The 57671-nt window shown below is 38.8% G+C and carries 55 protein-coding genes (2 of these 55 only partly in view); 19 read left to right on the top strand and 36 right to left on the bottom strand.

Annotated elements, in window-relative coordinates; all coding sequences use genetic code 11:
• Positions 1-32: the beginning of a purine nucleoside transporter PunC gene (punC, locus tag Xish_RS17525; RefSeq protein ID WP_099119140.1), read on the bottom strand. Its footprint begins 1180 nt before the window's first position; 32 of the gene's 1212 nt are visible here — the first part of the coding sequence; the start codon lies at positions 30-32; its stop codon lies off the left edge, out of view.
• Between the two features lie 123 nt (positions 33-155).
• Between punC and punR the strand changes: the two genes are divergently transcribed.
• On the top strand, positions 156-1064 hold the full coding sequence (punR, locus tag Xish_RS17520; protein WP_099119104.1) for a DNA-binding transcriptional activator PunR: 909 nt from the start codon (positions 156-158) through the stop codon (positions 1062-1064).
• A 3-nt stretch (positions 1065-1067) separates the two neighbouring features.
• On the opposite strand, the gene purR is transcribed toward punR, so the two are convergent.
• Complete coding sequence (gene purR / locus Xish_RS17515; RefSeq protein WP_099119103.1) at positions 1068-2093, bottom strand: HTH-type transcriptional repressor PurR; 1026 nt, start codon at positions 2091-2093, stop codon at positions 1068-1070.
• Between the two features lie 502 nt (positions 2094-2595).
• Positions 2596-3174, bottom strand: coding sequence for a superoxide dismutase [Fe] (gene sodB, locus Xish_RS17510; RefSeq protein WP_099119102.1), 579 nt, complete (start codon positions 3172-3174; stop codon positions 2596-2598).
• 361 nt (positions 3175-3535) lie between these two features.
• On the opposite strand from sodB, the gene Xish_RS17505 reads away from it, so the two are divergent.
• Positions 3536-3916: a Grx4 family monothiol glutaredoxin gene (locus tag Xish_RS17505; RefSeq protein ID WP_099119101.1), complete on the top strand. Its 381-nt coding sequence runs from the start codon at positions 3536-3538 to the stop codon at positions 3914-3916.
• 71 nt (positions 3917-3987) lie between these two features.
• Here Xish_RS17505 and rnt read toward each other — a convergent pair whose 3' ends face one another.
• Together rnt and gloA are read right to left on the bottom strand one after the other, a co-directional pair.
• A complete protein-coding gene (gene rnt / locus Xish_RS17500; RefSeq protein WP_099119100.1) occupies positions 3988-4647 on the bottom strand; it encodes a ribonuclease T in 660 nt (219 codons plus the stop codon).
• Between the two features lie 177 nt (positions 4648-4824).
• Positions 4825-5232 (bottom strand): lactoylglutathione lyase, encoded by a 408-nt coding sequence (gene gloA / locus Xish_RS17495; protein WP_099119099.1) that lies wholly within the window; start codon positions 5230-5232, stop codon positions 4825-4827.
• Positions 5233-5473: 241 nt separating this feature from the next.
• On the opposite strand from gloA, the gene Xish_RS17490 reads away from it, so the two are divergent.
• Positions 5474-5713 (top strand): DUF1289 domain-containing protein, encoded by a 240-nt coding sequence (locus Xish_RS17490; protein ID WP_099119098.1) that lies wholly within the window; start codon positions 5474-5476, stop codon positions 5711-5713.
• A 674-nt stretch (positions 5714-6387) separates the two neighbouring features.
• Complete coding sequence (gene slyA, locus Xish_RS17485) at positions 6388-6825, top strand: transcriptional regulator SlyA (protein ID WP_099119097.1); 438 nt, start codon at positions 6388-6390, stop codon at positions 6823-6825.
• Between the two features lie 82 nt (positions 6826-6907).
• Here slyA and Xish_RS17480 read toward each other — a convergent pair whose 3' ends face one another.
• Complete coding sequence (locus tag Xish_RS17480; RefSeq protein WP_099119096.1) at positions 6908-7381, bottom strand: outer membrane lipoprotein; 474 nt, start codon at positions 7379-7381, stop codon at positions 6908-6910.
• A 351-nt stretch (positions 7382-7732) separates the two neighbouring features.
• Here Xish_RS17480 and anmK point away from each other — a divergent pair, with 351 nt between their 5' ends.
• The 4 genes from anmK (at position 7733) to pdxY (ending at position 12109) form a co-directional block, all read left to right on the top strand.
• Positions 7733-8842, top strand: a complete 1110-nt coding sequence (gene anmK, locus Xish_RS17475) for an anhydro-N-acetylmuramic acid kinase (protein WP_099119095.1) — start codon at positions 7733-7735, stop codon at positions 8840-8842.
• Between the two features lie 103 nt (positions 8843-8945).
• The gene (pdxH, locus tag Xish_RS17470; RefSeq protein ID WP_099119094.1) at positions 8946-9599 is read left to right on the top strand and encodes a pyridoxamine 5'-phosphate oxidase; all 654 of its coding nucleotides are present in this window, start codon (positions 8946-8948) and stop codon (positions 9597-9599) included.
• 251 nt (positions 9600-9850) lie between these two features.
• On the top strand, positions 9851-11122 hold the full coding sequence (tyrS, locus tag Xish_RS17465) for a tyrosine--tRNA ligase (protein ID WP_099119093.1): 1272 nt from the start codon (positions 9851-9853) through the stop codon (positions 11120-11122).
• 108 nt (positions 11123-11230) lie between these two features.
• Positions 11231-12109, top strand: coding sequence for a pyridoxal kinase PdxY (gene pdxY, locus Xish_RS17460; RefSeq protein ID WP_099119092.1), 879 nt, complete (start codon positions 11231-11233; stop codon positions 12107-12109).
• Positions 12110-12173: 64 nt separating this feature from the next.
• Here the strand turns inward: pdxY and fabI are convergent, their stop codons facing one another.
• The 7 genes from fabI to pspF form a co-directional block, all read right to left on the bottom strand.
• The gene (gene fabI / locus Xish_RS17455; protein WP_099119091.1) at positions 12174-12962 is read right to left on the bottom strand and encodes an enoyl-ACP reductase FabI; all 789 of its coding nucleotides are present in this window, start codon (positions 12960-12962) and stop codon (positions 12174-12176) included.
• 206 nt (positions 12963-13168) lie between these two features.
• Entirely contained in the window at positions 13169-13978 is an 810-nt protein-coding gene (gene sapF / locus Xish_RS17450; RefSeq protein WP_099119090.1) for a putrescine export ABC transporter ATP-binding protein SapF, read from the bottom strand.
• Positions 13979-14971: a putrescine export ABC transporter ATP-binding protein SapD gene (gene sapD / locus Xish_RS17445; RefSeq protein ID WP_099119089.1), complete on the bottom strand. Its 993-nt coding sequence runs from the start codon at positions 14969-14971 to the stop codon at positions 13979-13981.
• Positions 14971-15858 (bottom strand): putrescine export ABC transporter permease SapC, encoded by an 888-nt coding sequence (sapC, locus tag Xish_RS17440; protein ID WP_099119088.1) that lies wholly within the window; start codon positions 15856-15858, stop codon positions 14971-14973. Before sapC ends, sapD begins: the two co-directional genes overlap by 1 nt.
• Positions 15845-16810, bottom strand: coding sequence for a putrescine export ABC transporter permease SapB (sapB, locus tag Xish_RS17435; protein ID WP_099119087.1), 966 nt, complete (start codon positions 16808-16810; stop codon positions 15845-15847). The genes sapC and sapB overlap by 14 nt, the downstream gene beginning before the upstream one ends.
• Positions 16807-18546, bottom strand: a complete 1740-nt coding sequence (gene sapA, locus Xish_RS17430; protein WP_099119086.1) for an ABC transporter substrate-binding protein SapA — start codon at positions 18544-18546, stop codon at positions 16807-16809. The genes sapB and sapA overlap by 4 nt, the downstream gene beginning before the upstream one ends.
• Positions 18547-18827: 281 nt before the next feature.
• A complete protein-coding gene (pspF, locus tag Xish_RS17425; RefSeq protein ID WP_099119085.1) occupies positions 18828-19850 on the bottom strand; it encodes a phage shock protein operon transcriptional activator in 1023 nt (340 codons plus the stop codon).
• A gap of 216 nt (positions 19851-20066) precedes the next feature.
• Between pspF and pspA the strand changes: the two genes are divergently transcribed.
• The 6 genes from pspA to tyrR all read left to right on the top strand — a co-directional run bounded on the left by pspA (position 20067) and on the right by tyrR (position 25656).
• Positions 20067-20738 carry a phage shock protein PspA gene (pspA, locus tag Xish_RS17420; protein WP_099119084.1) on the top strand — a complete coding sequence of 224 codons (672 nt, stop codon included), beginning with the start codon at positions 20067-20069 and terminating at the stop codon, positions 20736-20738.
• 32 nt (positions 20739-20770) lie between these two features.
• The gene (pspB, locus tag Xish_RS17415; RefSeq protein WP_099119083.1) at positions 20771-20998 is read left to right on the top strand and encodes an envelope stress response membrane protein PspB; all 228 of its coding nucleotides are present in this window, start codon (positions 20771-20773) and stop codon (positions 20996-20998) included.
• Entirely contained in the window at positions 20998-21360 is a 363-nt protein-coding gene (gene pspC, locus Xish_RS17410) for an envelope stress response membrane protein PspC (protein ID WP_099119082.1), read from the top strand. The genes pspB and pspC overlap by 1 nt, the downstream gene beginning before the upstream one ends.
• 94 nt (positions 21361-21454) lie before the next feature.
• The gene (locus tag Xish_RS17405; protein ID WP_099119081.1) at positions 21455-22852 is read left to right on the top strand and encodes a YcjX family GTP-binding protein; all 1398 of its coding nucleotides are present in this window, start codon (positions 21455-21457) and stop codon (positions 22850-22852) included.
• Positions 22849-23937 carry a YcjF family protein gene (locus tag Xish_RS17400; RefSeq protein WP_099119080.1) on the top strand — a complete coding sequence of 363 codons (1089 nt, stop codon included), beginning with the start codon at positions 22849-22851 and terminating at the stop codon, positions 23935-23937. Before Xish_RS17405 ends, Xish_RS17400 begins: the two co-directional genes overlap by 4 nt.
• 126 nt (positions 23938-24063) lie before the next feature.
• The gene (gene tyrR, locus Xish_RS17395) at positions 24064-25656 is read left to right on the top strand and encodes a transcriptional regulator TyrR (protein WP_099119079.1); all 1593 of its coding nucleotides are present in this window, start codon (positions 24064-24066) and stop codon (positions 25654-25656) included.
• Positions 25657-25818: 162 nt separating this feature from the next.
• Here tyrR and tpx read toward each other — a convergent pair whose 3' ends face one another.
• On the bottom strand, positions 25819-26322 hold the full coding sequence (tpx, locus tag Xish_RS17390; RefSeq protein ID WP_099119078.1) for a thiol peroxidase: 504 nt from the start codon (positions 26320-26322) through the stop codon (positions 25819-25821).
• 252 nt (positions 26323-26574) lie between these two features.
• Here tpx and zntB point away from each other — a divergent pair, with 252 nt between their 5' ends.
• Complete coding sequence (gene zntB, locus Xish_RS17385) at positions 26575-27558, top strand: zinc transporter ZntB (RefSeq protein ID WP_099119077.1); 984 nt, start codon at positions 26575-26577, stop codon at positions 27556-27558.
• A gap of 211 nt (positions 27559-27769) precedes the next feature.
• Here the strand turns inward: zntB and ttcA are convergent, their stop codons facing one another.
• The 21 genes from ttcA to Xish_RS17280 form a co-directional block, all read right to left on the bottom strand.
• Complete coding sequence (gene ttcA, locus Xish_RS17380) at positions 27770-28663, bottom strand: tRNA 2-thiocytidine(32) synthetase TtcA (protein ID WP_099119076.1); 894 nt, start codon at positions 28661-28663, stop codon at positions 27770-27772.
• A gap of 143 nt (positions 28664-28806) precedes the next feature.
• Entirely contained in the window at positions 28807-29424 is a 618-nt protein-coding gene (locus Xish_RS17375) for a Pvc16 family protein (protein ID WP_099119075.1), read from the bottom strand.
• A gap of 23 nt (positions 29425-29447) precedes the next feature.
• A complete protein-coding gene (locus Xish_RS17370; RefSeq protein WP_099119074.1) occupies positions 29448-31547 on the bottom strand; it encodes an ATP-binding protein in 2100 nt (699 codons plus the stop codon).
• A 68-nt stretch (positions 31548-31615) separates the two neighbouring features.
• Positions 31616-32563 carry a hypothetical protein gene (locus Xish_RS17365; protein ID WP_099119073.1) on the bottom strand — a complete coding sequence of 316 codons (948 nt, stop codon included), beginning with the start codon at positions 32561-32563 and terminating at the stop codon, positions 31616-31618.
• A gap of 132 nt (positions 32564-32695) precedes the next feature.
• Positions 32696-33751: a hypothetical protein gene (locus Xish_RS17360; RefSeq protein WP_099119072.1), complete on the bottom strand. Its 1056-nt coding sequence runs from the start codon at positions 33749-33751 to the stop codon at positions 32696-32698.
• A gap of 43 nt (positions 33752-33794) precedes the next feature.
• Entirely contained in the window at positions 33795-35006 is a 1212-nt protein-coding gene (locus Xish_RS17355; protein WP_099119071.1) for a glycosyltransferase, read from the bottom strand.
• A 178-nt stretch (positions 35007-35184) separates the two neighbouring features.
• Positions 35185-36231 (bottom strand): hypothetical protein, encoded by a 1047-nt coding sequence (locus Xish_RS17350; protein ID WP_099119070.1) that lies wholly within the window; start codon positions 36229-36231, stop codon positions 35185-35187.
• 342 nt (positions 36232-36573) lie between these two features.
• Positions 36574-37248, bottom strand: coding sequence for an Ig-like domain-containing protein (locus tag Xish_RS17345; RefSeq protein WP_099119069.1), 675 nt, complete (start codon positions 37246-37248; stop codon positions 36574-36576).
• A 72-nt stretch (positions 37249-37320) separates the two neighbouring features.
• Positions 37321-39030 carry a contractile injection system tape measure protein gene (locus Xish_RS17340; RefSeq protein ID WP_099119068.1) on the bottom strand — a complete coding sequence of 570 codons (1710 nt, stop codon included), beginning with the start codon at positions 39028-39030 and terminating at the stop codon, positions 37321-37323.
• A 129-nt stretch (positions 39031-39159) separates the two neighbouring features.
• On the bottom strand, positions 39160-40251 hold the full coding sequence (locus tag Xish_RS17335) for a hypothetical protein (RefSeq protein ID WP_099119067.1): 1092 nt from the start codon (positions 40249-40251) through the stop codon (positions 39160-39162).
• Positions 40252-40282: 31 nt separating this feature from the next.
• The gene (locus Xish_RS17330; protein WP_099119066.1) at positions 40283-43198 is read right to left on the bottom strand and encodes a hypothetical protein; all 2916 of its coding nucleotides are present in this window, start codon (positions 43196-43198) and stop codon (positions 40283-40285) included.
• Entirely contained in the window at positions 43191-45896 is a 2706-nt protein-coding gene (locus tag Xish_RS17325; RefSeq protein ID WP_099119065.1) for a hypothetical protein, read from the bottom strand. The genes Xish_RS17330 and Xish_RS17325 overlap by 8 nt, the downstream gene beginning before the upstream one ends.
• A 67-nt stretch (positions 45897-45963) precedes the next feature.
• Positions 45964-46380 carry a hypothetical protein gene (locus tag Xish_RS17320; protein WP_099119064.1) on the bottom strand — a complete coding sequence of 139 codons (417 nt, stop codon included), beginning with the start codon at positions 46378-46380 and terminating at the stop codon, positions 45964-45966.
• A complete protein-coding gene (locus Xish_RS17315) occupies positions 46377-46814 on the bottom strand; it encodes a GPW/gp25 family protein (protein ID WP_099119063.1) in 438 nt (145 codons plus the stop codon). The genes Xish_RS17320 and Xish_RS17315 overlap by 4 nt, the downstream gene beginning before the upstream one ends.
• A 25-nt stretch (positions 46815-46839) precedes the next feature.
• A complete protein-coding gene (locus Xish_RS17310; RefSeq protein WP_099119062.1) occupies positions 46840-48483 on the bottom strand; it encodes a phage baseplate assembly protein V in 1644 nt (547 codons plus the stop codon).
• The gene (locus Xish_RS17305; protein ID WP_099119061.1) at positions 48480-49163 is read right to left on the bottom strand and encodes a CIS tube protein; all 684 of its coding nucleotides are present in this window, start codon (positions 49161-49163) and stop codon (positions 48480-48482) included. The genes Xish_RS17310 and Xish_RS17305 overlap by 4 nt, the downstream gene beginning before the upstream one ends.
• Positions 49163-49345, bottom strand: coding sequence for a DUF5908 family protein (locus tag Xish_RS17300; RefSeq protein ID WP_099119060.1), 183 nt, complete (start codon positions 49343-49345; stop codon positions 49163-49165). Before Xish_RS17300 ends, Xish_RS17305 begins: the two co-directional genes overlap by 1 nt.
• On the bottom strand, positions 49342-49800 hold the full coding sequence (locus Xish_RS17295; protein ID WP_099119059.1) for a phage tail protein: 459 nt from the start codon (positions 49798-49800) through the stop codon (positions 49342-49344). The genes Xish_RS17300 and Xish_RS17295 overlap by 4 nt, the downstream gene beginning before the upstream one ends.
• Positions 49797-51032, bottom strand: coding sequence for a phage tail sheath C-terminal domain-containing protein (locus tag Xish_RS17290; protein WP_099119058.1), 1236 nt, complete (start codon positions 51030-51032; stop codon positions 49797-49799). The genes Xish_RS17295 and Xish_RS17290 overlap by 4 nt, the downstream gene beginning before the upstream one ends.
• Before the next feature lie 30 nt (positions 51033-51062).
• Complete coding sequence (locus Xish_RS17285) at positions 51063-52139, bottom strand: phage tail sheath family protein (protein ID WP_099119057.1); 1077 nt, start codon at positions 52137-52139, stop codon at positions 51063-51065.
• Positions 52140-52276: 137 nt separating this feature from the next.
• Complete coding sequence (locus Xish_RS17280; RefSeq protein WP_099119056.1) at positions 52277-52726, bottom strand: phage tail protein; 450 nt, start codon at positions 52724-52726, stop codon at positions 52277-52279.
• 643 nt (positions 52727-53369) lie between these two features.
• Here Xish_RS17280 and Xish_RS17275 point away from each other — a divergent pair.
• The 4 genes from Xish_RS17275 (at position 53370) to Xish_RS17260 (ending at position 55021) form a co-directional block, all read left to right on the top strand.
• Complete coding sequence (locus Xish_RS17275) at positions 53370-53693, top strand: IS630 transposase-related protein (RefSeq protein ID WP_099116405.1); 324 nt, start codon at positions 53370-53372, stop codon at positions 53691-53693.
• Positions 53662-54207: an IS630 family transposase gene (locus Xish_RS17270; protein ID WP_341865778.1), complete on the top strand. Its 546-nt coding sequence runs from the start codon at positions 53662-53664 to the stop codon at positions 54205-54207. The genes Xish_RS17275 and Xish_RS17270 overlap by 32 nt, the downstream gene beginning before the upstream one ends.
• A 146-nt stretch (positions 54208-54353) precedes the next feature.
• On the top strand, positions 54354-54686 hold the full coding sequence (locus Xish_RS17265) for a DMT family transporter (protein ID WP_099119055.1): 333 nt from the start codon (positions 54354-54356) through the stop codon (positions 54684-54686).
• 44 nt (positions 54687-54730) lie between these two features.
• On the top strand, positions 54731-55021 hold the full coding sequence (locus tag Xish_RS17260) for a putative hemolysin (protein WP_099119054.1): 291 nt from the start codon (positions 54731-54733) through the stop codon (positions 55019-55021).
• Between the two features lie 68 nt (positions 55022-55089).
• Here Xish_RS17260 and Xish_RS19225 read toward each other — a convergent pair whose 3' ends face one another.
• A protein-coding gene (locus Xish_RS19225; RefSeq protein ID WP_341865777.1) for a salicylate synthase crosses the window boundary here: on the bottom strand, positions 55090-57671 show its 3' portion. The gene runs 328 nt beyond the window's last position; 2582 of the gene's 2910 nt are visible here — the last part of the coding sequence; the start codon falls outside the window, past its right edge; it ends in the stop codon at positions 55090-55092.

Below are 57671 nucleotides of genomic sequence, written 5' to 3'. Positions count from 1 at the left end.
ATAAATGGAATGGAGTTTTTATTTGTTGTCATTGTGTTAATAACTTGGTTTGGTAATGGATAAGGAAATATTGGGTTTATTTTATATAGCATGATTTTTACTTGTGAAACGGTAATATTTGCACCATGCTGTGAAAAAAATTGAAAGGAAGATATATGTGGTCTGAATACTCTCTGGAAGTCATTGATGCTGTTGCCAGAACAGGAAGTTTCAGTGCGGCTGCGTCAGAACTTCATCGTGTACCTTCTGCTGTCAGCTATACGGTAAAACAGCTTGAAGACTGGTTGGCTGTACCTTTATTTGAACGTCGTCATCGTGATGTTGATTTAACGGAAGCAGGGGCAATCTTTGTTAAAGAAGCGCGTTCTGTTATCAAAAAAATGAATCACACTCGGCACCAGTGCCAACAGGTTGCTAATGGCTGGCGGGGGCAATTTAGTATTGCGGTTGATCAGGTCGTGAAGCCAGAGCGAACGCTTCGGCTAATTTTGGATTTTTATCGCCATTTTCCAGATATTGAGTTACTTATCTATCCTGAAGTTTTCAATGGCGTATGGGATGCCCTGGTGGATGGACGAGTGGATGTCGCCATCGGAGCAACACGTGCTTCCCCTGTTGGTGAGCGATATAGCTTCAGGGATATGGGATTTATGCCTTGGCTGTGTGTAGCCAGCCCTGAACACGAACTGGCAGCCATATCGGAAAAATTGAATGATGACCAAATGCGGCCTTATCCCAGTTTATGTCTCGAAGACACTTCGCGTAGCTTACCTAAGCGTGATACATGGGCTTTGAATAATCAACGGAGATTGATTGTTCCTGATTGGGATGTTGGATTAAGTTGTTTGATGGATGGATTGTGTGTAGGCATGGTGCCCAAACACCGTGCGCTACCGCTGATCCGTAAAGGTAAGCTGATTACACTTGAACTTGAACAGCCCTTGCCTGACAGCCCATGTTGTTTGACATGGTCGCAAAAAAGCCACTCACCGGCATTAAGCTGGTTACTTGATTATCTGGGGGATAGCGAAACGCTTAATGCCGAATGGCTGCAAGAAAATTAACCGTCAGCGGCGATAATCGATAAAAGGTCCATCTGCAACAGAGCGCCGTTCAACAAGGCGTGGATGGACTTCGATAGTTTGTGCATCCTCACGTTTATTGATGATCCGATCCAGTAACATTGAAAAAGCCATTTGTCCTAAACGCTCTTTGGGCTGGTGGATGGTTGTCAATGCGGGTGTAAAATAGCGGGCATTGCGGATATTATCATAACCGATAATTGAAATATCTTGTGGAACGCGCAACCCCAACTCATCGGCTGCACAGATCGCCCCCATAGCCATGACATCTCCACCACAAAAAACAGCGGTTGGACGATGTTTTTGATTCAGGATTTTGTACATGGCCTGATAACCAGATTCAGGTTCAAAATCACCTTGTACAATCCACTCATCACGAATGGCGATATTGGCTTCTTTTAGTGCCTTGAGAAAACCTTGGTGGCGTCCTCCCCCAGTATTTCTTGCCAATGGCCCAGGAATAGAGGCAATATCACGATGACCGCGTTCAATGAGATAACGGCCAGCCAGATAACCACCATGAAAGGCATTATCAATAATCGCATCGGTAAAATCACCTCTGGATTCTCCCCAATCCATGACCACCATAGGAATATTGCGATAGCCTTCCAACATACTCAAAAGTTGCTCAGGGTATTCTGAACACATGACCAGCAAACCATCTACTCGTTTTTGTGCCAGCATCGCGAGATAAGCTTTTTGTTTATCAAGGTTGTTATGAGAATTACATAAAATCAGTGTGTAACCTTTGCTATAGCAGCTATTTTCAACCGATTCTATGATCTCAGCAAAGTAGGGTGCTTCACTTGATGTTGCCAGCAATCCAATGGATTTGGTGTGGTTAACTTTTAAGCTGCGAGCAACGGCACTGGGGGAATAATTCAATTCTTTAATAGCAGCCCAAACTGCGGCCTTTGTATCTTCGGCGACGAAACGGGTTTTATTGATAACATGGGATACGGTTGTGGTCGAAACACCAGCGCGTTTAGCCACATCTTTAATCGTTGCCATGAAAAAAGGACTCCTGACCTTCTGGTCTAATTTATATACCCTTTATCTTTCTAGTCGGGTATAGCTATTTGTTAATCGTTTGCCAATATATTTATATACGGGATGATGGTTGGCAATAATTTAGCGGTAAACTTTGAATTTTGTCTGATCTAACTCAAAAGTGAAAGTAATAATCGATGCTATAAAGAGTATGAATTAGATATTGCGGTATGATTTTTCGATAATACGACAAATAACCGCCTAAAATTTATGGTGTTGAGGTGTCTTAATTTTCACATTGAGGATGTTCTATGGATACAGATCTGAAATTGGGATTATTGGCCGCCAGTAGTGCATTAATCATGATTGTTTTTCTGGGAAGCCTTTGCCTGATCTAACCAAGATCTAAAAGAAGAATTTGTAGCTCCACTTACTTTAAGGGTAGGTTTTCCAACATGCAAAATTGTGCGAATGAAGGAAAACCCGCCCTTATTATTTCAAACCAGTATAAGAAGTAATCTTATTAAGCCAGGTTTTCTTCAACAAATTTCCAGTTGACCAGAGCCCAGAAGTGCTCCAAATATTGAGGGCGTGCATTGCGATAATCGATGTAATATGCGTGCTCCCAGACATCAACGGTCAGTACTGGTTTATCTTCGCCAGTCACTGGGGTTGCTGCATTAGAGGTGTTAACGATAGCCAGAGTGCCATCAGCTTTCTTAACTAACCAAGTCCAACCAGAACCAAAGTTTTTCAGGGCTGCGTCAGTAAACTGCTGTTTGAATTCAGCAAAAGAGCCGAAAGCATTGTTGATGGCATCTGCTACTTTTCCGGTTGGTTCACCACCACCATTTGGTGACAGGCTATGCCAATAGAAAGTATGGTTCCAAATTTGTGCTGCGTTATTGAAGATACCACCTTCAGATGCTTTGATAATTTCTTCCAGAGATTTTCCGGCAAATTCAGTATCTTTAATCAAATTATTCAGGTTTACAACATAAGCATTGTGATGTTTGCCGTGGTGGTATTCCAGAGTTTCTGCGGAAATGTGTGGTTCCAGGGCATCTTTGGCATAAGGTAATGCTGGTAATTCAAAAGACATTGCATGCTCCTTTTTAATATCGGGTTTTTGGCTCCGCAAACCATGGTTTAGATACTAACCATGGGCAGGGCAAATTTAAGCTTATTATCGTGTTACTATTTTGATAATTATCTTAACAACTTTTCTGCTAAATAACAGGGAAAAAGATGCTATCACGCTGCGAACTGGTGCAGAACTAAACTTAACATGGACTGAATACAGCCAGTTGGAGTGAAAATATTTAATGATCACTTGCTACAAGTCATGGCAAAAATTCGCCATATAAAGTTCACGGTAGAAAAATTAGCGTAGAAAGTGGTATTCTAAATCAATCTTTATTTTATGCTGATAAATAACGCTTGCAGTTTTTAAGGAAGCAAAAATGACTAATATTAATACAAACACTAACACGGTTACTGATACAACGGCTGATGCAGTCATTGAAAAAATCGAACGCCAGATCAGAGAAAACCCAATTCTGTTGTACATGAAAGGTTCACCAAAATTGCCAAGCTGTGGTTTCTCTGCTCAGGCAGTTCAGGCTTTATCAGCTTGTGGTGAACGTTTTGCTTATGTGGATATTCTGCAAAATCCAGATATCCGTGCTCAATTACCTAAGTATGCCAACTGGCCGACTTTTCCTCAACTTTGGGTTGATGGTGAGCTGGTGGGAGGTTGTGACATTCTAGTTGAGATGTATCAACGTGGTGAACTACAAACACTGCTCAAAGAGACGGCAGACAAGTATCGCGAGCAGGAATAAGAACAGTTATTCATCTGAATAATAGCTACTTTTTATAGCCCCATACTTTAATAGGTATGGGGCTTGCTTTTTTAGGGTTCGCAGTTAGCACTGTCAGTAGATGGTAGTGGCCAACCACCTAGTCGTTTCCAGCGATTAACCAGTTCACAGAAAAGTAGAGCTGTTCGATCAGTATCATAAAGAGCGCTATGAGCCTGATTGCTGTCAAACGAAATTTCTGCTGTGATGCAAGCTTTGGCAAGAATTGTCTGGCCGAGAACCAAGCCACTGAGTGCAGCGGTATCAAAAGTAGCGAATGGATGGAATGGATTGCGTTTCAAACCAGCACGTTCAGCAGCAGCCATAACGAAACTGTGATCAAAATTGGCATTATGAGCGACTATAATTGCACGGTTACAATTTGTGTCTTTCATTCCCTTACGGATCATTTTAAAAATTGCATGCAAGGCAGTGTACTCACTGACAGCTCCTCGCAAGGGGTTCGTAGGATCAATGCCAGTGAAAGCAAGAGCGGCAGGATCAAGATTGGCCCCTTCAAAAGGCTCGATATGAAAATGCAGTGTATCGGCAGGCGTTAGCCAGCCATTCTCATCCATTTTCAAAGTAATTGCAGCAATTTCAAGTAAAGCGTCTGTGCGCGCATTAAAACCAGCGGTTTCGACATCAATGACAACGGGGTAGTAGCCACGAAAGCGTCCACTTAGCATATTTTGATCATTTTGATTAGACATCTGATTTTCAGTTCTTAGCTTCAGGATTCTGTTTTTGACTCTGGATAGTGGGTATTATGACAAAGTTTGGTGTGTCTTGCAGAAGTAATACTTATCCGGTGGGGGAACTAAAGGGCAATATGCCCTTATTTAAGTATGTAATTAATTTCTGACTATAACTCGATAGCTGTTGGTAAATTAGTTACCTAATGCATTGCTGGCACTTGAATTTTCGATGAGTTCAATCTTATAACCATCAGGATCTTCAACAAATGCAATGACGGTTGTTCCACCTTTAACCGGCCCTGCTTCGCGAACGACTTTCCCCCCAGCAAGTTTGATGCGTTCACAGGTTGCTGCAACATCATCAACGCCCAAAGCGATATGTCCAAATGCGGTTCCCATTTCGTAGTTTTCAACATCCCAATTATAGGTTAGCTCAATAACAGCGCCTTGACTTTCGTCGGTATAACCAACAAACGCGAGAGAATACTTATACTCTGAATTTTCGCTAGTGCGAAGTAAACGCATCCCCATTACCTGAGTATAGAAATCAATTGAGCGTTGCATGTTGCCAACACGGATCATAGTGTGGAGTAAACGCATGATTACCTCTTGATCTTTATTAGTTTTATTGAAAAAAATAGATTTATTACAAAACGTTGCTCACATATCTGCATATGCCGGTTAACTATAGCGTGTATAGATCAAATAATTCAAATTATCCGGTTTATTCAGCTTTAGATTGTTACCATTTTATTTTGAAATGTCATGGCTGAAGTTTGCGCTGTACAATAAATGATCTTATGATAGGAATGCTTGATAAACCTAGATGTAGGGGGATGAGATGGCTGAACAATTAGAATTCTTTGCTATTCCCAACCCTTGCAAAGGCATCTGTGAATCTGATCCTCGTGGTTTTTGCCGAGGATGTTATCGTAGTAGGGAAGAGCGGTTTATATGGATGAAATTATCAGATAGTGAAAAAAGAGAGATATTTCGGTTATGTCACCAGAGAAAACTAAGAGGATTGAGAAACAAGGAAGGTAATAGCAATATTATTCCAATGCAAGCCGATTTATTTTAATTTTACCCTGAGTTGGTCAAAAAATATCAGTTATATGAATGATGGTTTAGGATGATCGCAAAATAAGAAATATTATTAACCATAAATGCTATATTATTTATATTACATTTCATTTATTTGAGATAAGTCATTTCAAGATATCACTTCTATTACCTATCTTGCTCATTACAGTAAAATTATTTATTAAAGAATTATTTATTGAATAAAAAGTGATCAATTTATTTATCTTATTGTTTTTGATGTAATTTACTTTAATGTCATCAATCTCTGTAAGAGAAAAATGATATTAATGTAAAAATATATAGATTAGTACTTGGATGGCGGTTATTCTTATAGAACTTTAACCGAGTGAAAATGTATCTATTTTGGGGGATTGTACTTTTTTGTTGATATTTAAACTTTAATTAGTTTAGTTGGAGAATTATTTTATACAGTCTATATCGTCGGTGAATTAATGCACGATTTATTCGGTGCGCCGTACAATTTCGTTCTTTAGGGTGACGAAGATGTCAACGTTGAGTAACAAGCCAACGAGATACTAATTAGGTAATTAGCGAAATTGCTGACTCTGCTAATATAAGCATGATATAGAGTGAGTATCCATTATTTATATGAATAAACTGATTGGATAATTCATTGATGTTATATGAGTCTCTAATTATAAGGAGGGGTAATTGGAATTGACATTGGGATCAGATCTGGCACGTTTAGTCCGTATTTGGCGCGCTTTAATTGATCATCGTTTGAAGCCGTTGAAATTAACTCAGACACATTGGGTTACTCTATACAATATTAGTCAACTACCACCTGAGCAGTCACAGATACAGCTCGCAAAAGCTATTGGTATTGAGCAACCATCTTTGGTGAGAACGCTTGATCAATTAGAAGAAAAGAAACTGATTACACGCCATACATGTGCCAATGATCGACGTGCAAAAAGAATCAAATTAACCAAAGAATCAGAAGATTTTATTAGAGAAGTGGATAGTGTTATTGATTCGACAAGAAAAGAAATTTTGGAGGGAATTACTCATGATGAGTTAATTCTGCTTGCTTCTGTAATAAAGAAAATTGAAAAAAATATTAATCAATTGCATAAACAGGTAATTTAAAAATTAATCTATAATAAAATCGCGGTTCAGATCTTGTTACTGGTAAACCGCGATTTTTTTTGTCTTGTGTTATTTGAACATTTTAGAGAGGCGATACAGTCAAAGAATCTCCGCTATTTGCGATCCTGACACGTTGCCCTCTGCTGAACACGATGCTATCTAATTTTTGTACTATGATGATGTTTTTTCCGCTGTCCGTACGAATTTCTAGCTCAACACCTTTCGTTTGGTCTAAAGCACCTTCGATTTTTTGACCCGCCAGACCACCAGCAATAGCCCCCGCAGCGGTGGCAAGCCTTTGACCAGAACCATCTCCAACTGTATTACCTAGCAGTCCACCCAGAACAGCACCACCAATGAGACCTAACATATTAGGATCACCAGTTTGTTTGCCTTTAATTGTGACGGGGCGTACAGATAGAATAGTGCCATAGGTCACAGTTTGAGCTTGTTTGGCTTGACCAACAGAGTAAGTATCACTAGAAAGTGCTCCCATGTCTGCACAGCCAGACAACGTGGTTACTATAACTGCGCCAACCAGGAAACGTTTTAACATAATCACTCCTAATTTTAATGCCCGATTAGGGAAGCTTGATAATAAACTGATCACCAAGTACTCGGCTACTATTCTAGTAGCGGATACTACTGTTAGCAGCAAAACTAATAAATTTGCAGGCTACTAATAATGCACAATTACATATAATAAATGTTCACGATGAACTCTGAAAGGAATAATTCCTGACCAAAAGCTTAGCATGTTTTGTGAAGAGCTTTCCAAAACTCAGATTTTAACTCTGATAATGCTCATTAAGCATATATAGTCCGAATAGATGTGCTTTATAGTTTATGTAAGATTAAATGTAATGCACATGTTAAATGTAATCCATTATTTAATAGGGGAGTGTTTATGAAATCAGGACGTTATATTGGTGTGATGTCTGGCACCAGCATGGATGGGGTTGATGTTATTTTGGCGGAGATTAGTGATAAAATTGTTATTCAACAAGTGAGTTATAGCCATCCTTTTCCGCAAGATCTTAAACAAAAATTACTTTCCATTTGTCAAGGGCAGCAAACAACATTATCCATGGTTGGAAGATTTGACTATGAGCTTGGCACTCTCTTTGCTCAGGCTGTTCAAGGGTTGTTGAATAAAGCAGGGTTGACTACAAATGATATTATAGCAATCGGATGTCATGGGCAGACCGTATGGCATGAGCCGGACGGTGAAAAACCTTTTACCATGCAAATTGGTGACAATAACCGTGTAGCAGCACTTACCAATATTACAACGGTCGGTGATTTCAGACGGCGTGACATGGCTTATGGTGGTCAGGGAGCGCCTTTGGTTCCAGCATTCCATATGGCTGTGTTGGGGCATCCGACAGAAAAACGTATTATTTTAAACATTGGTGGAATAGCAAATATTTCAGCACTTCTGCCTAACTCAGCCGTTAAGGGATATGATACCGGACCGGGCAATATGTTGATGGATGCCTGGACATGGCGGCATAAACAGTTACCTTACGACAAAGATGCACTGTGGGCCAGTGAAGGTAATGTTAATCAATCTTTGCTCCAAAAAATGCTTTCTGATCCCTATTTCGCACGTACTGCACCAAAGAGTACAGGGCGTGAATATTTTAATATGGCATGGTTGGAGAAACAGTTGGCTGATTTCCCTGATGTTGCCCCCGTGGATGTTCAAACCACATTGGCTGAACTAACGGCTGTAAGCATTGCCCAGCAAGTTATGTTGAGTGGTGGATGTGAGCGTCTTCTGGTATGTGGCGGCGGGGCGCGTAATCCTCTCGTGATGAACCGCTTATCGGCTTTGTTACCAGGTACTGAAGTGACTACGACAGACAAATATGGTTTGAGTGGTGATGATATGGAAGCACTGGCATTTGCCTGGTTGGCATTCCGAACGATGTCTGGGTTATCTGGTAATTTGCCATCAGTCACAGGTGCGGATCGAGAAACGATTTTAGGTGCAATTTATCCGGTTGTCAGATAATTGGTTGGATAATGGTCAGTTAACAGATGATCATTATTAGAAGACAGTTAGCTAACAGATAACAATGATATGCTAATACTCATTCATAAACCGAGAGTTAGAAATGTCAGAAAATAATGAAGCAGATATCGCAGAACTGCGTCGTGAATATATACGTGGTGGATTAAGGCGAAAAGATCTTACTGAAGAACCGATTGAACTTTTTGAACTTTGGTTAAAGCAGGCTTGTGAAGCGAAGCTCACCGATCCAACGGCAATGTGTATTGCCACAGTAGATGAGAATGGGCAACCTTATCAACGCATTGTTCTATTAAAACATTTTGATGCTAATAACCTGATATTCTACACCAATCTTGGCAGTCGTAAGGCAAAACATCTGGCTCAGAATAACCGGATCAGTCTCCACTTTCCTTGGCATCAATTGGAACGACAGGTCAGTTTTCTTGGCAGAGCTGAGCGTTTATCTCCGGTTGAGGTTGTAAAATATTTTCATAGCCGTCCCAAGGATAGCCAAATCGCAGCTTGGGCTTCCCAGCAATCCTCAAAGATTTCAGCCAGAAGCATTTTAGAAGGGAAATTTTTGGAGTTGAAACAGAAGTTTCAAAATGGTGAAGTACCTCTTCCTAGTTTTTGGGGCGGGTTCAAGGTCAAATTTGACTCAGTTGAATTCTGGCAGGGCGGTGCCTATCGTCTTCATGATCGTTTCCTGTATCAGCGTGAAGGTGATAAGTGGAATGTTGACCGTTTGGCGCCTTAACAACAGTCTTTAAAGCCCTAAACTAATAAAGTCCAATAAATTGCAAATTACAGCCAATAAGGCAGTGATTTGCAAAGTGGTGGGTCATTACTGTTTTTAATACTGGCACTTATATGACTGGCGTTTTATTCTATAGCACTTGATTTATCACGAGATGCTTATATATACCCAATAGATTTCAAGTTGTAGCGTAGTTAACAAGGCGGCAACGTGGAAATATAAGCAAAGTATACAAACCGATGGAGTCATTAATGTCTAGCAATAACCTGATTAAACAACTGCAAGAGCGGGGCCTTGTTGCCCAGGTAACGGATGAAGAGGCGTTAGCTGAGAGACTGGCGCAAGGTCCGGTTTCTCTCTATTGTGGCTTCGATCCTACCGCTGACAGCTTGCATTTGGGCCATCTGGTTCCCTTGCTGTGTTTAAAACGATTCCAACTTGCTGGGCACAAACCTATTGCGTTGGTTGGTGGGGCGACAGGTTTGATTGGTGATCCAAGCTTTAAAGCAACTGAACGCAAATTGAACACAGAAAAAACGGTCGAAGAGTGGGTTGAGAAAATTCGTAACCAGGTTTCCCCGTTCCTTAGTTTTGATGGTGAAAATGGTGCCGAGTTAGCCAATAACTATGATTGGTTTGGTCAGATGGATGTACTGGCTTTCCTGCGTGATATTGGTAAGCACTTTTCCGTCAACCAGATGATCAACAAAGAAGCGGTAAAACAACGCCTTAACCGTGATGATGTTGGTATTTCGTACACTGAGTTTTCTTATAACCTATTGCAGTCTTATGACTTTGCAAATTTAAATAGAAAATATGGTGTTGAATTACAGATTGGTGGTTCAGATCAATGGGGTAATATTACTTCAGGTATCGATTTGACTCGTCGCTTAAACCAGAAACAAGTGTTTGGCATGACCGTACCACTGATCACAAAATCAGACGGAACTAAATTTGGTAAAACGGAAGGTGGTGCAGTTTGGTTGGATCCGAAGAAAACGAGTCCATACAAATTTTACCAATTCTGGATTAACACAGCAGATGCAGATGTTTACCGTTTCCTGAAATTCTTTACTTTCATGAGTATTGAAGAAATTAATGCGCTGGAAGAAGAAGATAAGAACAGCGGTAAAGCTCCACGTGCTCAATATGTATTGGCAGAACAAGTTACTGGCCTGGTACATGGCGAAAAAGGTCTTGCGGCGGCGAAGCGTATTACTGAGAGTTTATTCTCAGGCGCTATTGCTGATTTGACCGAAGAAGATTTCGCTCAATTAGCACAAGATGGAATGCCGGCAATTGAACTTGAAAAAGGTACTGATCTACAACAAGCATTGGTCACAGCCGAATTTGTTCCTTCCCGTGGGCAGGCGCGTACCATGATCAGTTCTAATGCGGTTTCCATCAATGGTGAAAAACAGTCAGAACCTATGTATATATTTACGGATGGTGATTGTTTATTTGGGCGTTATAGTTTACTACGCCGTGGTAAAAAACATTATTGCCTTATCAATTGGAAGTAATTAACTAATATTATTACTAAGGGCAACGATAATGTTGCCCTTACTGTATCTGGTGTCTTTATAAATATTATCTATTCATAAATTTAAAATAATAAATTAGGCCTCATCATGAATAATGTTCTTTCAATTCAGTCTCATGTTGTCTTTGGTCATGCAGGAAACAGTGCGGCTGTTTTCCCGATGCGTCGTATGGGGGTGAACGTATGGGCATTAAATACAGTTCAATTTTCGAACCATACACAATATCCTCAATGGCGTGGTTGTGTAATGCCACCGGAACATTTAACTGAAATCGTGCAGGGAATTGGTGAAATTAATAAGCTCGCATCCTGTAATGCAGTTCTGAGTGGTTATATTGGTTCTGCGGAGCAGGGAAACTATATCCTTGATATCGTGAATCAGGTTAAAAAAGCCAACCCTGATGCATGGTATTTCTGTGACCCTGTAATGGGGCATCCAGAAAAAGGGTGTATAGTTGCTCCAGGAGTTGCTGAATTTTTATGTGATAACGCATTGCCTGCCAGTGATATTATTGCACCTAACTTGTTGGAACTTGAAACATTGACTATGCGGAAAATTGGCAGTGTAGAACAAGCTATATCTGCCGCGCGTGAGTTATGTGAAAAAGGTCCCAAGATTGTATTGATCAAACATTTGAGCCGTGCAGGTTATCAGGCCGATTGTTTTGAAATGCTTTTGGTAACTAAAGAACATAGTTGGCACGTTAGCCGTCCATTGATTGATACAGGATCACGTCAACCAGTTGGTGTTGGAGATTTAACTAGTGGTTTGCTTCTCGCCAATCTATTGAAAAATCCATCTTTGACGAATGAAGCATTGCAAGCTGCTTTAGAACATGTTGCGGCTGCGGTCTACGAAGTCATGTTGGAGACGCAAAAGAGTGAGGAATATGAATTACAGATTATTGCCGCACAAGATAAGATAGTCACTCCAGAACATCAATTTCATGCCGTCAGAATAGACTAAACAAAAAAACAGTCCCGACCATAATATTATGGCTGGGACTGTTTTTAATATACTGACGAACCTATTATTTTAACTCTAACTCATTCATGGCAGCGATGCTGAAACCACCGTCAACATGCAAGATCTCGCCGCTAATACCACCAGCCAGATCTGAACACAAGAAGGCAGCAGCATTACCAACATCCTCGGTTGTTACAGTGCGGCGAATAGGTGTAACTGCTTCACAGTGTGCCAGCATCTTACGGAAATCTTTGATACCAGAAGCTGCCAGAGTACGGATTGGGCCAGCAGAGATACCATTAACACGGACACCTTCAGCACCCATTGCATTTGCCATATAACGCACATTTGCTTCCAGAGAAGCTTTTGCCAGCCCCATGACGTTATAGTTAGGAATTGCACGCTCTGCACCCAAATAACTTAAGGTCAGTAGAGCAGAACCAGGATTTAGCATATTACGGCAGACTTTTGCCATTGCGACAAAGCTGTATGCACTGATGTCGTGTGCAATCTTGAAGCCTTCGCGGTTAACAGCATTAACATAATCACCATCAAGCTGGTCAGCCGGTGCATAACCGATCGAGTGAACAAAACCATCGAATTTAGGCCATACTTTGCCTAATTCAACGAACAATGCGTCGATACTTTCATCGTCAGCCACGTCACATGGCAGAACGATATCTGAATTCAGTGATGCGGCGAATTCTTCGACACGAGGTTTCAGCTTGTCATTTTGGTAAGTGAAAGCCAGCTCTGCTCCTTGATCGTGCATTGCCTTGGCAATTCCATAAGCAATAGACAGTTTGCTGGCGACGCCAGTAATGAGAATGCGCTTGCCGGTCATGAAACCCATAGCAGTATCCTTATTGTTCTCTATGATCAAAATTGTTCTTTGTGATCAAACACCAAAAGTTATGGAAAAACAGAAATAATAAATATCTAACCATAACTACGGTATTTATGGTGAATAAACGGGGATGATTCTACCATGCCGGAGGAAAATGTGGTGAGTTTCCCATTCTGTTCCGATCAGTGATTAAAATACACCCAACAAAAACACTAGGTGATATCTTGTCGCCATGCTTCAGCAGACAGGGCTTCACCAAAATGGCTGGCTATCAATTTGCGGGTAATATCATGCAGCGGGGAAGCCAGAACCTCCGCTGTATTACCACGTTCGACAACCTCCCCTTGATGCATGACCAGTACTTGATCACTGATATGCTTCATCATGCCGAGATGCTGAGTGACATAGATATATGAAATACCCTGTTTTTCCTGTAACTCCAGCATCAAATTGATGATTTGGGAACGCATCGACATATCAAGGGATGCCAGGGCTTCATCGGCAACAATGATTTGGGGTTGCAATATTAAAGCGCGAGCCAAAGCCACACGCTGTTTTTGTCCTGATGCCAGCATATGTGGATAGTAATTAGCATGGTCTGGCAGTAAACCAACTTGACGCAAAGTTTGGTTGATCCGTTTTTCCCGTTCGGAGGGAGATAACTCCGTATTCAAAATTAACGGCATATCCAGAATCTGACCAATGCGCTGACGAGGATTCATTGATGTGCTGGGATCTTGAAAAATCATGCGAATGCGCTGGCTGCGATAGCTGTAGTCTCCGTAAGACAGCTTATGCCCGTTAATCAGAATTTCACCTGAAGTCGGCTCAATAACCCCTGATAACATTCTGGCTAGTGTCGATTTACCGGAACCATTTGCACCAAGGATAGCGAGGGTTTTTTTCGGTTGCAGGCTAAAGCTCACTGGTTTTACGGCGTCAAGTTGATGACGGCGAAATAGTCCAGTTTGATGGCGAAATGTTTTAGTTAAATTTTTAACTTCCAGCAATGTCTCAACCAATTACGGCTCCTCCATATTCAAAGGGAAATGACAGGCGAATGCATGGCTCTTAATCACCCGTAACCGTGGAGTTGCAATACAGGTTTTTTGTGCATAAGGGCAACGTGGTCCCAAGCGGCAACCTACTGGTAGATGCTCCAGTGACGGAATCGCGCCAGACAGCGTATTTAGCCGACTTTTATGTGGTAACGGGCTGCCAAAATCAGGAATTGAACGGATCAACGCTTGCGTATAGGGATGATAAGGTTTCACCAGTAGCTCATCTGTTATAGCACTTTCCACTGTCTGACCGCAATACAGCACATTGATGCGTTTGACCAATTTACTCATCATTTGCAGGTCATGGCTGATTAGCAGGATAGTCATATTGTTGTTCTGATTGAGGCTCGACAGCAAACGGAATATTTGTGCCTGTGTCGTTGGCTCCATTGCATTGGTTGGTTCGTCGGCAATCAGCAATCGGGGCTGGTTGGCAAGCGCAATGGCAATCATCACTTTTTGACATTCACCTTCGGTTAATTCGTAAGGGTAACTGTGCATAATGTCATCGTGATCTTTAATACCAACACGGTGCAACAACTCAATTGCACGACGTTTTCGCCAATTAAATCTCTGCCACCAACGCCCCTTATACGTCCACCCAGGAATAGATTGAATAATCTGTTTACCAATATTTTCTGATGGATCGAGACATGACTGTGGCTCCTGAAAAATCATTGAAATATTGTGGCCAATCACCTTACGGCGCTGCCGTGGTGTCAGGCGTAATAAATCAATATCGTTAAAACGGAAACGGTCTGCGGTTACTTTGAGGTTCTCTTTTGTGACGCCACAAATCGCTTTGGCAATCAGACTTTTGCCGGAGCCTGATTCGCCAGCCAGACCCAATATTTCACCTTCTGTCAGTGAAATACTCATCCGGTCAACGGCTTTGACGGGACCTTCTGCCGTCATGAATTCAATAGTAAGGTTTCGAATATCAAGCAATGGCATCATTCAACTCCTGCGTTAATGGCGCGGTGCAGGCCGTCACCCAGTAAGTTAACCAGCAGGACACTGAGCATAATTGCTGCTCCGGGTAACATAACAGTCCATGGTGCAGCATAGATCAATTCTAATGAATCCCCCAGCATAGCTCCCCATTCGGGGGATGGCAGTTGTGCCCCAAGATTGAGGAATCCCAGCGCGGCAATATCAAGAATAGCGATGGAAAGAGCACGGGTTAATTCACTGACGATCACCGCCGTGATGTTGGGGAGAACGGCATAACGTAAAATATGGTAGTTTGAAGCGCCATCCAGCCGCGCTGCAATAATGTACTCTTTATCCAGCTCGTCATGTACAGCAGTATAAACGGTTCGTACTATTCTTGGCAGCAGTGCCAGCGAAACGGCAATCATGGCATGCTGCAAGCTAGCGCCAGCAAAAGCAACGACAATGATAGCCAGTAGTAATGAAGGAATTGAGAGTAAGGTATCAAGGATATGGTTCAGAACTGCCGATCTCAAGCCATGAGTCATTCCGGCAAGGCTCCCGATAATTAATCCTACAATGGTTGTTGCCGCAGTAACAACCAATGCCCCTCCAAATGTGGAAGATGTACCAATCAACAGGCGGCTGAAAATATCACGGCCAAGATCATCAGTTCCAAGGAAAAAGGCAACATTACCGTGATGTGACCATGAAGGTGGCATAAGCTGAGCCATAAATTGTTGATCAAGCCGATATGGAGCGAGAAGATCGCCCAACAGGCACAGTGCTATTAAAATTAACACGCCATAAAAACCCGTCATTGCTAATATATCAGCATAGAAAAATCGCCAGATAACTCTCAATGGTGACGGCATCTTCTTTTCGCGGTAAAAATTATCTAATGGCATACCATTCCTTATGCTTCAGGGGATTAGCCATCGCGCCAATAATATCTGTCAGAATATTAACGGAAATAACCAGCGTTCCTATCACCATGACGCCCGCCGAGATGGCAGAATAATCCTGCTGCCGGATAGCGCTGATAAGCCAACGTCCTAAACCTGGCCAGTTAAAGACTTGCTCTGTCACCATCGCTAATGTGAGCATGGTTGAAAATTGTAACCCTAACTTAGGAATGATGGGCGGCAAGGCATTATGCAATAGATGGCGACGAATAATAGTTAGCCGTGATAAACCACGTGTTGCTGCTGATTTGATGTAATTTTCGCCTGAAATTTCCTCTGCACTATTGCGCATCAAACGGATAACCTCGGTAGTCGGAGCAACGGCCAGTGTGATAACGGGCAGAACCATATGCAGAATAACACTCTTGATCATTTCACTGCGATAAGGCGATTTTGACAACCAGGCATCGATTAGTGCAGAACCCGTGACAGGCTCCATCCGATAGAGTAAATCAACCCGTCCTGAAACAGGTAGCCAGCCCAAATACAGTGAAAAAAGCAGGGTCAGCAGTAACGCCAGCCAGAAAACCGGAATGGAAAAACCACAGAGGGCAAATGTACTGATAATGATATCGGCTTTTTTATTGCGCCAGACACCAGCGATAATCCCAAGAGGTATACCGATTAACAATGCCATGGAAAAAGAGAGGACACACAGCTCCATCGTGGCAGGGAGAACACTATACAGTTGTTCGATAACCCGTTCCCCATTAATTCTGGAAATACCAAAATCCCATTGGAGTAAGCTACGAAAATAGTAGATATAAGCGTCTGACAGTGATGCGCCACTCAAGGCACCATGAGGTGTGAAATACATCAGGCTGAAACTGATTAATGAAAGAAAAAACAACGTCACAACCAGAAGCAACAAACGACGCAGGATATAAATAATCATTTGCTTTCCTTTTTATTTTTATCAGGAACGGTGGCTTCCTGTTCGCGGTAGACTTTGTCAAAGGAACTATTGCCAAATGGGCTGAGTACCAACCCTTGGATGTTATAGCGGGAGATCTGTAAACGCATCGAATAAGCCAGTGGCAATACGGGTAATTGCTGCGCGAGGATTTCTTGTGCAACATGATAATTTTTGATGCGTGAAGCAAGTTGTTGATTTAATAAGGCCTCATGAAGAGCATCATCAAAAGCTGAGTTACACCAACGGCTCAGATTCGTTTGGGATGCAATGGCGGCACAACTCAATAACGGGCGGAAAAAACTATCGGGATCGTTGCTATCAGTAGACCAGCCTGCCAGCGTCATATCGTGGGTTTTATCCATGAGTTGGTTTTCCTGAAAACGGCCTTCGACGGGGCGGATAGACATCTTAACACCAACCTGTGCCAAATCTGCCTGAATCAGCTCCGCCATTTTCAAAGGGCTTGGATTATAGGATTGTGAAGCCGTTGGAACCCATAAAGTTAATTCCAACCCATTTAATCCCAGTTCATTTAACATCTTGCGGGATTTTTCAGGGTTGTATTCAGTGATTTCAGCACGATTATCATACGCCCAGGATGCACGAGGCAAAATAGAAGCTGCTGTCTCTGCCGTACCATAGTAAATAGATTTCATCAGGCGCAGGTTATTAATGGCGTAAGCAATCGCTTGACGAACGGCTAACTGATCCAAAGGAGGTTTACTGGTATTAAAAGCAAGATACGCAATATTCATGCCTGAACGTAATGTCTGCCGCAGATTTGGGTCATCATGCAAAATATTCCACTGATTAGCATCGGGATAAGCCAGTACATCGCATTCACCTGTGAGCAGTTTTGAGATCCTGCCTGTACCACCTGCGCCAGTGTCTATAACAATCTGCTCCATGCGCGGTTTACCTTTCCAATAGTTATCATGGCGAACAAGGCGGATAAATTGATCCATCTGATAATCTTCCAGCATGAAGGGGCCTGTACCGACAGGTTTCCAATCTATTTGTCCCTGCCGATTCATTTGCTGCAATTTTTCAGCATATTCCTGGGATAGTATAGGTGCATAGTAGGTTGCCAGATGCCAAAGAAAAGAAGCATCGGGGGCATTAAGGTGAAATTCGACAGTATATTGATTGATTTTCCGAATATCCTTTATTGAAGCGCCAAATTGTAAACTGTCAAAATAGGGGTAGTGACCACCATTAACATCATGATAATCATGTGTTTTATCGAAGACACGGCGGAAACTGAAAACAACATCATCTGCGTCCATTGTGCGGGTTGGTGTAAACCAATCGGTTGATTGGAAAGCAACATTATGGCGCAAGTAAAGGCGATAAGTTGCCCCGCTGTCCCGTACTTCCCAATCAGTAGCCAGTTCAGGAACCAGACGATAGGTAAGAGGATCAACACCCAGCAGGCGGTTGTAAATCTGCGCAGCAAGTGTATCCACCGTCAAGCCACTGATAGCCATTTGGGGATTAAATGTATTCAAATTGCCATTAATGCAATAAATAAAACCGTTTTGCCGTAAGGAAGTTGAAATATGAGGCAGACTTTCCGAGATGTTGTTTGGCTTCGATTCTGGAATCGTTTTGGTAGGCTCTGGAATGGATCCCGCAGCAGTTTCTGGAGTAGCGTTCTTGGCTGCCAGAGTCGGGGTGGAAATCAATAATATAATCCAGTAAATCAAATAACGCATATAAAATGTCAGTCATAGAAAAGAGTTTGGCCATTGTAACTTAATTAACGCTTTCTGCTCAAAAACAACGGACAGATCACGATAACGAGAGAAATTCTCAATAAAATGCTTTACAAGTGTAATTGATAAGTATTATCATTCGCATGTGCTCTTCAGAGAGACACTCTTGCAGTAGCAAGTAGGTATCTCAGATAAGGCACGACATTGCTCACATTGCTTCCAGTATTTTTATTAGCCGGCTCGGGTGCCGGCTACTTTTTTATCTATCGTTTTTTATCTGTCTACTCTATCTTGCCATTAACATCAATACCGTGTTTTTTGATTAACCCGCGGAACTGGTGGTAAGTCAAATTAAGTTTATCAGCGGCCTTTTTCTGATTAAATTGGCTTTCTGTCAAAGCCTGTATGATTAAACTCTTTTCGCTATCGTTTTGCCATTGCCTTAAATCAACAGGTAATTTGGGAAGGAAGTTATTGGTCATCTCACTCTCAGTGGATAGGGGAGCAGCTTGCTGTGAGAGTGAAAAGGGATTGATGATGATTGTATCTAATTCATTTTCTCTATTACCATTTTCACTAATACCATGTCGGTAAATAGAGCGTTCGATGACATTCTTTAGTTCGCGAACATTTCCAGGCCAGTGATAGGAAAGTAACTGTTGTTTGGCTTCGTCAGTAAATCCGGGGAAAAAGGGCAGCTCCAACTCACGGCACATCTGAATCGCAAAACTCTGTGCCAGTAACATAATATCCTGCTGTCGTTGGCGTAATGGTGGGATATGAACGACATCGAACGCGAGCCTGTCGAGCAAATCAGCCCTGAATTTTCCGCGGGCAGCCATAGCAGGCAAATCTTCGTTGGTTGCACAAACCAGACGTACATCGACTTGCAGTGACTGAGTCCCGCCTACACGCTCCAAGTGACCATATTCAATGACACGCAGTAATTTTTCCTGTACTTGCATGGGAGCCGTAGCGAGTTCGTCAAGAAATAAGGTTCCGCCATCAGCTCGCTCAAAGCGGCCTTGGTGTTTTGAACGGGCACCTGTGAATGAGCCAGCCTCATGACCAAATAGTTCTGAGTCAAGTAGATTTTCATTGAGTGTTGCACAGTTCAGGGAAATGAAAGGGCCTTGCCAGCGTGGAGAAAGATAGTGTAACCGGCGGGCAATTAATTCTTTGCCTGTTCCTCGTTCTCCCAGAACTAAAACAGGTTTATTCAACTTCGCTAATGCTGAGACTTGCTCCAAAATTTCAATAAAACAGTTTGCTTCACCTAATAGATTATCAATGAACTGAGTCATAGTATTTTTCACCAGAAATTGGTCAACTTGACTAAATTAACGGATTGCAATAAAAACGCAAATAAAAAATATCTCAACTATTTCAATAGGATGATAAAGACAAGAAAGTTGGCATGTATTTTGTATTTAGTTAAGTATCTTAGCGTGTATCTTGTATCCGTTTTAACAGTACGCAGGCATAACATATATATATTCTAATGAAAGAGGTTTATGACTATGGGTATTTTTTCTCGTTTTGCTGATATCGTGAATGCCAATATTTCTTCTCTGTTGGATAAAGCAGAAGATCCACAGAAAATGATCCGCTTGATGATTCAGGAAATGGAAGACACACTGGTGGAAATCCGCTCGACCTCTGCCCGTACACTGGCAGAGAAAAAACAGCTTTTGCGTCGCATCAGCATGGGTGAACATCAGAACGATGGCTGGCAAGAAAAAGCTGAACTGGCGCTGAGCAGGGGTAAAGAAGATTTAGCGCGAGCAGCGTTAATGGAGAAACAGAAAGTCAGTAGCTTAGTTGGAACGCTAACACACGAATTATCCATTCTGGATGAGACACTGGAACGCATTAAAGGCGAAGTCAGTGAGCTGGAAAACAAATTGACAGAAGCCCGTGCGAGACAACAATCATTGGCACTACGTCATCAGGCCGCGGCATCTTCACGTCAGGTACGCCGTCAGTTGGATAGCGGTAAAATCGATGAGGCAATGGCACGCTTCGAACAGTTTGAACGCCGGATAGACCACATGGAAGCGGAAGCAGAAGCTTTTGGATTGGGTAAACAGAAATCACTCGATCAGCAATTTGCAGAATTGAAGGCAGATGATGAAATCAGTGCACAATTAGCGGCCTTGAAAGCTAAAATGAATATCAAAGATTCTCAATGATGACATATGTCATACATAACTAAGGAAAGATAATGGGCTATATATTTCTTGGTATCCCGCTGATCATTTTTGTGCTTTTTGTCTTACCCATCTGGTTGTGGCTGCATTACAGCAACCGGAACAGTAATCGGGATCAATTAGGGAACAGTGAAATTCAGCGTTTGGAACAGTTGACGGAGAACGCCAGACGTATGCAGGAGCGAATCAAAACGTTAGAAGAGATCCTTGACGCAGAACATCCAAATTGGAGGCAGTCATAATGTCAAATCAATACCGCCGAAAACTATACCGCCTGCCAGATCAGGGGATGGTTAAAGGAGTGTGTGCCGGATTGGCAGATTATTTTGACGTACCCGCTCCGCTTATTCGTACCATCACAGTATTATCGTTGTTCTTTGGATTATTTGGCATAACGGTACTGGCTTATATTATCTTGACTTTTGTCATGGATCCCGCACCTGCGGGATATTCAGCAGAGGAAAAGTATAGAAAGCCCTCAGCACAGAAGATGTTGGACGAAATAGATTACCAATTGAAGGCAAGCGAAGCACGTTTGCGTCAAATGGAACGCTATGTGACTTCTGATACTTACAATGTGCGCAGCCGTTTTCGTCAGCTCTGAGCGTGCAGGCCTGTAACAGTGAAAATAATGTTAAATTTTGCCGATATTACAGGCCGGATAAGACTGATTCACAGTATTCCCATTTAGGAGAAACATGAAACGGTTGCAAAACGAATTGACAGCGCTCGTTAATCGTGGAATGGATCGTCATTTGCGGCTGGCGGTAACAGGGTTAAGTCGCAGCGGAAAAACCGCCTTTATTACTTCTTTGGTAAACCAACTTCTGCATGTTCACAGCGGAGCCAGATTGCCGCTGTTTTCTGCTGTGCGCGATGGACGCTTACTCGGTGTGAAACGGGTGCCCCAGCGAGATTTTGGGGTGCCTCGGTTTACCTATGATGAGAACGTCACAGAATTATATAACACTCCCCCTGACTGGCCGACGCCAACGCGCGGTGTGAGTGAAATACGCTTAGCATTGCGTTATCGTTCTGAAGATTCCCTGTTTCGTTACCTTAAAGAAACTTCTACTCTTTATCTGGAAATTGTCGATTATCCGGGCGAATGGTTATTGGATTTACCCATGCTGGAACAAAGTTATCTGGCGTGGTCACGGCATATGCACGGATTACTGAAAGGGGAAAGAGCAAATTGGGCGAAGTCATGGTTAGCGTTATGCCAGCAATGTGATCCATTGGCGCCTGTTGATGAAAACTTACTTGCCAGAATCGCTCAGGCTTATACGGATTACCTACATCAATGTAAACAGCAGGGTTTGCATTTTATCCAACCTGGCCGTTTTATCTTGCCGGGGGATCTGGCGGGAGCACCCGCGCTGCAATTCTTCCCGTGGCCAGATATTGACAGCATCGGGGAAGCGCAACTCGCAAAGGCGGATAAACAGACCAATATAGGCATGTTGCGTGAACGTTTTGCTTATTACTGCGATCATATTGTTAAGGCATTCTATAAAGAGCATTTTCTGCGTTTTGATCGGCAAATTGTTCTGGTGGATTGCTTGCAACCATTGAACAGTGGTTCGCAAGCGTTCAATGATATGCGGCTTGCATTGACGCAACTGATGCAGAGTTTTCATTATGGTAAACGAACACTGTTTCGTCGTTTATTCTCGCCTTGCATCGATAAATTGCTGTTTGCTGCCAGCAAATCTGATCACATTACGCCAGATCAACATGCCAATCTTGTTTCACTCTTACAGCACTTGGTACAGGAAGCGTGGCAAAATGCGGCGTTTGAAGGGAGCAGCATGGATTGTGTCGGGCTTGCATCTGTTCAGGCAACAGAGAGCGGCGTTGTTATGCATAAAGGTGAAAAAATCCCTGCCATCAAGGGTAACCGTTTGTCAGATGATAAGTTATTGACATTTTTTCCGGGAGAAGTGCCACAGCGCTTGCCGAATAGTGAATTCTGGCAAAAACAAGGATTTCATTTCGAATCATTCCGACCAAAACCCGTCGATGTCAACACACCGTTACCCCATATCCGCATGGATAGCGTGATGGAATTTTTATTGGGAGACAAATTAACATGACTGAACCTTTGAAACCGCGAATGGATTTTGACGACCTTGTACAAACATCGTCCGAACCACCACTAAAAGCAAAAAAAGAATTCGCTGGACAGGAAAAAGAATTCTATCCGGTTATGTCAGAGCTGGAAGCAGAAGAGAAGGAAAGTGAATTTGAAGGTGCGGTGAATGCAGTACTGAAACCGAAACGCAGTTTTTGGCGAAAAGTTTTTTCCAGTGCTGTCTTGTTGTTGGGGATGAGTGTTGTTGCCCAATGTATTCAGTGGATATACCAGGCATGGCAGCAACATGACTGGATTGCCCTGGGGATCGCCGCAGCAGGCGGCATGATTGTGTTTGCAGGAATAGGTAGTGTGATCAAGGAATGGCGACGCCTTTACCATTTGCGGCAGCGTACAGAAGAACGAGATACTGCGAAAATATTATTGCAAAGTCACGGTATCGGCAAGGGAAAGCAATTTTGTGAAAAATTAGCAGAACAGGCCGGAATTGGGCAACAACATCCGGCATTACAGCGTTGGCAAGCTGCCGTGCATGAAACCCACAATGATCGTGAAATTGTCATGCTATACAGTAAATTAGTTCAACCAGCCTTGGATACACAAGCTAAACAAGAGATCAGTCGCTCTGCTGCGGAATCGGCGTTGATGATCGCGGTCAGTCCATTGGCTATTGTGGATATGGCCTTTATTGCATGGAGAAATATTCGCCTTATCAATCGTATTGCAGCGCTTTATGGCATCGAGTTAGGCTATTTTAGCCGCATCCGCTTATTTCGGTTGGTATTGCTGAATATTGCCTTTGCAGGAGCATCAGAATTAATCAGGGAAGTGGGTATGGACTGGTTGTCACAGGATATTGCCGCTCGTCTTTCTGCACGTGCTGCACAAGGGATTGGAGCCGGATTACTCACAGCTCGTTTGGGCATCAAGGCAATGGAATTATGTCGGCCTTTGCCGTGGATTGATGGAGATAAACCGAAGTTAGGGGATTTTCGTCACCAATTGCTTACCCAGCTTAAAAGTACGTTACCAATGAAAAACAAAAGTACAGCCAAAGACACGGCTAACAGCAAAGTGGCCAGCTAATGGCGATTGTCATGCCAGCTTGACATCTTACTTTCTTGTAAACTTTTTCTGACAAGGCTTCATCTATTGGATAGTAACAGGTAACATTCAGGCAGTTAAAAACATCGTGTAAATAAGGTCAGAAAAATGCGATTGGAAGTGACTTGTCAGGATCGAATTGGGTTAACCCGCGAATTACTTGATTTACTCGTTTTACGAAATATTGACCTGAAAGGAATTGAAATTTCTCCTGCAAGTCGTATTTACCTTAATTTTACTCAAATTGATTTCAATATGTTCCGTGAATTGATGGCAGAAATTCGCCGTATTAATGGCGTTATTGATGTCAGAACCGTTGCCTTTATGCCGTCAGAGAAAGAGCATAGGGCGATGTGGACACTGTTGGAATCAGTTCCTGAACCTATCTTTTCTATTGATATGAAAGGCAATGTTGAACTGGTTAACTCCGCTGCTTTAGCATGGTTTGGTGTCAGTAAAGAAAAAATTAGCCAAAAAAACATTGGTCATCTGATTAGCAATTACAATTTTCTTCGCTGGCTTGAAAGTGAGCATCATCAACCACATTCAGCGCAATTATCCATTAAAGGGCAAGATTATGGAATGAATATTATTCCTATGCAATTAATGGATGAAAATCAAGTTGTTAGATGCGTAGGTGCCGTAATTATGTTGCGTTCTGGTGAAAACCATCCAACGGCGCATATTGAGTCACTACGCAAAAAATTAACCGTAAATGATGATGACGCTTTTGAACAGATTATTGCTGTCAGCCCTAAAATGGTTCATATCGTTGAGCAAGCTCGCAAAATGGCAGTTCTTGATGTTCCCTTGTTGCTTGTTGGTGAGACAGGGACGGGAAAAGATGAATTTGCTAAAGCTTGTCATTTACGCAGTGCAAGGGGAAAACAGCCTTTTCTTGGGTTAAATTGTGCTTCCATGCCAGATGATGTTGTAGAAAGTGAGCTGTTTGGTTATGCGGCGGGAGCCTATCCCAATGCATTGGAGGGCAAAAAAGGTTTCTTTGAACAGGCTAATGGCGGGACGGTTTTATTAGATGAAATTGGTGAAATGTCGCCGCAGATGCAGATTAAATTACTTCGTTTCTTGAATGATGGAACTTTCCGTCGTGTTGGTGAAGAAAGTGAAGTTAAGGTGAATGTCCGAATCATTTGTGCCACTCAGAAAAATTTAATTGAGTTGGTACAAAAAGGAGAGTTCCGTGAAGACCTCTATTATCGGCTGAATGTCTTAACCATCACATTACCTCCTTTGCGGGAACGTCAGGCGGATATCATGCCATTGGCGGACTATTTTGTAACACGTTTTGCGCAAGAACAGGGCTTGCATAAACCTAAGTTCTCTGCTGGCTTAGAGCAATTTTTGTGTGGTTATCATTGGCCAGGCAATGTTAGACAGCTTCGCAATGCGATATATCAGGCATTGACTCAACTTGAGAATAACAAACTAACCCCGCAGGATATCCGGTTACCGGAACTAGAAGCTGAGGTAACATTTAATGAAGATATTCTGGTGGGTTCTTTGGATGAAATCAGTAAGCGTTTTGAACGCTCTGTACTGACACGTCTTTATCGCCATTATCCTAGTACACGTAAGCTGGCAAAACGGCTTGGGGTTTCTCACACGGCAATAGCCAATAAATTACGGGAATATGGTCTAAGTGGTAAGAGACACTTGGTTGAACATGAAGACGATGAATAATCACTGAGGTATTACTGCTTTTAACCATATTCAATATATAAAATAAGCTGGCGACGATAAAATAACTAATTGTGATTTTATCATCGCCAGGAAATGCGCTTTAAAGACTAAGTCTTAGAAAATGCGTTGCTGTGTTGAAAAACCAAAGCAATCATAAAACAATTATTTCAATGCGGCTAATGCACTGTCATAGTCAGGTTCATTGGTGATTTCATCAACAAGCTGGCTATAAATAACCTGGTTATTTTCATCCAGAACAACAACAGCACGTGCAGTCAGTCCAGCCAATGGACCCTCACTTATTGCAACGCCGTAATCTTCCTGAAATTTACCACCTCGAAGCGTAGAAAGAGTGACAACATTCGACAACCCTTCAGAACCACAAAAACGAGACTGAGCAAAAGGCAAGTCTGCTGAAATGCACAGTACGACAGTATTGTCTAATTCACTGGCAAGTTGGTTGAATTTACGGACAGATGTGGCACAAACACCGGTATCAATGCTTGGGAAAATATTAAGCACTTTACGTTTACCCGCGTAGTGGCTCAATGTTACATCAGCAAGATCTTTAGCGACTAGCGTAAATTCTTTTGCTGCCTGACCTGCTTGTGGAAAATCTCCGCTAACGGTGATATCACCACCTTGAAACTTGACTGTTTGTGTCATGGTTTAATCCTTCTATAAAGTAAACTGCGTCGTCAGTGTAAAGGAATAGTGCGATCTTGCCCACAAAAATAGATGTAATGTTCAGAAATACTCTCCCTTCGTTTAATTAACAATGTCTTATAATTTATTTTTAGAACAATTATTAGGCACGCAAGGAAAATGTTTCCTATAGTCGTACCGTGTATATCATCCGGAAATACAATTAAGCGATGAAGAGTCAGCACGAAATTTAAGTACAAACAAGGAGCAGATGTGGAAACGATCTATGGCTCGGTATTTAAAGGTTCAAATGCAATTTATGCCTGTCAATTAAATGGCAAGGGAGGTATCACGGCATTTGGGGACGATTCACCCGTAACATCAGAGCAGCCTGTTTGGCAACATCTCGATTATAAAGATCCGGACAGTCATCAATGGATCATGAATACAACCTTGCTCCCGTTTCCGGTCAAGGACGGGTTAGTGAGTGAAAATATTCGTCCAAAGGTAGTGCGTACAGGTGAAGGAACTTTAATTACCTTGAGATCGGTGAACCGTAATAATAATGCGCGTCCCGATCATCTGGTTTCGTTTCGCATCTATATTAATGACAAAATGATTATCTCCAGCCGCCATCGAAAAATTCATTCCATCGATCAAATTTTGGATGATTTGCATAATGGTGTTGGTGCGAAAAGTACAGGAAATTGGCTGGTAGAAATAGCCGGAGCCATTACTGATGAAGCCAATGACTTTATTGAAAAGTTACATGATAATCTGATTGAGTTCGAAGATGATATTCTGGAACAGAAAGTTCCTGGGCGCGGAGAATTGGTATTACTGCGTAAACAGTTAATCGTTCTGCGCCGATATATGGCACCACAGCGGGATATTTTTATCCGTTTGGCCAGTGAGAAATTACCCTGGATGAATGATGAAGAGCGTCGTTTAATGCAGGAAATTGCTGACCGATTGGGAAGGGGGATCGATGATCTTGATGGGAGTATTGCCCGAACCGCAGTTCTTGCTGATGAAATCACTTCCATGATGGCGGATGCCATGAACCGCCGCACTTATATGATGTCTTTATTGGCGATGGTATTTTTGCCCACCACTTTTTTGACGGGATTATTCGGTGTCAATTTAGGGGGAATACCAGGCAATGAGTATCGCTTTGGATTCGGTTTGTTCACTCTTTTATTGTCATTATTAATGGTGGCTTTTGCGTGGTGGTTAAGGCGGAGCAAATGGCTATAAGATTTGAGATAAATCAATAACTGATGCCTATGATTAAGGCACTATAGGTTCCGCAGGTGAAGACAACGTTGAACGTTGTGCTCCATAATTGTAGTTTTTCTCATATTGAGTTTTATACAGAATAATTGCTCATTAATTATGCCGATACTTGTTTTAGTATCGGCTATTTTTTTGCCAGAGTTTAAGCAGCCTGTACAAAGGCCGCTTATTTTTAAATGTTTGTTACATCGATAAACATTGACTCATCAATATTCGTTGACGATACCACTGCTTCGTTAAAAGCATACTCGTCCCTTTCTCCCTCACGATGTAATGGTAAGCTGACAAAATCGAAAAGTGTTTTGTCTGCTAATTGGCTTGGGCTAACATTTTGAATCGACTTAAAAATATTCTCTACCCGACCTGGTGTTTTCTTATCCCAATCTACCAGCATTGCTTTGATTGCCTGCCGCTGTAGGTTTTCCTGAGAACCACATAAATTGCAAGGAATGATTGGGAATTTTTTGTTTTCCGCATATTGAATCAGGTCTGTTTCCCGACAATAGGCCAGCGGCCTGATGACGACATTACGACCATCGTCAGAGCGTAACTTTGGTGGCATCGCTTTCATACGTGCGCCGTGGAACATATTCAGAAACAGCGTTTCAACGATGTCATCGAGATGATGCCCAAGTGCAATTTTTGTTGCCCCGATTTTTTCTGCAAAAGAGTAGAGCGTGCCGCGACGCAGTCTTGAACACAATCCACAGGTCGTTTTACCTTCAGGGATTTTTTCTTTAACCACTGAGTAGGTATCTTTATCGACAATGTAGTAGGGAATATCCAGGCTTTCAAAATATTGGGGTAAAATATGCTCAGGAAAACCCGGCTGTTTCTGATCAAGGTTCACTGCAACGACTTTGAATTTTATTGGTGCCGCTTTTTGCAGATTCAACAGGATATCTAACATCGCGAATGAATCTTTGCCACCACTGATACATGCCATTACAACATCATTGTCTTCAATCATATTGTAATCAATGATGGCATTACCAACGTTTCTCCTCAGGCGTTTCTGGAGTTTGTTGAATTCAAGTGTCTCTTTTCTCGTATCTTTTTGATTCATTGCGACTTCTCACATTGCCGATTATACCGGCTGTAGATTTCCTATACGGTTCCTTTGCAGGGGCTGGATTATACGGATTTTTCTTTTTGTTTGAAACATATCTGTGACCAACATCGTTATTAGCGGTGGTTAATGAATTACTTTTAATCTGGTTGATTTTCTGCTTTCACATCTGGTGTAACAATAGATGATATTTTTTCGACTGGCATAAGGTCATGTTCGATATCTTGAAGTTTCATCGGCACTGTAATGGAATAAAACAAGGAGAGGCGAGGGCGATTACCAAGCGCTTGCCAAAAATTTCCCAGGCTATTGAAATTTTCTTGTGGTGGTATCACCTTAGTGTATGAATGAGGTATATCTTTTAATTGTCGGTTATTAACCAGCGCACTTAAAACGCGAGTCATAACTTGTATGGCCTGATTATCAGGTTTGCTGTCGGGACTAGAGCTATCATTTGACGGTTTACTAACATCCCAGTAGGTAATTGAATAGTTGCAATTTATGTTAATCCAACCTGGTGATAATACTTTTCTTACATAATCGTAACTTCTGGCTTCAGAAGAACGCAACTGTAGATCTTCATGTATATCGTAAAGAAATACACTGACTGTTGGTTCTGATTGAATGGAGTTAATTTCTGGTAAGTCAAAACGGATATCAATATTATTACCCTTAGCATTTAAATATTGATTTAGAATGGAAAATAACGATTCATTTATGGTAATGATAATATTGTCAGGTATGATTACATTTGTCATATTAATTCCAATATTGTTAAATTCTAGAAAGTTAGTCGGCCAATTTTATTTAGTTCAAGTATAATGGCGCGTTCAATATGCTTATTTTCTATTTTTTCACAGTGTTCATTTTTTGATAGGATTGAAGATAATAAAGCTATATTTCTAATATTGGCACCTGTCAAATCAGATTTTTTAGATAGATGAGAAAAATCAATATCGTCAGATAATTTAAATGCTTTTGGCCAAATAATCTGCCACATTTTTTCACGTAATTTTTCATCAGGATAAGTAAAACGAGTAATAAAAGTCAATCTTCGATAAAATGCATTATCTAAATGGCTACGATTGTTAGTGGCTAAAATAACTAATCCCGGATAATTTTCCAATCGTTGTAACAAGTAAGAAACTTCGGTATTTGCATATCTGTCACGAGCATCTTTGATCTCACTTCGTTTACCAAATAGCGCATCGGCTTCGTCAAAAAATAGGACTCCAGAATCTGACTCAGCCAATTCGAATATTTGTGAGATGTTTTTTTCTGTTTCACCAACATATTTATTTACAACAGTAGAAAGATCAACTTTAATTAGATCTACACCAAGTTGTTCTGCAATAACCTCAGCCGCCATGGTCTTGCCAGTTCCTGATTCACCATAAAATAAGGCGCTGATACCTGTTCCATAATTTATTTTTTCCAGAAAACCTTCGGTAAGAACATGTTCACGATAATGCATAGCTGCAACAATTTCTTTTAGTTGTTGTTCTAATACATTTGAAACGATGAGATCTTTAAAGCTACGTTTAGGTGTGATACGTTGAGCCAGAGCACCAAAATTTTGTTGGGCACGAAAATTCAATGCCTGTCGTAAATCAATTTCTTCCAATTGACCTGTTGATTGCCGTAACATTTGGTATTGAGTAGCTTCTTCAAGAATTAATGGTAATGTCTCTGGAGTAAATGAAAAACGCCGGCATAGCTGAATTATATTTTCTTCTTGTAAGGAATTATCAGGTAAGTTAACTTGTAGCATAGTTTTTTTATCTGAGAAAGTAAAAACAGGCATGTCGATTTTTACTATTGGTATATTTTTAATCCATATCAATGGATTTTGTAGCTCCGTCAGAAGAATTACACGTAATTTGTGTTGATTGAAAAGAAAGGATAACTCATTATGCCATATTTTATATTTTTCAGTTATTAAATAAGCATTGCGAATTAATAAACAAGCGTCATGTAATTTAACTTCCCGTATTGCATCTGCTATTAAATTAGTTATTGAGTTTGAATATTCCTCTTCTGGCAATCGTGCTAAATCCAGAATTAAAGTGCTAATGCCATGAAACATCATAATATTACTGACAGCTAATTCCCTGGCACTATTTTGTTTACCTCTAAGTATAACTAATGGGAAATTTTTATCCGTTTCGATTAATAATATATTTTTCAGTGAATGATAAAGTGTTGGTGGAAACCACGTTTGTAAAGTAGAGGTATGCCAGTAAGAAAAATTTATTAATGGAAGCAATACTATTTTCTGCCCTAATAAAAAATACCAGACTGTATTATGGGTTAAAAATTGTGTTTTCGATAAGATAATTTCTTCACTATTTTTAAATAGTAATAGGTTATTTTTGATTAATGAATTTTGCGGTAAAAAATTATTTTGTAGTAATTGCTTATCATTTGTGTGTTGACTGAATAGGTTAATTGCCAGAGATAGACAGGGCCAGTTCCTTTGGCTATTACCATTTAGAATAGAAAACATTATATGATAGCGGTCGTCAAAATAGGGTAATAAACCTAATAATAAAACATCTCGCTCAAATTCAGTGAGCCCAAAGCGATCAGTCAATTGTGATATTACATTAAAGGTATGGGGAGGAGAAATCTCTTGAGATATAAGAATATCATTTTTTTCAAGATCTAACCAATGTGGAATTCCTAAAGGTTTCTTTAGGCGTTGCTTTATTTCATCTTTAGAGAGTAAAAATTCTTCTGGTAATATATCATATAAATCGCATTTGTTCTGATAGAAATAGTATTGTAATTGTAAATCAATTCGTTCTATATGATGATATACGTTTTTTAATCTTGATAATATATCAATAGATATATTATTATTTTCCAATTTAATTTTCATATATTAAATCTCGATATTCTGGAAGAGTATATGGATAACGATTTTTACTTACATTTTATGTTGTTTATTTATTTGTTTATTTGTTTATTTGTTTGTGTTGTTATTATATTTTTATTTTTAAGATAATTTTGTTTTTTAAAATAGCGATATTCTGAAAAAGTAATTGGATAATAACTGTAACCGATAGTGTCGTAGCTTAAATTTTTTCTATTTTTATAGGTCTCGGTATTATCTAGACTCATACGCTGATTATCATCTCGAGTATCATCAATGTAATCGGTGATGAATCTCATACTATTGATAATAGAGTTCTGTTTACCGAATTCAGTTTCTTCATTAACCCAGTCTAATGCTAATTTGGACATTTTTCTTGTGAATGCTTTAACAAAACAGGCATTAATATATATAATAAATTTCTTATTTTTATAAGTATCATCTTCACTAAGAGCTACTAAAAATTTGAACCCAGCTTTATCTCCATGCTGGATGAATTCATTGAAAATTTCCCCAATAATTTTGAAGAATGCTTCATAATCTGATCTTTCTACATTGCTTTTCATGTTTTTATTTAAAAATTCAATTTTATATTTTTGGGGAGATCTAGTTCGTTTTTTTTCGAGACTTTTTTGAATTGATAATTTATCTCTATGTTCATAAATATATTTCAGCCATCTTTCCAATAGATTTTCAGAAAGATCATAATTTATATATATGTCTTTATTTTTTTTAAATTTTTCTTTATTTTCCTCTTTAATTAAATCATTAATCATTAATTTGACATCTGAGCTAAATCCCACAGATTGAAAATAGTCAACTTTTTTTTTCGACTTTAATTCGTCATTTGAAAAAAAATTACTTATTTCATGTATATTTTCTATTCCTAAAATCTTGTTTAATAAAGATAATAACACGTATGCATTATGGTGTTCATAAATTCTCTCTGAATTTAGTGTCTCATCAATGTATTTCGTGATTGAGTCATTTGTGCCAAATAAAAAAACAATATTCTGTTTCATAATTTTCCTAATAGTTAGACTTTATATCATGATTTATTGAAGTTAAATTTAAAGTTAATAAATTACGTAAAAACACTTCCTTTTAGGAGTTTTTTCTGCCCATTATTAAGGGTGACAGGAGAAAGATGATTACTAATCGGAACTAATCGGAACTAATTTATTCCATACTTTTCTTTTTGCTAATTCACGGATATTTATATTTTCTTTTTCCATTTTCTCATTTTGGGAATAATCTCTTGAAAAACGGTGATATTCTGAAAAGGTAATCGGATAGTAATTTTTTCCGATAGTTTTATAACTTATATTTATTCTGTCACTATAGTGATCGATATTATTTAAGCTTCTACTTTGCAAAAAATCATTAACATTAGTGGTGTAATTGTTATTATCAACGTAATTGTCATTATCAATATAGGGAATATCATCAGCATAATCAGAATCATTGATATAATCAGTAATGAATTTCATTCGATCTATAATGTTATTTTCTGGTTTTTTTGTTTCCTCATCAACCCATGATAATGTTAGTTTTGATAATTTCCTTATAAAGGCAACTCTAAAAATATCTATAATACCATTATAAATTTTATTATGATATTTGTATATTTCTTTGTTTTTTTTAAAATCCATTAGAAATTCGAATCCATCCTTGTCTCCATTATTGATAAATATATTAATAATTTCTTTTATCCAAATAAATATGGTAATGTTATTATATATATCTATCGAAGTGTTTTTTGTGTTTTTATTGAAAAATCTAGCGCAATAATTTTCAGATTTTTTGTCTTTTTGTTTTTTGAGACTTTTTTGAATTGATAATTTATCTTTATTTTTATGTATATAATTTAAAAAACTATCTAGTAACTCTTTAGAATGTTTTGTTTTAAAAAACATATTCATTGTTTTAATGGAACTGAGTTGAATTTTTTTCTCTATTAGGCTGGTTGATAATTGAATAAAGAATTCTAAATTTTTTTTAAACTTCTCCAAGACTTCATCATTTATATCTAACTTCTCATCTGAGTAAAATTTCTTTATTCCTTCCATACTTTCTAAGTTTAAAGCTTCTGTTAACAATACTAATGTTAAGTAAATATTTTCATTTCCGCTTTCTGAGTTAAGTGATTCTTCAATATATTTTTCAATTTCCTCTAACATACCAAATAGAAAAATAACATTTTTAGCCATAATTCCTCCAGTTGATTTAATCATATATTTATTTTATGATCCACTATATTGATTTTCGTTTTTTTATATTAATAATTGCCCAAGGGCTTTTAGCATCAACTTCATCGAAGAAAAGATCATATTCATCACTGTTTTCAATTCGATATTTTTTGGGAACTTTCCCTTTGAAATTGAAGAAATTTGAATATATACCTGGACCTGTTAATTGTTTTGTATGACGAACACGGCGTTCAGCACATTTTAATGCTATATTTTCATTTCTATGTCTATTGTGGAATGATTTAGTTTTGTCATCGACAAAACCTGTTCTCCATATAGGATCAAGTATACTACATCGCATATCCATTTTTATTTCGTTTCTTTTATGATATTTTAAGGCATTATCTATTTTACGGTCAATTTCAAATTCTTTCTCTAACATTATAATTTTATTTATTTTATGGGATTTATCAAGTTGATTAATTTGAATGGCAAGATGGCGTCTTTTCAACGACATAGATATGTGGAATAAAATATCTAACACTTTTTTTGATTGAATAGGACTTGAAATAATAGCATTTCCGAATATAGTGGTTATAGTATCACTGTTTATTTTCTTCCATCCTTTTCCTGATACGTCACCAAAACCGATATCTGAGTGGATCACTATTTTATCAAATCTGGATTTGTTTTTAATAGCATCATTCTTTTCGGTGGAATTTATTGTATGATCATCATCAATATAATTAATGATTTGTGAGTTAGTCAATTTAACATCAGTATCAAGGTATATTCCTCCCTCCGTGTATAAAATAACTAAACGTGCAATATCACTTGCTGATGCATAATTGTAATAAACCCCATGTAGTTGAAGTTTATAGACATGATGTAAATAACGCATTAATTCTAAAGGATCACCAAAGCGTTTTTTATTTTTTTCCGAAAGTTTTATGGAATTGTTATTGGTTTTTTTAAAGCATCCAGAATGTTTATGTGAACAATCTGGATCAACATTTTCGTATAAAATATTAAATGCTGTATCAATGTTCTTGTAGATAAGGTTGGTTGACAAGTCACCAATATCAAAGTTACCCTTTTCGGCTCTAAATTTAAGTGAATTTAATGTCTTTAAAATAAGTGATTTATCTTTATTTTCTCCCCAAATATTTACAATGTAACCAGGGTTTTCATATTTTATCGCTATAATATTTCGTAAATTACTTTCTGGAATTTTATCTCCTGTCCAGAAGTAATGGATTTTTTTAGGAATATTCATAGATTATTCTCTATCAAATGAGGGCAATGTTTATTTAATAATATAAATAACCTTAATTTAACTACGAAATCAGTTAAATTGAATTTTATTGATATTTATCAATAAAGTGCTTTATGAAATTTATTGTAAAAATATTGATAACTTAGAGGGTTATATTTACCATTTATCAGTCTACATTTTACCCTCGATAATTAGCAAAATTTATAATTTCCATTACTGTAATTGCATACTTAGACCGTATTTCAATGAGTGAAGCGCACACTCCTTGCTCATTCATACAATAACCCGCTGTTATTGTGAAACTAAAGTAACCATTATTATCCGTCATCGTAATTGACCCAGAAACGAGAATCGCAGGGCCAGTTTCTATATTTAATTCTGCATTGGAAATACCAACACTGTTATCTGAACCTTCTAATCTAGAGACTAAACGTCCTGTTATTTTATATTGTTTATGATCAAAAATTTTCATTTCGTGGTTATTGAGTATAATTTCATAGTGAAGTTTTTTAAATTCTAATAATAAAGTTTCAGAATGAGGAGCAGGAAAGAATGCGCGTAACACAAAAATACAAGGTTCTTTATTAACTGAACGAATATGAACGCGCTTATGACCAAAGGCATTTGTTATTGTAGTCCATTCTTGTGGATTACCATCATCATGATCCTTAAAAGCAACATTGGGGTTATCTAAAGTAAATGTAATTTTTATATTATCATCAGGGGGATAAACAAAAATCTCTTGGATCATTTCTTCTTCTAATGATGCAGTTTTCTCAAGCTCTATCCAAGTTAGAGGTTGAGATGATACCGTTAATAGACTCGGTTCGTCTTCGATTATATTTTGTGCTAGTGTAATTGCTGCAAGAGATTCATTAGTAAATTGCAATAGTAAAGGTTTAGCATGAAGAGTAGGGAAGAATGCATTTAGTTCAAATTTGCAGGATTCCTGATTAACTGAATGAATATAAACCCGCTTATGGCCAAGGGCATTTGTCGTTGTGGTCCATTCTTGTGGATTGCCGCTATCATGCTCTTTAAAAGCAACATCGGAATTATCTGAACTAGATAAACTAAATAAAGTAAATGTGACTTTCTGATTATCATCTGGAGGGGAGACATAAATTTCTTGAATCATTTCTTCTTCTAGTAATACATATTTTTTATTTTCTAACCAAGTTAGACCTTGGGAATTAAATGTATGTCTTATATTTTTTTCTTTCATGGTTTTTTCCTGTTAAAATATAGTATTATTTTCAATAAATATCTTTTCTTCTTAATTGAAACCTATGCTTCTTGGTGTATTCAGCAATAAATTTTAGTTTTGATTTATTGATCTTTAGATTTCGGAGTGGCAGAAATATTAGGGGATTATTTATAGAGATTTTATCATGAATCCTCTAGGGGAAATTAGTGCCACCTTAGATGAAGGTAGTACTTTTACTGTTTAGATTATTGATTGATTTTAAATATATCAATGTTTTTTAATCTCATGGACAGGCTAAAATACAATCAATGTGTTTTCTCTACTTATAGAGAGGGAAGATGTTTTTTATTGAATCACACATTATTGAAAAGTGATATCATTTTCTATATAAGTTCCTATTATTTGTGCTGTCACATGATATGTATGAAGATAAGAAATACCATCAAATGTACAATTTGCTACCCCAAAATTATTTGTTGTCCTTCTATATGTATTAGAGTCCATTGTAAAAGAAACATCCACGCCTTGTACAGGAAAACCATCAATATCTCGGACTGTCGCTGCTACTGGATAATAAGGATCTTCATCATATTTACAATCAACGAAATATTCTACATGGGGACGGCAATAATTCACATGTACGTGATATTGTACACCATACATATCTAAGGTGATTTTCGCCGGTGGTCCAGATACAAATGCTAACGATAAAGGATTAGCTGAGAGTTTGGATGGGGAATTAAAAAGTTGTGCGTTTAATGTGAATTCGCATACCATGTCTCTAGTTAAACAAATATGTACACGTTTATGACCTAAAGAGTTTGTTGTGGTAGTCCATTTTTGTGGATTACCATCATCATGCTCTTTAAAAGCAACATTAGGATTATCTAAAGTAAATATGATTTCTATATTATCATCAGGTGGAGAGACATAAATTTCCTGAATTATTTCTTCATTTGGCTTTGCAGTTTTATTGAATTCTAACCAGGTAATAGTGCGGTGCTCTGATGCATAATTTGTATTATTTTCTTTCATGGTTACTTTCCTGATTTAATCTTATTTAAGATGAGTGTTTTTATTTATTTGGAATTTTAATTTTAGTGAAAATTAAAATTCATTCCATTTTATTAATAACGGATGATTTAACCAAGGCATCTTTACTATATTTAATGGCCAGGGCCAATCGGTTAATAGTATGTCAAACGGTTGACATTGTATTGTAACATTGAACTCTCTTTCATTAATTAACAATTCTCCTGGGCGTTGTAAGAACAGTTGACGAATATCATTATGAGTAAGTTTTTTCCAGACAGGAATCTGAGAAATAATTGCGTTTAACCATTGTTCTATTATCAATTTTTCTTCCCGTTTTATCGGCGTGGTGATAACATTTTCTTCAATTGGTAATCCACATAACACATTATTTAGCCTGTTTTTTTCTATCTTAATTTCTCCAGTTTCCCAAATTAGATATTCTAAGAAATAAACTGCTTTAAATTGAGCCCGAAGATGGATGAAATTTTGTCCATCAAATAGATTGAGCTGTCTAAATAATGCAGATATCATTGGCCATAAAATGAGTATTCCAGCATTCTTTATTTGATATGGGGATTTTAATTCAGTTAATGAGACTTTGTCTGCTTCAGAATTATAGAAAGTCACATCATTAATTACTGGTTTTATACCAGATTTATGGCTATTTATATCATTGATGCTAAAATTCTGTTGTATTACCGGCGGATTCTTAGTAGGAAAATATTTTTTATACGATATTGAAATAGGTGCTAATTGCCACAATGGTGTTAGCCTGTCTGATTTTACCCAGTTATATAATACTGGATGTTGAAAAAGGTGAAGAATATTTTGTATTTCAATGCTTTCTTGTAAAACGGTTTCTGTTATTGATGTAATTTTATTTTGGGTTAATTGTGGTAAATTTTCGTTGTTAACAGCAGATAATGTCTGTAATAGCTCGGTTAATGTGTCATCAGTAGATATTGTTTGCTGTAAAAATGGTCTATTACCTGGTGTGTTTTTAGTGTCAAAGTGCTGGGATAATTTTGTGTACTCTTTTTCAGGTAGGTGTTTTTTGTAAAATTGTGAAATTTTCTGGGTCTTCCATAAAATTGATAACCATTCATTCAATAGTGAGTTCTGTTCTATGATGTTATAGAGTAAATTTATAATATCAGTTAAGTTAAGTGTGCCATTATTTATTCCCGTTTCAAGATATGAAACTGTTTTAATACCCTGAAGGTTGTTTTTTTGTATATATCTTAGAACATTGAGTATAAGTTTTTCTGGATAGATAATATTGTTTTGATACAGAGGTGTTACTGTATCTCCAGATAACATTTCTCTTTTTGTATCTGTTTTCATTTGTATATTAACTAATTGCGCTAGGTTGTTAATTTTTTCACTTATTAATGGTTCGATTTTCTGATGTAAATGTGAAATAAATTCATTATTGTTAATTGTAATGATTTTTTTTAATAAATTTGATTCATTACTTATATCTTGATATGAAGTTTTCTCATGGTTGATTTCAGTATTATTATTCTTTTGAGATTTCTCTATTACATGATTAAGAGAATCCATAATACACATTAAGAATATTGAATTGAATTCATTAAGGTATATTTCACCAAGGTTTAGGTTCACTGTTTCTAGCTTTATTTGTTGTTCACTGGCGTATTTTTTAAAGTATGTATTAATCGTTTTTTTTATATCGCGTTTATTTAAAGTGGAATTGTGCAAAATTTCATTTGCTATTTTTTGATTATTGAATTCAATATAGATTGAGATTTTATTTATCATGCTTTTTCATGTTATTATCAATTTATCAGGATGATTTAGGCCGATATTACAATGATAGCAAGATCGGCCTTGATTTCCATAATTTTATTTATATCATCGGTCAATGAGAACTGATAACAAGATTAATTATCAGCCATAAGGTCCACTATAAGGCCCGGGTTTTTTCATTATATATTTCATTTCATATAACCATCCTACTAAATCACTTTCTTTTATCTCTTCAGGGTCGTCTGGGACACCAAGGTTTATTTTCATTGCTATATCAGATTTATCATCACTACCAACAGGGATATTTACTCTGTATTCACCATCTACTCGACCATTTAAGTCGGGAGTGTCATTTTGTCCATCACACCATAGCCAACCATCTGGTGGGGGTAAATCATGGCCTTGACCGTCAACATAATAATCCTTTTTAATATGAAGTGGCACAATTGTTCCTGGAGGAACAATATGTAGAACAGAATCTAGAGTAATATTTTTTATATGCGTCTTTAGATTATTTTTTATTTCTGTCGCCATGACATTATTCACATAATCTAATAAAAAATCTGCGTTAACGCTGACACCATGTTCATCAACTCTAATACCATTACCTGCTTTAACTTTTACCCCCTCATCACTTAATTCTAAGCCACTAATACCATTCCAATTACCGGAGGCTCCTCCTACTAATTTTAAATAAAGGCCGGTACTATCAGTTACAGTAATTCCTCCTCCATCCCAACATTCAACTGCTATGCCATCTGAATCAAGACTAATGGCTGCATCCTTTTTGGCTTTTATAGAAATGCCATTACTATCAACATTGACTCCATTGGAAGGTTTAACTGAAATGTTATTATTATCGATTAGAATGCCATTACCGGCTTTAAATTGAATGATTGTATTAGGATCAACTGATACTCCATCATTATCAACGATAATACCGCTGCCAGATTTAATAGAAACATTATTATTTTCAATATTAATACCAAATCCGGTTTGAATTACCAAGCGCCCACTATTATCTAATCCTAAACCTGATTTAGAATCATTTGCTTGTCCAGGATCTTGCCCTGTTGCTTTACGACCAATATCGGCAAGATTAATTAAGTCAGTAAAATCGGATTCTAAAGGGATACTGCCTGCTTTAAAGCTTTTTTTCAACTCGTCTGTTGTAGGGAGCTCTGATTTATTATTTACATCTTTTGTATTAGATATGTTGTGTTTATTTTCCATCTTATCACCTTATATGGTTTTATGTCTTCATTTAGTCTTTTGGTACATAGAATAATTGTTCGTTTTCAATAAATTCATGATGCCATTCATTGCCTGATTGACCTATTACTTTAATCCTTTGGTCTGGTGTAGCAACTGTCATGTGACCAATGCCATTTTCTGTATAGGGGAGGTGACCAAGCGTTAACATCTCCAAAATTTGATATGCTTCATCACCTAAAGGTATCCCATTGTTTTGCCAAAGTTTATAAGTGTTAGCGAAGGATTCAAAATTTTCTGGAGATAGCCAGTGCATGATGATAGAAATATGAGCCGGAAATTCAGATAAAATTTCGTTTTTTATCCAATCGTCCAGTTTATAAGGATCAATGGTAAATTTTTTATTATTGAATAACTGATTGTTAAAAACTGCGCTGACGACAAATGAAAAACGATCAGTTACAGCATATTCAGGGTTGGAAAAGTACCAATAATAGTGAGATGTTTTTCCAGGAATGGGAAAAACACCAGGTGAATTATTATCAAGCCTAATTAATATTTTCCTTTTAATACGATTAAATTGAATTATATGTGCTTTTAATTTTAGCGGTTCAGGAACAGTTTCTTGTGAATCAGAATTTAAAGATTTTCTTTTATCTGATGGGGTTGTTTTATATTCCAGTGTAATTTCATCATTTTCTTTAATCATCGCTGGAAAAGGAATTTGAGGGGCAAGAGTGATCCATCGTTCATCTTTGGCAATTTTCTGATTATCTTCATTGGAATAAAAGAGCTCATAATCTATATCTTTTAGCCAAACAGGACTATTTTGCCAGCGTAAAGTGCCTTTTTTAAAAGCCTCTTGTACTTTTTTCAATTTACTTTTTAAATCCTTGCTATTTTGCGCATTAAGGTAAAAGGTATTTTCTGTCACCTTGGTAATTATTTGTCCCATTATTTTAATCTTTCTGTTATCATTTTCGATGATAATCAAATTAATAATTTGCCCTTGCAATAAACGACCTGTTGTATCCTGTTGTGTGATCTTCAACTGATCATTTGTGATTTCCAGAGCATCTGGTTTTTGTTCAGTATCAAATTTTTTATCGGGTTTTATTGGTAACAACTGGCGATGTTCAATCAAATAAAAAGGTAATTTAGCTAGATTTGGCGTTTTGCTAAAGCATTCTTCCCCCAGGCCTATGCGAGCTGCGATCCGCTTTTGAAGAGCAGAGACTTTATCAATGCGGATATTGCTACGTTGATAGGCGAGCTGTGGTTGTTGAGCCAGATAGCCGCGTTGAATTGAAAGATATTCTTTTTGTTCTGAAATTAATGGATTGATTGAGCATTGAGCACCAAAATAACCTAATAAATAATTTAATATTGTGAGTTCTTTTGTATAATTTTTCTGATTGATACCATTATCATTTTCAATTTCCACATCATGATTTAATTTCTTAATTAAATCATATTTGATATTCTGATGAATATTTTGATTATTAAACTGATCAGAATTAAAAGGCCATTGTGTACCGTATACTTTATTTCCTCGTTGTTTAAATGCCAGCAAATTAGGTAATAAATTTAGTTCGGCACAGCTATTTGCTAGCATTTGCTCAAAGGGCAACATAAATTTTTGTAATTGTTCTTGGTGTGTTTTTTTTGCATTGCTTTGTAAACCGTAACAGTCAGGTAATTTATTGCTGACAGAATAATAGTCTAATGTCTTACGATTTTTCCCCCAATTGATTAATACCGGTTCTGTATTGATTAGGGGTAAGGGAATGTTTTTTTCCTTTACTTGTTGTTGAGAGGCAGTAACAGTTACTCCGCCTTTTGTTGTAATTTTTAGGGGTGTTTCTGATGAGGTAATTAATTCTAATGGATTAGCTCCCCAGAGTCTTGGATAATACCCCTGAGCGATTTTCCAAGACCAGTTATCATCTTGTAACGAAGATATTGGGCTATTTTTTTCATCTATTGCTAATGCCAATCGAGTAATATGTCGTATCCCTTTGATAGTCAATAGTTGATTAACCAAATGGTTCAGATGTAATTTTGTCGAGTCAGCATAATTTTTAGTCGGTGGTAACTTCGCTATCCAACCGTGCTTTAAATTAGGGCCAGAAAATATTTCCTCATTACTATACCCCTGTTCTTGCAGGGTTTGGGTAGTATAACGTTCAGGTTTTTCTAATACTAACTGTTCTGCAATTCTATAAACCTGGGCAATGATATTGGCAATATCATTAACATCATCATCAATCTCAATATCAATCTGTAAGATTAAGTCTGTAGGTTTTAACCAGATAATTTTATTGATATATTCGCAAATATTACGGTTATTTTTAAGGAAAGTATCTAGACTTTTTTGAGTCAGCGTTTTATTAATTTCTGTTTCTCGGCTGGGAACTAAATAAAGCCAATAGTTCCCTCTTAACGTCAATTGTTCACTATCTTTAGTGGAAGTAAAGCTGTATTCTCTTTCTTTTTTGTTATACCAATATTGATAACGTTCTTTTTCAGGCTCGCGAATAAGCTGTACATCATTAAAGAGGAAATAACCCGTACTGCTTTCAGTATCCATACTGTTTTTGTTGATGGAATCGTTTAGATTATCGTGGCTATGGAGGTCCAGTAAAGCCTTGCGGTAATCCTCTGCGGTAATTGGTCCACATGTTAGCATTTTTTGTGGTCCGAACTCTGTTGGGAAAATACCGTCATAGGGAAGCTGTTCCTTTTTTTCAAGAGTCAACAAATCCTTAAGTGGTAATGAATGACGATAAGCCAGATCGGAAATACCGTAACAACAGGCTTCTAATAATGTAATGCCGGGATCACTTTCACCAATATAACTCCAGTTTTGGCTGGACTGTTGTTCAATAATCTGCTTGGCCTGAGTGAGTAAGGTATCAAAAGTAATATCTTCTTTGATGATGGGAAACAGCGCATCTTGATTATTCATTATTAGCACCTTGTTTTGGATGAGTTGTATTTGGCCATACTAAAATCAGCACTTCATTATCAAGGGCTTCAATACTTTCACCGATAATACCTGGCGAGTTTTTATCACGTGTAAGGCTTAAATTAGTCACTCGTTCAACTAAAGGTGATTGCTGGATCGTGGCCAATAATTGATAATAGTCAATACGGTTGCCAGTGGTTACACCAAGGGTATTATTTGTTCCCCATGGCATATATTTTTGGCTTAATTCTTTTTGTAGTTGAGTGTGGCCATAGTCAGGATTAATGCCTGAAATAAACATTAGGTTGTAGTTGATTTTAACGTCAACATAAGTTGGGTTATTAATTTCAATCGTAGCCCACGAGCTGATGAATTGATCTAACCATTCGGTCATTTCTGTCAATTGAGCTGTATTCAGAATCGGGCGTAAAACATCGTCGTTATCTTTGTAACGGCTATTGGCGATTACAATCAATTGTCGTGTATCTGATACAGGGATCTTGGTTAATTCATTAATTGAAGGTATCAGGATATCAAATATGCTGACAAAATGTTCTTTCAATAAAGTCGCAATATCTTTCCAACTCAATGCCCGATGACGGTGGAACAATCGGGCAGGAACTCGCGCAAGAAAAGCCTGTTCTGTTTCTCGTGGACGTGCATTCCAGGAGGCCCAGGGCTGCGTAATTCCACTAATTTCAATTGATGCCTTAACGGGATGTTTAATGCTGTTGGCGGCTAATCCATTGATAAAGTGAGCCTGCTCAATAAGTTCAGGATTGGTTAAGGTTACTGTGATAGCGTTATATAATAATCCTTTGATTACTGGATAACTGCTTTGGGGCGTTATTTCGGCTTTCAACCAATACCGTCCCTTTGGCATCTGAGTAACTTGATCTGATGCATCCGTTGGTAATAAAGTGCTCCAGATACCACTACTCAGTAAGCCTTGAGTTTGATCATCAACCCATTTGTTTAATGGATACCAGTTATTATCTTTATTAAGGTAATACCAGGATAAATTGCATTCCTGAGAACCTTTTAATCTCCAATAAAGTGATAAAGTTTGTCCTGGTAAGAGGTTAGTAAAGCCTAAATATAATTCGTTGTTGGTTGCTAGTGTTGTGTTTAAAGATGTTTTGTCACACCAACCAAAAGGCGTGAGAGGATAAGTAGAAAATTGCCCAGATTTGGCTTTAGCGTTGAATTGAACCCATAATGTACTGATTTTTGGCGTGTAAGGTATATTTTTTCCTTTAGGATTTTTCCAATATTGATCATGCATAAAATCTTGTTCAACCAGTTCAACGCGTATTGATGCAGGCCAGTCATTGGGGGAATTTTTTTTTGCAATAGGATAATCCATATTCGGTAATGTAAATGTCAAACTTTGCCCTTGTGGAGGGGCATTTCCATTATTTTCAAATAATGGCTGGGCTTTATTTAATTTTTCTCTTTTTTGGGGTGTGATTAAATATCCTTGAATTTTAAAATCACTATTATCAATTTCAGGATCATACCCTTTATACCACGTTTTAAAGCTTTCTTTAGGTAATCCGCTCCATTGAGGATTAAGGGTAAGTGTTGCGTTTGCCGTATTATACCATTCAGGAGAAACCAGATTAAAGCCAGAGCCTAGTGGTGATAACCGGCCAAACGGGAAACTGGTTTTATCCGCTTGTTCAATACCGCTATCAGAAGAATAACGTACGTTGTGATTGCCATTAATATTGATTTCGATATCTGTAATTTCTGGTAGAGTCGGTCCTTGAGTAGTGATTATCTTTAATACGGGTACATTAAATATCATATTTTCAAGGTTATTAGGGGGAGTAATAGGCCCTTCATTAGCAGATAAGCATAATTTGATATATTGAAGATTATCTGTTTTTACGGGTGTTAATGAAAGCCAGTGATCATGTGAACTCACTTTAGCGCTGATATGAGCACAATCGCCTATCCACTTGTTTGCAAGTGTAAGTGTAATACTGCGTTTCCCTCCTGGCATTGCCAAAAGAGGAGAAGTAATCAAGTAACCGGGTAAAACCGGAATATGACTGGAGATGGAATCAAAAAGCCGAATACCGTCTTGAGGAAATGTAATCTTATTTGCAAGATCTAAAAGTATTTTTGTTTGCCCATTATTTTTATCTTTTTTATACCAGTATAAATCAGTCAATTTTCCCTGATTAGCCAATAAATTTGATTCTGAAGCATATTGTAACGGATTTCCGGCACTATCTCGCCCGCCATCAAAGAGGGTACCTTTAGGAATAAAATATTCTTTCGTATTTTTATTTAGCATAATGTTTAAAGCAACACTGTCTGCTTGGGCTTCTCTGAGTTTTAATCCTAATAATTTTTGATAATAGAGATTGCGATGCCGAGCAGGGAAAGTATTTAGTAATATTTTAACTGTCTCCATCATCTTTAAAAAAGCAAAGAGGAAAGCATGATGTGGAGGCAAATAACCATTTGATTCATAAATGCCTTGATAAATGGCCGCTAATTTCTGCGGGGTGTTATCTTCAATAAAATAAAAGGAATTCCAATGCTGTTTTTCATTGTTGCCAAAAGGAATTATTTTAGTATATTCCTCCAGCCAATTTAGCGTGTCCAGTATGTCTCTATCATCAAGTTCAAAGTCAATATCAGGTGCAATAGCTTTAAGTTTATTTTCTAGTCCGTTCTTTTCCATAATTATATTACCTATTATTTAGATATTTTCTTGATTTTTATTCTGAATGTGATTTTTTAAGAAATATTCATCCTGTACTGACAATATATTGACTGGTAATAAAAATACCTCTACCCATACTTGGTTCCGGCACATCTGGACCCGTTTCCGGATTATCAGCAAGTATATTAGGGATAAAACGAGCGGTGAATTGCTGTCCGACAACAATGGCAGTGATAGGTGTGCGACAAAAATTGGCTTGTTGGCTATTGTCAAGTTCAGCTATGGTGACTATTCCCATACCGGGAATTGGGTGCTCCGGTGTAATGTACTCTGCTTCAAATTCTACTTCTTTTTCATCACCCAGAATCACCATTTTTTTGCCCTGGATTGTAGCGTGTCCGTTGCCTCGAATAATTGTTGGTTCCAGAATAGTGACTTCACGGTCTCCGAATAAAGGTTCAAATAACAGGCTGTCACCGTCAACGATAAATTGTCCACTCATAGAATCACCTGTAACTGTCCTTCATTAATTGTAAGGATACTTTCAAGTTGTTGGTTGATATCACTACCTCTTAAGGTATAAATGACTTGAATATGAAGGGTATTAAGAAAATCTGTTCTTTGGCTGATCTGAATATCTGTAATGTTGGCACGAGGTTCATAACGCAATACACACTCTTCAATACGGGTTTGAATATCTGCCATTAATTCATCACTGATATTAGCAAAAAGATAATCAGACAGACCACAACCATACTCTTCACGCATAATGCGTTCACCAGGTTCAGTCAAAAAAAGAATACTCATACTTTGGCGGACATTTATTTCTCCTTCGGTCAGGGTTACACCAGATATTTTTTGGTCTTCATTGATAAAAAATTGGGGAGGGAATGCCCAACCACGACCATAAAGTTCAGCTAGTATTTTTTTCGCCATCTTAGTTACCTTAGGCTTAAATAAATTATTGCGTTAAGTTAATGTTGGCTCCCTTAATATCAACTCCAGATTGTCCACTGGCAGATAAGGATTCTTCAGCTTGTAATTTAATTTCCTCAGTGGCTGTCATAATAAGATTTTTAACTGAATCAAACGTAATATCTTTATCCTGTTGTAAAGATAATTTATGTTCTCCACTATTAATAGAGATTATTTTTTCTTTATTGTTGAAAATAAGTGACTGTTGATTTTCCGCCTGCCTGATAACTAGTGTTTTCATCGAATTTTCTTCGCTAGGCGCTAACGGAGTTTTATTTTTAGGGTTGTGCATCGAACCTAATATAACGGGGAAATCAGGATTACATTCAAAGAAACCGATAATCACTTCATCCCCCGGCTCAGGGTAGAAACAAAATCCGCTTTCATTGCTGGCATAGGGTTTACTTAAGCGAGCAAACAGTGTGTCACTACCTGAGCCAAAAGCAGGGATTTTGATTGGTATTCGATCCAGAGATTGGCTATCTTCTTGGAATTTTTCCACAATCCCGATATGCAATTCTTTTACTTGAGATGCAGGTTGTCTTGCCTCTGGCTGCATACCTAAAGTCAATTGGGTACGCCAACCCTGCTGTTGATTAATGCTTTGGTTGACGCCAGTGATTATTGTCCGACCATCCATGGCCTGACCGAAGCCAGTTAATTCCAGTATATCCCCTGCTTGATAGCGATTATCGCCTGCCACGTAAAAACGGCCGGAGACATTATGAATTCGTTGATTATTCAGAATACCTTGCGCAAGATTTAGAGTTTGTTCATTATCCAATGAATAACTGAAAATCCATTGTGATCCCTGATTAGTTAAGGAAGATACGTTATCGGAGGCAAGTTGCCCACTACCCAGTTCGCTCTTGCTCACCTGAATGGCCTGGGACAACTCCTGCTCAACAATATCCCATGATGTTATATTCACTGTTTCAGGATTATATTGATTATCCCATTGAAGGCTGGCCTCAAAGAGCACAATTTCCTGATGATTATCTTCTTGTATATTAATGTCTTGGCTACTGCTCTGTTGGCTGAGAGTATGTACTGTTGATTGATTGAGCGATTCAGGTGTCACCAATGTCACTGTCTCTGTACCAGGAAGCATCCAGGTATTTGTTGCATTTAATCGTTTTCTCAAAAAGACCCAGTTATTGCAGCGAAATTGTGCCATTTGTTCATGAACAGTCCGAAGTTGGGCGTTTTGCTTGATGGTTACTGGGATACCTGCTTGATTAAATAATTTCCTGATAATTTCTTCATCACTTTGTTGACTGAATAGCTGTGAATTGAGGCCATGAGTCAATTTTTGTAATGGATGTTTGGCGGTTAGTATTACCAGACTATCTTGACCTTTGAGTTCAAGCTGTTGTCGAACAATAATACCCTTAAATACAATTTCCTTTTCAATCTGTGCAACAAATTCACTGTTTGGGCGGCAATTTGTCAGCTCTTCTTGTGTTTTGTGATCAAAGATATGAATGATATCGCCAGTAAGCCCTAAGATAATATTTGCTGAGGGAATATCATTGATATGTTGGTTGATAGTGATACTGATGACGGAAAATTGACTGAGCGGGGCACCATCTACCATGATCTCGATTGCTGGTAATGAGGATAACTTCATGTTTTATCCTTAGCCTGAAATATTTTCCCTGGGGTAAAATCATCAAGATTATCCAGAGCGTTTTGCCATGCGAGTGTGAGATAATCAATACTCCCCGCCAGGGAAGTGCTGGCTCCTGCTGCTATCAGCGGTAAAGAAAGTTTATCAATGGCAGTGACTGTAGTAGTAGGAGGTGACTTTAATTGTTGTTCAGCGGCTTGAATGACAAAACTTTCGTCTGCAACCAGGGATAAGGTCGCATTGGCTCGCAAGGGGGTTGCATCTCGATCAAACAGTATGTATCTGACGGTAAGACCGTTAGCTCGACCAGCAAAATAGCCTTTGTTTTCCCAGCGCATTTTCCCCCATTTGACTTTCAAAAAATGGGGGACTTTGGTGGTGGCATCAATGGCACATAGCGACTTTAGTGTTTCCAGTTGTGTTTCTACAGGAGTATTATTGCCGGGCATTGTGGCATCAAATAGCAACTCCAGTGACAGACCCGTTGGTTTAGATAACACATAACGATTGCTCTGGTTGGTATTGTTAACACTTTCATCTTTCTGATAATGGTTCATGTAATCAAGATGGATAGAATCAGGGTTGTACATAGCTTGTAAACTACCTGCTGAGGCTTTACCTTCTCGGTCTTTAAAGGCGGTAAGCGTGAGTTTAGATAAGTTACGTTCGAGAAAGCTCATCATATTCTCCCAGATTCACGTAAAGCTTCTAATACCTCTTGTTTTATGACTTCAATTAAGCGAGCATTATCTAGCTTTTCTTGAGCTAATGTCCTTTGGGACAAGGTTTGTGAAGATAACTCTTTACTTGAAGGCTCGATCACCTTGGCCTGGATAATCAATTCTTTAATTTCAATAGTCATATTTTTACTCCTAACCAGATCATATCCTGATAACTTAATTCCAATGAATTGATCAAAATGGAATTGTTGTTGGCATCAAGATCACCAGTGGACCAACGTATAGGCAGCGCATTACTTAATGTCCAGCTTGTCACAGGAATTGAGTGTTCATTCAGAAGCATGATGACCACATCGGCATAAATTGCCTTACCTTCGCTTAGAACATGCTCAAATACTAATGTCAGGGGGGTGATGATCATCACCCCACGCTCCAACACGACATTTTTATGCTGAATTTTTTCGGCCAACCAGGTATTTCTGATATTTTCTCCCCCTTGACTGTGTTGTGTTGTTTTCAATTCGCGACTGAGGCCGGAGATACGTTGGAAAGCAATATCGAAAGGGCTGGGGATATTATTAAAGAGAAAACTGGCAATAAAACGATGTGACACTGAAGGGGTGAGTGGATTCATCATGTTTCCCCCTGTTTAATGGCTTTGTACTGTTCGGAATCAAATGTTAGATTCAGTTCAATAAATTCTGCTGGCGTTAACAGCGCTAACTTGATTTTCATTATCATTTTTCCATCTCTTAGATCAGCTTCAGTCATTGATTCGTCAATTCCCAGTAAAACTTCAAATGCGTGTTCTTGCTGGGTTCCCCGTAACCCTCCTTTTAACCATAATTGACGTAACCAGTTGTGAGTCTGACCTTTAAATTTCATCCAAGTGATCGCGTTATTAGGTTCAAATACAAAGGCTTGTCCTAGTTTAGTGATATAAGTTTCGATATAGGAAATTTGACGTCTGGTCTGGATATAGCGCAAGAGAAAATCGGGTTGATTAAAATCTGGTTGGCTGTACAGTGTGCGACATCCCCAAATACGAATGCCTTTGCCAGGAAAACTACGAATCAGATTTAATGGCTCTTCATTTATATCAATCCATTGTTGTGCTTCAGCATAAGAACATGTCGGATTAATGACTTTGGCTAATTGGACGTTTGCTGGCGCTACCCATGCACCTTTTTCTCGGTCATAACGTTGAATAATAGCAGCGACCGCGGCTGTGGGGGAAATGACAACAGTTTTATCAGTGCTATCGTTTTCATAATAAACAGTATTCAAGCTCGGCCAATATACAGCACCCCATTGCCGATCATTTGGGGGAATTTCTCCTAATTGCTTAAAACAATTAGCAGCTAGTCTTGGGTTATCCGGTGCATCCAGTAATCCCATGATGCCATGACGAATCTTGCAGAGATTCAATACTGCCGTCCAAAGTTGTAACCAGGCACTTGCGTTTATATTGGCGCAACTGCACTGACTAAATTGAGCTGTATCAGGCACGATAAGCAGTGTGATTTGATTTTCTGCCGCAATAGCTTGTTTAAGCCAATTTTGTTGCAGTTCGGTGATAATTAATTGAAGATCTTTTTGTGTTTTTTCATTTCCCAATGACAACATATAAGCTTGTTGTCCTCCATTGTCGAAGAAATGGCGTATAGAATAATACATCAATCCTTCTGGTTTAAATGACTGGGTAAAATCAGTCAGGTCATTTAGCTTAATAATGATGTTATCGTGAATATTTCCACTAGCTGGTGGTTGGGTATAACCAATAAAAATTGGTATACCCATGAATACATCATTTGATCTCTGTGAAACCACATTTTCTGTTATTTTGATGCCTGGCTGTATTGTCTCCATGCTCGTTTCCTCCATGAATAAAGTGCAGTACTAAATATCTTGTGTAAATTGCAAGATAATAAACTCGGCAGGGCGTACCGCAGCCAGACCAATCTTAGCGATCATTTTGCCTTGTTTGATATCGTCATCAGACATAGTGATACCCTGGCCAATCTGAACAAAGTAGGCTTCCTTGGGTTTAGTCCCAACTAAAGCACCTTGCTGCCATAGGTTGTGCAGATAATTGTCAATGCTACTACGCACTTGCTCCCAGGTTGGCTGGCTGTTGGTTTCAAATACTGCGGCTTTCATAGCATTTTGGATATCCCGTTCAACACTATTAAACAGGCGACGAACTGAGATATAGCGCCAGTTATCCGTATCATCTAATGTACGGGCTCCCCAAACTAAAGTGCCATTGTTAGTAAAGGTACGGATCATGTTCAGCGCTTTACCCTGGTTATATATTCCCTGTAGGTCATCAGTTACTGAATATTGGGGTTGTAATCCGCCCTGAATAGCCACATTGGCAGGTGCTTTCCAAACACCTCGGCTGTTATCAACACTCGCATAAACACCAGCCATAACTGCACTGGGAGGAATATTAATGGTAGATTTATTTTTTCCCCATTTAGCCGTTAACCAGGGATAATAGACTGCGGCATACTGAGATTGTGCATATGGCTTTAATATATCAGCCAGTTTGTCTGTATTAGTAATCTCTTTTTTGGGACCATCATGAATGGCAAATAATCCTTTACCCTCTATACAAAGGCTTCCGGCAGCATTTGCAATATCTTCTCCTGCGGCCACTAACAATGTAACATCATCAAGTTTTGGAACTTGTGTTACTAAATCTAATGTTTTTATGAGGTAGGCATATCCGCCACCGTTAATAAAATAAGCCCGTAGTGAGATATCAAGGGGGTCGCTAGGATCAAATAAACCATTTTGTCCTTTTAAGGCTAAATATTCTAACCAATTATTAATGCGATGGTACTTTTCTGTAAGATATGTATTCTTATCATTAACAGCAAAAACAGGCACTGCTGTTGCACTTGTCCGTACAGAGAGAGACGTTTCATTAACCTCTTTGATCTGAACGCCTGGATATGTATTTGTTAGCATATAATCTCCTATTATAGTATAAAGCCCTAAATAAATGGTTTTTATATAGTTAATAAATGTAAAAATAGTTATCGTTTTATAGTAAATAAAACTATTGATAATCAATGAAATAACTATGTGGTCATTATTTTTCTGCTTTATGGCGCGTGGGCTTTTATCATATCTGCGGTTAATGATATTTCTTCAACAGCAATTTCGTTACTGGTAGCATCAAAAGAAGGAATGGTTAGTTTAGTTGGAAATGCATTTGTGACGCTCCAGCTCATTAAAATTTTTTGTCCTGTATCGTCAGTTAGACTAATTAAAATATCTTTTTTCTCCACTTGATTAAGTTGAATGGAACTCATCCAAGTAAAAAGATGAGTATCTTTAGGAAATATACCTTTTCGTAGAGTAATGTTAACGGCATGGCGTTGACCAGGCATTTTAAAGTAATTCCCAATTCCATCTTTATACTCTATAACATCATGGTTAATTTCCAGACCAGAAATATTATTAAAAGCAATTTTCTCACTACCAAATGAAACTAAAAAACGATAATTAGGTAATGGATATTGATTGGCGATTTGTTCTGTAGATGTGGTCATTATTTTCCCTTTTAATGTTGTAATAAAATCGTGATCGTTTTACGGTTATGCATTGAATTGTAATCGTATTTTCATGTACCCTTCCATGTGTGAAATACATTTTATGCGAGTGGACGCGGAAACGTTTATACGTACGTACGTTAATTTATCTGGCTATAGATAGTTTGCTTTATAATTTCAAAAATTGCATTTTAGGAATGGCTACCGCAATAACTTTCCATAAAAGCTATTATTATCTTAATTTGGTGAAGAAATGAAAAATTCGTTATGCAAGATAACAAATTTAAAATATTAATTGTTTATATATGAAAATATTACTGATAACGCTAAATTTTTTATTTTTTTCATTCTAAGTTAATATCATGGGTGCTGGCTAATTAGAAATACTTATAAATTGATAGTAAATAAAAATGAATTATTTGGTTGTAATTGATTTATAATTAATTTCAATTTTATTGAAAACATGAGGCCATATTTTGATATAGCATCCTGAATGTAATTGTCGAACGAAGAAATTGCCCTATTAGAGGAATAACGCGCAGTGATAGTAAGGAATTTGTTGGAAACCTTTACCAATGGCTATAGCTAAATCATATCAATATGACATAATATCTAAACCTAAGATGACAAGGCATAAAATGAGATGGGCTACAGCTTAGATTTTCGAAAGAGAGTATTGGCATACAAAGACAAGCATTCGTTGACTTTTGAACAAACGAGTGCCCATTTTGAAGTCTCCATGCGCACCTTGTTCCGGTGGTGCAATCAGATAGAACCTTGCATGACCCGCAATAAACCTGCCACGAAAATCCCTGATGCAGTGCTCATGGCGGATGTCCAACACTTTCCCGATGACTATCAATGGGAAAGAGCAAAACGTTTAGGTGTCTCACAATCGGCTATTCATTATGCCTTGAAACGGCTTCGGATCACCCATAAAAAAAACGTTAAAACACCCTCGCGCTGATCTTCAGGCTCGTCAGGTATTTATCGAGCGCATCAGCGACTATGAGCGGGCTGGCAGGCCGATTGTGTATTTGGATGAAAGTGGTTTTGCTCAGTCGATGCCACGTCAACATGGCTATTCGGAAAAAGGGTTACGCTGTTTTGGTTCGCATGACTGGCACGCAAAAGGCCGTATCAACGTCATTGGTGCCATTCTCGAAAATACCTTCGTCACCTTAAGCTTGTTTACCGAGAATATTAATGCCGATGTTTTTTATGCGTGGATGACACAAGATTTGCTGCCAAAGCTTCCACACGGCACCGTGATAGTGATGGACAATGCGCCTTTCCATAAACGGAATGACACGGCACAAGCGATAGCAGACAGCAGATGTCAACTGGAATGGCTTCCCGCTTATAGTCCGGATTTGAACCCAATAGAACACAAATGGGGCGGAGCAAAAGCGATCAGGAGGCAAAAAAGATGTTCGGTTGATGAGTTGTTTACGGAGCATATTGAATATGTCAGGTTATGATGATTCTGCTATATGAGTCTTAGGGATGGTTGCGTGATGCTATTGTATTTAAGGTATTGTATTTAAGGTATTGCATTTTAAGTTATGGTAGATTAAGCAGTTTTTTTGGATTTGGTCTATTTTATAACTTTGGCTTGGTGAGCAATATGAATGTATGGGGCTATTTGTTTATCGCGATTTTGTCTGAAGTGGTAGCGACAACAATGTTAAAAACTGCTGATGGATTTACTCGTTTAGTGCCGTCTGTTGTTGTGGTAATGGGATATTGCTTATCGTTTTGGGAGTTATCACAAGTGGTAAAAGTCATGCCCTTGGGGGTTGCTTATGCGGTTTGGTCTTGTCTTGGCATAGTGTTAGTCTCTATTGCAGGTATCTTTTTATACCAGCAAAAATTGGATTTACCGGCAATTATCGGTATTTTTCTTATTATCGCTGGTGTTTTAGTGATAAATTTGCTTTCTAAAAGTGCAGGGCATTGATCTATACCCAAATATATTAATCCGATAATTAAACTGGAGAAAATATGTTGTTAAAGCGGGGAATTACCCTTGTCAAATTATTGCTGGTGGCAACGCTATTGGCGGGTTGCAGTGGTCATCAAGCCGAAACTTCATCAAGCCGTTACAAACATTATCAATATTCAGATCTGGGTATTTATCTGAGTAAAGATGCCAGTGAAAGTTGTTCTGATGCAGGAGGAATTCTGGCACTAACCAAGCAATTGAATGGGCATCAAGTGCCTGTTTGCCAACTGGCGAATGGTCGTCGTTGTAATGAACAGGCTTTGTTGGATGGTGGATGTGCATCCTTCTGACGTAGGGAAAACCAGATATCACTCTGGTTTTCCCCGAAAGCATTATTCCTGCCTATCCCAATAAACGTTTAGTCTTTTTGACCGGAATGTGGGCGAACATATTTCATAATGCATTCAAGTTTTTCACAGGTTTCTTGCCATTCTCTTTCTGGCCTTGAATCTCTGACCAAGCCTGCTCCCGCCTGGAGCCAACAGCGTCCTTTATGCTGATAGAGAGAACGTAGTACCAGCGCGGCATCCAGTTTACCGGTGCTATTCAGAAGCATGACACAACCACTATAAAGCCGGCGTGGTTCACCTTCATAACGAGATATAGCTTGTAAAGAAGGTTTTTTCGGTATCCCTGAAGCGGTGACCGCCGGAAATAAGGCAATAAAGGCATCCCAACGATTTTTGTCTGCTTGCAGTAGTCCTTTAACCCGTGATGCCAAATGTTGTACCGAACCCCGTTCACGAATAGCCATAAATTCTGATGCACAAAGCGTTTCTGGCTGACAAATCGGCGCTAATTCTTCTAATGCCAGTTTTACCGAAACAGCATGTTCGGAAATCTCTTTCGGATCAGAAAGTAAATCGGCTCGCAGTTTCTGATCTTGCTCCTTGTTATGTGTCAATGCTCGGGTGCCTGCCAACGGCTGGGTATTAACCCAACCCGAACCATCTGCTTCAACGACGGTTTCTGGGCTGAAACCGTAAGCAGAAAAATCGCCATCACGTAAGAAAAAAGAGCGGGCTGGTGTATTAGCCTGACGGCCTAACCAGTAACTGTGTGTTATATCAATATTTGAGCCAAGCTCAACTTTGCGTGACAGGATCACTTTTTGGTAGTGACCCGCGGTAATATCCTTAACCGCATTGGCAACGCTGTCTTGATAATTTTTTGCAGCGTCTGCTGTGTTGATAATTTCCATCGCTTTTGTATGTGGGAAAGTCGGTGTGCCTAATTGATCAGCTCGCTTGATTTTCTCGCTCAATATAGAGACTTGCTCTTCTTCAAGCGTCCGTATCAGAACTTTCCCTTGAGTTATACGTAATTCATGCTGTGGAATAGTGATTTTTATCAGCGCTTCATTTTGTTGTTCTAATGATGGCTTTAATGGTATCCCATACGTCATATGGGAAAATTCGAATAATGTTTTGCCATAAGCGCGCCAGTCTTTAATCGGAAGAGCGTTGAGCGTTTGCTCAAGTTTTTGGCTGAGTGTATTGATATCGTATGGATGGCGATTGCCCTGTGAATCAACCAATTGTCCCGATGCATCTGCACTTATGGTTGCAGCGCAGCCTATTCCCAATGACCATTCACCTTTTATTTCGTAGAGCATACAAGGTTGTGCATCATTATCGGCAAGCAAGCGGGTAACCAGATCTAACGGATTGCTGGTAATCGTCACCGTCTGTTCATGATATTGTTGCATCAGGTTGTTATTTTCTGCTTGTGCCATCTGTACTAACTGGCGTTTGTCGATTTTTCCTACCGCAGTTAATGGCCAATATGCCACAAATAACCATTGGTCAGGGATTTTATGCCGCTGAACACCTTTCTGGTGCAAAAATGCTTGCATTTGTGCAGGATCGGGTTGATTGATGCTCTTTGGCAAGCAAGCACAAATACGTTCACCCAAGAGTTCATCAGGAACCGCGATGACAACAGCGTCATCAATATCTGGATGTTGCAGCAGCAATGTTTCAACTTCTTGTGTTGAAATTTTTTCACCACTGCGGTTAATTTGCTCTTTAATCCGTCCCTCAACGATCAGGTTGCCATCTGGTCTGATGCGAACCAGATCACCAGTTCGGTAAAATCCATCAGGGGTGAAGGCGACGGTATTATGCTGTTCTGCACGGTAATATCCTGTAATGGTATAGGGGCCTCGTGTAATCAGTTCACCTACTTCACCAGATGCAACAGGTTGCAGATTGATATCAACAATTTTGATCTCATCTTCTTCTGATAGTGGGCGCCCTTGGGTGTTAATAACGACTTCATCAGGATCGTCCAGTCGGGTATAGCAAAGCAACCCTTCCGCTGTACCAAATACCTGCTGTAAAGGAGCAAGGCGTGCGATGACCTGTTCTGCCAGTTCCGGTGTGAGCCTGCCACCACCGACTTGTAAGCAGTACAGGGATGAAAGGTCGCTTTGTTCCCAATCGCGCGCCTGTTCCCAGAGTCGGGCAAGAGCCGGCACTAGTGCCACATGAGTCACCTTATACTGCTCTATCAATGGCATAGCTTCATCACAACTGGCGGTGTCACTCAGAAGCACACATCCTCCCTGAGAAAGGGTGCCCAGAATCCCAGGACTGCCTAGAGTAAAGTTATGGGCAACAGGCAATACCGCTAAATAAACACTTTCAGTGTCGATTGAGCACAGGCGAGCTGAAAGTACAAAATCATAGGTGTAAGCATCGTGGGTACGCGGGATTAATTTTGGTGTACCCGTTGTTCCTCCGGAAAGTAACAACACGGCAATATCGCCATAACCTGGACCAGGAACATTGAGCGGTTCCTCCTCAATGGAGGCGAATGGGGTAAATTCTTCTGCCTCTCCGTCCACGATAATATGTTTAAGTTCGTCACAAGATGCTGCAACTTCCCGCGCCATTTCTCGATAATCAAAACCGTGGATACAATCGGGAATAATATAAG

It is taken from the genome of Xenorhabdus ishibashii (assembly GCF_002632755.1).
Classification (GTDB): domain Bacteria; phylum Pseudomonadota; class Gammaproteobacteria; order Enterobacterales; family Enterobacteriaceae; genus Xenorhabdus; species Xenorhabdus ishibashii.
This window is presented reverse-complemented; position numbering and strand designations above follow the sequence as displayed.

Excerpts from the sequence above, each read along its gene's own strand:
- punR (WP_099119104.1), top strand. The coding sequence starts at position 156 with ATGTGGTCTGAATACTCTCTGGAAGTCATTGATGCTGTTGCCAGAACA.
- purR (WP_099119103.1), bottom strand. The coding sequence starts at position 2,093 with ATGGCAACGATTAAAGATGTGGCTAAACGCGCTGGTGTTTCGACCACA.
- sodB (WP_099119102.1), bottom strand. The coding sequence starts at position 3,174 with ATGTCTTTTGAATTACCAGCATTACCTTATGCCAAAGATGCCCTGGAA.
- Xish_RS17505 (WP_099119101.1), top strand. The coding sequence starts at position 3,536 with ATGACTAATATTAATACAAACACTAACACGGTTACTGATACAACGGCT.
- rnt (WP_099119100.1), bottom strand. The coding sequence starts at position 4,647 with ATGTCTAATCAAAATGATCAAAATATGCTAAGTGGACGCTTTCGTGGC.
- gloA (WP_099119099.1), bottom strand. The coding sequence starts at position 5,232 with ATGCGTTTACTCCACACTATGATCCGTGTTGGCAACATGCAACGCTCA.
- Xish_RS17490 (WP_099119098.1), top strand. The coding sequence starts at position 5,474 with ATGGCTGAACAATTAGAATTCTTTGCTATTCCCAACCCTTGCAAAGGC.
- Xish_RS17480 (WP_099119096.1), bottom strand. The coding sequence starts at position 7,381 with ATGTTAAAACGTTTCCTGGTTGGCGCAGTTATAGTAACCACGTTGTCT.
- anmK (WP_099119095.1), top strand. The coding sequence starts at position 7,733 with ATGAAATCAGGACGTTATATTGGTGTGATGTCTGGCACCAGCATGGAT.
- pdxH (WP_099119094.1), top strand. The coding sequence starts at position 8,946 with ATGTCAGAAAATAATGAAGCAGATATCGCAGAACTGCGTCGTGAATAT.
- tyrS (WP_099119093.1), top strand. The coding sequence starts at position 9,851 with ATGTCTAGCAATAACCTGATTAAACAACTGCAAGAGCGGGGCCTTGTT.
- pdxY (WP_099119092.1), top strand. The coding sequence starts at position 11,231 with ATGAATAATGTTCTTTCAATTCAGTCTCATGTTGTCTTTGGTCATGCA.
- fabI (WP_099119091.1), bottom strand. The coding sequence starts at position 12,962 with ATGGGTTTCATGACCGGCAAGCGCATTCTCATTACTGGCGTCGCCAGC.
- sapD (WP_099119089.1), bottom strand. The coding sequence starts at position 14,971 with ATGCCATTGCTTGATATTCGAAACCTTACTATTGAATTCATGACGGCA.
- sapC (WP_099119088.1), bottom strand. The coding sequence starts at position 15,858 with ATGCCATTAGATAATTTTTACCGCGAAAAGAAGATGCCGTCACCATTG.
- sapB (WP_099119087.1), bottom strand. The coding sequence starts at position 16,810 with ATGATTATTTATATCCTGCGTCGTTTGTTGCTTCTGGTTGTGACGTTG.
- sapA (WP_099119086.1), bottom strand. The coding sequence starts at position 18,546 with ATGCGTTATTTGATTTACTGGATTATATTATTGATTTCCACCCCGACT.
- pspF (WP_099119085.1), bottom strand. The coding sequence starts at position 19,850 with ATGACTCAGTTCATTGATAATCTATTAGGTGAAGCAAACTGTTTTATT.
- pspA (WP_099119084.1), top strand. The coding sequence starts at position 20,067 with ATGGGTATTTTTTCTCGTTTTGCTGATATCGTGAATGCCAATATTTCT.
- pspB (WP_099119083.1), top strand. The coding sequence starts at position 20,771 with ATGGGCTATATATTTCTTGGTATCCCGCTGATCATTTTTGTGCTTTTT.
- pspC (WP_099119082.1), top strand. The coding sequence starts at position 20,998 with ATGTCAAATCAATACCGCCGAAAACTATACCGCCTGCCAGATCAGGGG.
- Xish_RS17405 (WP_099119081.1), top strand. The coding sequence starts at position 21,455 with ATGAAACGGTTGCAAAACGAATTGACAGCGCTCGTTAATCGTGGAATG.
- Xish_RS17400 (WP_099119080.1), top strand. The coding sequence starts at position 22,849 with ATGACTGAACCTTTGAAACCGCGAATGGATTTTGACGACCTTGTACAA.
- tyrR (WP_099119079.1), top strand. The coding sequence starts at position 24,064 with ATGCGATTGGAAGTGACTTGTCAGGATCGAATTGGGTTAACCCGCGAA.
- tpx (WP_099119078.1), bottom strand. The coding sequence starts at position 26,322 with ATGACACAAACAGTCAAGTTTCAAGGTGGTGATATCACCGTTAGCGGA.
- ttcA (WP_099119076.1), bottom strand. The coding sequence starts at position 28,663 with ATGAATCAAAAAGATACGAGAAAAGAGACACTTGAATTCAACAAACTC.
- Xish_RS17375 (WP_099119075.1), bottom strand. The coding sequence starts at position 29,424 with ATGACAAATGTAATCATACCTGACAATATTATCATTACCATAAATGAA.
- Xish_RS17370 (WP_099119074.1), bottom strand. The coding sequence starts at position 31,547 with ATGAAAATTAAATTGGAAAATAATAATATATCTATTGATATATTATCA.
- Xish_RS17365 (WP_099119073.1), bottom strand. The coding sequence starts at position 32,563 with ATGAAACAGAATATTGTTTTTTTATTTGGCACAAATGACTCAATCACG.
- Xish_RS17360 (WP_099119072.1), bottom strand. The coding sequence starts at position 33,751 with ATGGCTAAAAATGTTATTTTTCTATTTGGTATGTTAGAGGAAATTGAA.
- Xish_RS17355 (WP_099119071.1), bottom strand. The coding sequence starts at position 35,006 with ATGAATATTCCTAAAAAAATCCATTACTTCTGGACAGGAGATAAAATT.
- Xish_RS17350 (WP_099119070.1), bottom strand. The coding sequence starts at position 36,231 with ATGAAAGAAAAAAATATAAGACATACATTTAATTCCCAAGGTCTAACT.
- Xish_RS17345 (WP_099119069.1), bottom strand. The coding sequence starts at position 37,248 with ATGAAAGAAAATAATACAAATTATGCATCAGAGCACCGCACTATTACC.
- Xish_RS17340 (WP_099119068.1), bottom strand. The coding sequence starts at position 39,030 with ATGATAAATAAAATCTCAATCTATATTGAATTCAATAATCAAAAAATA.
- Xish_RS17335 (WP_099119067.1), bottom strand. The coding sequence starts at position 40,251 with ATGGAAAATAAACACAACATATCTAATACAAAAGATGTAAATAATAAA.
- Xish_RS17330 (WP_099119066.1), bottom strand. The coding sequence starts at position 43,198 with ATGAATAATCAAGATGCGCTGTTTCCCATCATCAAAGAAGATATTACT.
- Xish_RS17325 (WP_099119065.1), bottom strand. The coding sequence starts at position 45,896 with ATGGAAAAGAACGGACTAGAAAATAAACTTAAAGCTATTGCACCTGAT.
- Xish_RS17320 (WP_099119064.1), bottom strand. The coding sequence starts at position 46,380 with ATGAGTGGACAATTTATCGTTGACGGTGACAGCCTGTTATTTGAACCT.
- Xish_RS17315 (WP_099119063.1), bottom strand. The coding sequence starts at position 46,814 with ATGGCGAAAAAAATACTAGCTGAACTTTATGGTCGTGGTTGGGCATTC.
- Xish_RS17310 (WP_099119062.1), bottom strand. The coding sequence starts at position 48,483 with ATGAAGTTATCCTCATTACCAGCAATCGAGATCATGGTAGATGGTGCC.
- Xish_RS17305 (WP_099119061.1), bottom strand. The coding sequence starts at position 49,163 with ATGAGCTTTCTCGAACGTAACTTATCTAAACTCACGCTTACCGCCTTT.
- Xish_RS17300 (WP_099119060.1), bottom strand. The coding sequence starts at position 49,345 with ATGACTATTGAAATTAAAGAATTGATTATCCAGGCCAAGGTGATCGAG.
- Xish_RS17295 (WP_099119059.1), bottom strand. The coding sequence starts at position 49,800 with ATGATGAATCCACTCACCCCTTCAGTGTCACATCGTTTTATTGCCAGT.
- Xish_RS17290 (WP_099119058.1), bottom strand. The coding sequence starts at position 51,032 with ATGGAGACAATACAGCCAGGCATCAAAATAACAGAAAATGTGGTTTCA.
- Xish_RS17285 (WP_099119057.1), bottom strand. The coding sequence starts at position 52,139 with ATGCTAACAAATACATATCCAGGCGTTCAGATCAAAGAGGTTAATGAA.
- Xish_RS17280 (WP_099119056.1), bottom strand. The coding sequence starts at position 52,726 with ATGACCACATCTACAGAACAAATCGCCAATCAATATCCATTACCTAAT.
- Xish_RS17275 (WP_099116405.1), top strand. The coding sequence starts at position 53,370 with ATGGGCTACAGCTTAGATTTTCGAAAGAGAGTATTGGCATACAAAGAC.
- Xish_RS17265 (WP_099119055.1), top strand. The coding sequence starts at position 54,354 with ATGAATGTATGGGGCTATTTGTTTATCGCGATTTTGTCTGAAGTGGTA.
- Xish_RS17260 (WP_099119054.1), top strand. The coding sequence starts at position 54,731 with ATGTTGTTAAAGCGGGGAATTACCCTTGTCAAATTATTGCTGGTGGCA.